This is a genomic window from Sphingobium sp. CR2-8 (assembly GCF_035818615.1).
Classification (GTDB): Bacteria; Pseudomonadota; Alphaproteobacteria; order Sphingomonadales; family Sphingomonadaceae; genus Sphingobium.
This window is the reverse complement of sequence record NZ_JAYKZY010000002.1, coordinates 2,389,422-2,447,092: the sequence shown is the minus strand read 5'-3', so window position 1 is coordinate 2,447,092 and position 57,671 is coordinate 2,389,422. Positions and strand designations below refer to the sequence as shown.

At 60.6% G+C, this 57,671-nt stretch carries 47 protein-coding genes and 4 pseudogenes (2 of these 51 cut by a window edge); 24 read left to right on the top strand and 27 right to left on the bottom strand.

The genetic code is table 11. From position 1 onward, the window contains the following. The 9 genes from U5A82_RS15830 to U5A82_RS15790 form a co-directional block, all read right to left on the bottom strand. Positions 1-490: the 5' portion of an enoyl-CoA hydratase-related protein gene (locus U5A82_RS15830; RefSeq protein WP_326291791.1), read on the bottom strand. 245 nt of this gene lie to the left of the window's left edge; only the first 490 of its 735 coding nucleotides appear in the window; the start codon lies at positions 488-490; its stop codon lies beyond the left edge, outside the window. Positions 491-540: 50 nt separating this feature from the next. Then, positions 541-909 (bottom strand): Zn-ribbon domain-containing OB-fold protein, encoded by a 369-nt coding sequence (locus tag U5A82_RS15825; protein ID WP_326291790.1) that lies wholly within the window; start codon positions 907-909, stop codon positions 541-543. Next, a complete protein-coding gene (locus U5A82_RS15820) occupies positions 906-2,078 on the bottom strand; it encodes a thiolase domain-containing protein (RefSeq protein ID WP_326291788.1) in 1,173 nt (390 codons plus the stop codon). Before U5A82_RS15820 ends, U5A82_RS15825 begins: the two co-directional genes overlap by 4 nt. 11 nt (positions 2,079-2,089) lie before the next feature. Next, positions 2,090-2,563, bottom strand: coding sequence for a MaoC family dehydratase (locus tag U5A82_RS15815; RefSeq protein ID WP_326291787.1), 474 nt, complete (start codon positions 2,561-2,563; stop codon positions 2,090-2,092). Between the two features lie 15 nt (positions 2,564-2,578). Continuing rightward, a complete protein-coding gene (locus U5A82_RS15810) occupies positions 2,579-3,232 on the bottom strand; it encodes a 3-oxoacid CoA-transferase subunit B (protein ID WP_326291786.1) in 654 nt (217 codons plus the stop codon). Next, a complete protein-coding gene (locus U5A82_RS15805) occupies positions 3,229-3,936 on the bottom strand; it encodes a CoA transferase subunit A (protein ID WP_326291785.1) in 708 nt (235 codons plus the stop codon). Before U5A82_RS15805 ends, U5A82_RS15810 begins: the two co-directional genes overlap by 4 nt. A gap of 3 nt (positions 3,937-3,939) precedes the next feature. Continuing rightward, positions 3,940-4,551 carry a VOC family protein gene (locus tag U5A82_RS15800; protein ID WP_326291784.1) on the bottom strand — a complete coding sequence of 204 codons (612 nt, stop codon included), beginning with the start codon at positions 4,549-4,551 and terminating at the stop codon, positions 3,940-3,942. Between the two features lie 102 nt (positions 4,552-4,653). Continuing rightward, positions 4,654-5,808 (bottom strand): acyl-CoA dehydrogenase family protein, encoded by a 1,155-nt coding sequence (locus U5A82_RS15795; RefSeq protein WP_326291783.1) that lies wholly within the window; start codon positions 5,806-5,808, stop codon positions 4,654-4,656. Positions 5,809-5,818: 10 nt separating this feature from the next. Beyond that, entirely contained in the window at positions 5,819-7,048 is a 1,230-nt protein-coding gene (locus tag U5A82_RS15790; protein WP_326291781.1) for an acyl-CoA dehydrogenase family protein, read from the bottom strand. Positions 7,049-7,235: 187 nt separating this feature from the next. On the opposite strand from U5A82_RS15790, the gene U5A82_RS15785 reads away from it, so the two are divergent. From U5A82_RS15785 to U5A82_RS15760, 6 genes are all read left to right on the top strand, one after another. Then, on the top strand, positions 7,236-8,156 hold the full coding sequence (locus U5A82_RS15785; protein WP_326291780.1) for an SDR family NAD(P)-dependent oxidoreductase: 921 nt from the start codon (positions 7,236-7,238) through the stop codon (positions 8,154-8,156). After that, positions 8,149-9,336, top strand: a complete 1,188-nt coding sequence (locus tag U5A82_RS15780) for an alpha/beta hydrolase family protein (protein WP_326291778.1) — start codon at positions 8,149-8,151, stop codon at positions 9,334-9,336. The genes U5A82_RS15785 and U5A82_RS15780 overlap by 8 nt, the downstream gene beginning before the upstream one ends. An 8-nt stretch (positions 9,337-9,344) precedes the next feature. After that, positions 9,345-10,514, top strand: a complete 1,170-nt coding sequence (locus U5A82_RS15775) for an acetyl-CoA acetyltransferase (RefSeq protein WP_326291777.1) — start codon at positions 9,345-9,347, stop codon at positions 10,512-10,514. Further along, entirely contained in the window at positions 10,511-12,139 is a 1,629-nt protein-coding gene (locus tag U5A82_RS15770; protein ID WP_326291776.1) for a class I adenylate-forming enzyme family protein, read from the top strand. Before U5A82_RS15775 ends, U5A82_RS15770 begins: the two co-directional genes overlap by 4 nt. A 256-nt stretch (positions 12,140-12,395) precedes the next feature. After that, positions 12,396-12,545, top strand: a complete 150-nt coding sequence (locus tag U5A82_RS15765; RefSeq protein WP_326291775.1) for a thioredoxin domain-containing protein — start codon at positions 12,396-12,398, stop codon at positions 12,543-12,545. Positions 12,546-12,575: 30 nt separating this feature from the next. Then, positions 12,576-12,782 (top strand): glutathione S-transferase family protein, encoded by a 207-nt coding sequence (locus U5A82_RS15760; RefSeq protein ID WP_326291774.1) that lies wholly within the window; start codon positions 12,576-12,578, stop codon positions 12,780-12,782. 332 nt (positions 12,783-13,114) lie between these two features. On the opposite strand, the gene tnpC is transcribed toward U5A82_RS15760, so the two are convergent. The 3 genes from tnpC to tnpA all read right to left on the bottom strand — a co-directional run bounded on the left by tnpC (position 13,115) and on the right by tnpA (position 15,607). Next, positions 13,115-14,641, bottom strand: a complete 1,527-nt coding sequence (gene tnpC / locus U5A82_RS15755) for an IS66 family transposase (protein WP_326288792.1) — start codon at positions 14,639-14,641, stop codon at positions 13,115-13,117. Between the two features lie 154 nt (positions 14,642-14,795). After that, on the bottom strand, positions 14,796-15,149 hold the full coding sequence (gene tnpB, locus U5A82_RS15750; RefSeq protein WP_278391367.1) for an IS66 family insertion sequence element accessory protein TnpB: 354 nt from the start codon (positions 15,147-15,149) through the stop codon (positions 14,796-14,798). After that, on the bottom strand, positions 15,146-15,607 hold the full coding sequence (gene tnpA / locus U5A82_RS15745) for an IS66-like element accessory protein TnpA (RefSeq protein WP_326291773.1): 462 nt from the start codon (positions 15,605-15,607) through the stop codon (positions 15,146-15,148). Before tnpA ends, tnpB begins: the two co-directional genes overlap by 4 nt. Positions 15,608-16,868: 1,261 nt before the next feature. On the opposite strand from tnpA, the pseudogene U5A82_RS15740 reads away from it, so the two are divergent. Beyond that, positions 16,869-17,036, top strand: a pseudogene (locus U5A82_RS15740) (helix-turn-helix domain-containing protein); the annotation flags it as partial. A gap of 201 nt (positions 17,037-17,237) precedes the next feature. On the opposite strand, the gene U5A82_RS15735 reads toward U5A82_RS15740, so the two are convergent. The 4 genes from U5A82_RS15735 to U5A82_RS15720 all read right to left on the bottom strand — a co-directional run bounded on the left by U5A82_RS15735 (position 17,238) and on the right by U5A82_RS15720 (position 24,355). After that, positions 17,238-19,439 carry a TonB-dependent receptor gene (locus U5A82_RS15735; RefSeq protein ID WP_326291771.1) on the bottom strand — a complete coding sequence of 734 codons (2,202 nt, stop codon included), beginning with the start codon at positions 19,437-19,439 and terminating at the stop codon, positions 17,238-17,240. 210 nt (positions 19,440-19,649) lie between these two features. Beyond that, positions 19,650-20,474 carry a sialate O-acetylesterase gene (locus tag U5A82_RS15730; RefSeq protein ID WP_326291770.1) on the bottom strand — a complete coding sequence of 275 codons (825 nt, stop codon included), beginning with the start codon at positions 20,472-20,474 and terminating at the stop codon, positions 19,650-19,652. 20 nt (positions 20,475-20,494) lie between these two features. Beyond that, complete coding sequence (locus tag U5A82_RS15725) at positions 20,495-21,250, bottom strand: FadR/GntR family transcriptional regulator (protein WP_326291769.1); 756 nt, start codon at positions 21,248-21,250, stop codon at positions 20,495-20,497. An 81-nt stretch (positions 21,251-21,331) separates the two neighbouring features. Further along, on the bottom strand, positions 21,332-24,355 hold the full coding sequence (locus U5A82_RS15720) for a glycoside hydrolase family 2 protein (RefSeq protein ID WP_326292964.1): 3,024 nt from the start codon (positions 24,353-24,355) through the stop codon (positions 21,332-21,334). A 433-nt stretch (positions 24,356-24,788) separates the two neighbouring features. Here U5A82_RS15720 and U5A82_RS15715 point away from each other — a divergent pair, with 433 nt between their 5' ends. From U5A82_RS15715 to U5A82_RS15700, 5 genes and pseudogenes are all read left to right on the top strand, one after another. Then, the gene (locus U5A82_RS15715; RefSeq protein ID WP_442802179.1) at positions 24,789-25,481 is read left to right on the top strand and encodes a DUF6250 domain-containing protein; all 693 of its coding nucleotides are present in this window, start codon (positions 24,789-24,791) and stop codon (positions 25,479-25,481) included. Positions 25,482-25,505: 24 nt separating this feature from the next. Further along, positions 25,506-26,945, top strand: a pseudogene (locus U5A82_RS21740) (exo-rhamnogalacturonan lyase family protein); the annotation flags it as partial. Between the two features lie 3 nt (positions 26,946-26,948). Then, positions 26,949-28,226: an exo-rhamnogalacturonan lyase family protein gene (locus U5A82_RS21735; protein WP_442802216.1), complete on the top strand. Its 1,278-nt coding sequence runs from the start codon at positions 26,949-26,951 to the stop codon at positions 28,224-28,226. A 1-nt stretch (position 28,227) separates the two neighbouring features. After that, positions 28,228-29,547, top strand: a complete 1,320-nt coding sequence (locus U5A82_RS15705; RefSeq protein WP_326291766.1) for an oligogalacturonate lyase family protein — start codon at positions 28,228-28,230, stop codon at positions 29,545-29,547. Positions 29,548-29,602: 55 nt separating this feature from the next. Continuing rightward, a complete protein-coding gene (locus tag U5A82_RS15700) occupies positions 29,603-30,589 on the top strand; it encodes an alpha/beta hydrolase (protein ID WP_326291765.1) in 987 nt (328 codons plus the stop codon). Between the two features lie 142 nt (positions 30,590-30,731). Here U5A82_RS15700 and U5A82_RS15695 read toward each other — a convergent pair whose 3' ends face one another. Then, on the bottom strand, positions 30,732-33,866 hold the full coding sequence (locus U5A82_RS15695) for a TonB-dependent receptor (RefSeq protein WP_326291764.1): 3,135 nt from the start codon (positions 33,864-33,866) through the stop codon (positions 30,732-30,734). Between the two features lie 293 nt (positions 33,867-34,159). Between U5A82_RS15695 and U5A82_RS15690 the strand changes: the two genes are divergently transcribed. The 3 genes and pseudogenes from U5A82_RS15690 (at position 34,160) to U5A82_RS15680 (ending at position 37,372) form a co-directional block, all read left to right on the top strand. After that, positions 34,160-36,079, top strand: coding sequence for a rhamnogalacturonan lyase (locus U5A82_RS15690; RefSeq protein ID WP_442802178.1), 1,920 nt, complete (start codon positions 34,160-34,162; stop codon positions 36,077-36,079). A 172-nt stretch (positions 36,080-36,251) separates the two neighbouring features. Next, positions 36,252-36,517, top strand: a pseudogene (locus tag U5A82_RS15685) (transposase); the annotation flags it as partial. 216 nt (positions 36,518-36,733) lie between these two features. Further along, entirely contained in the window at positions 36,734-37,372 is a 639-nt protein-coding gene (locus U5A82_RS15680) for an IS110 family transposase (protein ID WP_326291763.1), read from the top strand. Here the strand turns inward: U5A82_RS15680 and U5A82_RS15675 are convergent, their stop codons facing one another. Further along, positions 37,373-37,510, bottom strand: coding sequence for a hypothetical protein (locus U5A82_RS15675; protein ID WP_326291762.1), 138 nt, complete (start codon positions 37,508-37,510; stop codon positions 37,373-37,375). A 42-nt stretch (positions 37,511-37,552) separates the two neighbouring features. Here U5A82_RS15675 and U5A82_RS15670 point away from each other — a divergent pair, with 42 nt between their 5' ends. The 3 genes and pseudogenes from U5A82_RS15670 to U5A82_RS15660 all read left to right on the top strand — a co-directional run bounded on the left by U5A82_RS15670 (position 37,553) and on the right by U5A82_RS15660 (position 39,509). After that, positions 37,553-38,092 (top strand): transposase, encoded by a 540-nt coding sequence (locus U5A82_RS15670; RefSeq protein WP_326291761.1) that lies wholly within the window; start codon positions 37,553-37,555, stop codon positions 38,090-38,092. A gap of 37 nt (positions 38,093-38,129) precedes the next feature. Then, positions 38,130-39,020, top strand: a pseudogene (locus U5A82_RS15665) (IS3 family transposase); the annotation flags it as partial. A gap of 60 nt (positions 39,021-39,080) precedes the next feature. Continuing rightward, entirely contained in the window at positions 39,081-39,509 is a 429-nt protein-coding gene (locus U5A82_RS15660; RefSeq protein ID WP_326291760.1) for a zinc-binding metallopeptidase family protein, read from the top strand. Between the two features lie 166 nt (positions 39,510-39,675). On the opposite strand, the gene U5A82_RS15655 is transcribed toward U5A82_RS15660, so the two are convergent. From U5A82_RS15655 to U5A82_RS15625, 7 genes are all read right to left on the bottom strand, one after another. Next, positions 39,676-39,798 (bottom strand): hypothetical protein, encoded by a 123-nt coding sequence (locus U5A82_RS15655; RefSeq protein WP_326291759.1) that lies wholly within the window; start codon positions 39,796-39,798, stop codon positions 39,676-39,678. An 80-nt stretch (positions 39,799-39,878) separates the two neighbouring features. Continuing rightward, positions 39,879-40,838: a fumarylacetoacetate hydrolase family protein gene (locus U5A82_RS15650; RefSeq protein WP_326291758.1), complete on the bottom strand. Its 960-nt coding sequence runs from the start codon at positions 40,836-40,838 to the stop codon at positions 39,879-39,881. 3 nt (positions 40,839-40,841) lie between these two features. Further along, the gene (locus tag U5A82_RS15645) at positions 40,842-41,621 is read right to left on the bottom strand and encodes a cyclase family protein (RefSeq protein ID WP_326291757.1); all 780 of its coding nucleotides are present in this window, start codon (positions 41,619-41,621) and stop codon (positions 40,842-40,844) included. Beyond that, on the bottom strand, positions 41,618-42,775 hold the full coding sequence (locus U5A82_RS15640) for an alpha/beta hydrolase family protein (protein WP_326291756.1): 1,158 nt from the start codon (positions 42,773-42,775) through the stop codon (positions 41,618-41,620). Before U5A82_RS15640 ends, U5A82_RS15645 begins: the two co-directional genes overlap by 4 nt. Before the next feature lie 16 nt (positions 42,776-42,791). After that, a complete protein-coding gene (locus U5A82_RS15635) occupies positions 42,792-43,694 on the bottom strand; it encodes a VOC family protein (RefSeq protein WP_326291755.1) in 903 nt (300 codons plus the stop codon). Positions 43,695-43,725: 31 nt separating this feature from the next. Then, positions 43,726-44,841 carry an FAD-dependent oxidoreductase gene (locus tag U5A82_RS15630; RefSeq protein ID WP_326291754.1) on the bottom strand — a complete coding sequence of 372 codons (1,116 nt, stop codon included), beginning with the start codon at positions 44,839-44,841 and terminating at the stop codon, positions 43,726-43,728. Positions 44,842-44,920: 79 nt separating this feature from the next. Continuing rightward, a complete protein-coding gene (locus U5A82_RS15625; RefSeq protein WP_326291753.1) occupies positions 44,921-45,835 on the bottom strand; it encodes a LysR family transcriptional regulator in 915 nt (304 codons plus the stop codon). Positions 45,836-45,956: 121 nt separating this feature from the next. On the opposite strand from U5A82_RS15625, the gene U5A82_RS15620 reads away from it, so the two are divergent. The 3 genes from U5A82_RS15620 to U5A82_RS15610 all read left to right on the top strand — a co-directional run bounded on the left by U5A82_RS15620 (position 45,957) and on the right by U5A82_RS15610 (position 50,618). Beyond that, a complete protein-coding gene (locus U5A82_RS15620) occupies positions 45,957-46,181 on the top strand; it encodes a hypothetical protein (protein ID WP_326291752.1) in 225 nt (74 codons plus the stop codon). A gap of 68 nt (positions 46,182-46,249) precedes the next feature. Further along, positions 46,250-47,494 (top strand): glycoside hydrolase family 1 protein, encoded by a 1,245-nt coding sequence (locus U5A82_RS15615; RefSeq protein ID WP_326291751.1) that lies wholly within the window; start codon positions 46,250-46,252, stop codon positions 47,492-47,494. 43 nt (positions 47,495-47,537) lie between these two features. Next, complete coding sequence (locus U5A82_RS15610) at positions 47,538-50,618, top strand: alpha-L-rhamnosidase (protein ID WP_326291750.1); 3,081 nt, start codon at positions 47,538-47,540, stop codon at positions 50,616-50,618. Positions 50,619-50,755: 137 nt separating this feature from the next. Here U5A82_RS15610 and U5A82_RS15605 read toward each other — a convergent pair whose 3' ends face one another. Beyond that, a complete protein-coding gene (locus U5A82_RS15605) occupies positions 50,756-52,210 on the bottom strand; it encodes an alginate export family protein (protein ID WP_326291749.1) in 1,455 nt (484 codons plus the stop codon). 63 nt (positions 52,211-52,273) lie between these two features. After that, entirely contained in the window at positions 52,274-53,620 is a 1,347-nt protein-coding gene (locus tag U5A82_RS15600; protein ID WP_326291748.1) for a dicarboxylate/amino acid:cation symporter, read from the bottom strand. Between the two features lie 213 nt (positions 53,621-53,833). Between U5A82_RS15600 and U5A82_RS15595 the strand changes: the two genes are divergently transcribed. From U5A82_RS15595 to U5A82_RS15585, 3 genes are all read left to right on the top strand, one after another. Continuing rightward, on the top strand, positions 53,834-55,603 hold the full coding sequence (locus tag U5A82_RS15595) for a sensor histidine kinase (RefSeq protein ID WP_326291747.1): 1,770 nt from the start codon (positions 53,834-53,836) through the stop codon (positions 55,601-55,603). Then, positions 55,600-56,925 carry a sigma-54-dependent transcriptional regulator gene (locus U5A82_RS15590; protein WP_326291746.1) on the top strand — a complete coding sequence of 442 codons (1,326 nt, stop codon included), beginning with the start codon at positions 55,600-55,602 and terminating at the stop codon, positions 56,923-56,925. The genes U5A82_RS15595 and U5A82_RS15590 overlap by 4 nt, the downstream gene beginning before the upstream one ends. A gap of 274 nt (positions 56,926-57,199) precedes the next feature. Then, on the top strand, positions 57,200-57,671 hold the start of the coding sequence (locus U5A82_RS15585; RefSeq protein ID WP_326291745.1) for a threonine ammonia-lyase. Its footprint extends 521 nt past the window's final position; only the first 472 of its 993 coding nucleotides appear in the window; it begins with the start codon at positions 57,200-57,202; the stop codon falls past the right edge of the window.

Sequence of the window (57,671 nt, the reverse complement as noted above, 5' to 3'; positions counted from 1 at the left end):
CTATCAGTCCCCAATCATGCGCACGCTGGGCGTTAAGCTTTTGTGCTAGCATCAGCACTTCAAGCGCGCGCGCACGGCCGACAGCGCGGGTCAATAGCGAAGGAAGCCCGCTATCAGGTAGTAAGCCGATGCTGGCAAACGGCGCGAGGAAGAAGGCATTGCTACCCGCTACGACGATATCGCAGGATAATGCCAGGGCCATGCCAACCCCCGCCGCCGCGCCTTGCACCGCGCAGATGATCGGCACTTGCAGGTCGCGAACGGCCGTGATCAGCGGATTAAAATGACGCTCCAGAATAAGGCCGCCGTCAAGATCCGGGCGAGGGACTGCATCCGCCGAACCCAGATCAACGCCTGAGCAGAAGCTGCGCCCGGCGCCGCTGAGCAATATCGCCCGCGATTCACTTTGCGCACGGCCAAGCGCGACGATCAGCGCGTCCGACATCGCGGGCGAGAGCGCGTTCAGGCGATGAGGCGCGGCCAGTTGCACATGCGCGACATCGCCATCCACGCTATAGTGGATCTCGGCCTCGGCCGCGCTCATGCTGGCTTGAAGACCGGAACGTGGCCATCGCCTACCAGCCTGAATTCCACAGCCACCGGCATGTCGATCGTAACATCCTCGACCGCGACATCGACAAGATGGGTGAGCATCGTCACCCCTTCGTCGAGGGTCACATAGGCGAGCATATATGGGCCATTCGGACCTCGCGGAGTGAAGCTATGGCTGTACACCTTGCCTCGGCCCATCACGACCGACAATGAGACGTCAGCGCTGAAACAGAACGGACAAACCTTCCGCGGATAGTAATGATGGGTCGCGCATGCGTTGCATCGTCCGATCTGAAGTTGGCCGGTTTCGGAACGCCATTGGGCAATGCCCGACATATCGGCCTCGTCTGTTGTCACGCGTCACGCTCCAATATTAGGGTCCCACCAATATGCCTTGTCCCCAGAAACCCGCCCGTGCCGTGGGCGAGCGCCAGCGCACAGTCAGGAACCTGGACGGCCGGATGAGCCTCGCCGCGTAACTGGCGTACCGCCTCGATCATCTTGGTCATTCCTCCGCGATTGGCAGGATGGTTGTTGCACAGCCCGCCGCCGTCGGTGTTGACGGGCAATTTGCCAACTCCCGAAATCAGGCCGCCATCCGCTACGAACCGTCCGCCCGCGCCCTTGTCGCAAAACCCGAGATCCTCGAGCTGCATAAGCACGGTGATCGTGAAACTGTCGTAGATGGAGGCATAGTCGATATCACTGGGAGCGATGCCCGCTTCGGCAAATGCGGCGCGCCCCGAATCCCGCCCCGCGCTGTATGTCAGGTCGACCCTGCCGCCATCCAACGTCTTATACGCCTCGCCCGACCCACGGACGCGTACCAAAGGTCGGGCAAGCGTTTTCGCGATTTCAGGCCGGGCGAGGATGAGGGCGCCGCCCCCGTCGCTCACAATGCAGCAATCGAGTTTGTGCAGTGGATCAGCGATCATCGGCGAGGCCAGAACGTCCTCGACCGTCACCACATCGCGCAACATCGCGTTCGGGTTGTGATGCGCGTGGTGCGACGCCGCCACCTTCACCCAGGCGAGTTGCTCGGATGTGGTGCCGAACTCATGCATGTGCCGCCGGGCCGCCAGGGCGTAAGCGTTGACGATATTGATACCGAACGGCGCCTCATAAGGAACGCCCGGAACGAGCGGATCGGACAGGAACGGCATCTCACCCTGCAACTCTTGTCCGGTACGCGGTCGCCCGGCAAGCGTGATGAGCGCGATCGAGCATTTGCCCATTGCAATGGCGGCAGCCGCGTGGCCGGCCGCGATGATATATCCCGAGCCGCCGGTGCTTGTTGTATCGATGAAGCGCGGCTTCAAGCCAAGATACTCGGCCATCGATACCGAGCCGAGCCCGGGCGCATCCGTACCCGTGAAATATCCGTCGATGTCGCCTAAGGATAATCCGGCGTCGTCGAGTGCTCCGCGCACGACCTCGGCATGAAGTTCGGGTATCGTCTTGTGAGGGGCCTTGCGGAGTGGATGCTCGAAGGCGCCGACGACATAGGCCTGTCCGTTGATGCTCACCTCTGCTCCAGTCAGTCGAAATACAGGAAGACGATATCGGTCACCAGCGCCGGCTTGCTCGCGCTCTCAAGCTCGAAAACCGTGGCGAAGGTGATGCGGGTGCCCGCACCCTGTGGTTCGACCTCGCTCACCGTCTGCATCAGACGCACTCGCGCGCCCGAAGGCACCGGCGCAAGAAAACGCAGCTTGTTCAGCCCGACGTTGAGCACCCGGGGTGAGCCGACGGTGAACAGCGCAGGCTGGAGCTTGCCGAGCAGCGCTAGCAACAGATAACCGTGGGCGATTGTCTTGCCCCCAGGCGCCTCACGCGCGGCGCGCTCGATATCTACGTGGATCCACTGCCGGTCGCCGGTTGCATCGGCGAATTCATCGATCTGGGCCTGGGTGATCTCCAGCCAGTCACCAGGGCCGATAGGTTTGCCCAGCTCTGCCGCCAGGCTGGCGGCATTCTCAAAGTGTCTCGTCATACTGTGTTCCTTGAACATGCGGGCGCCGACGGCTCAGATCTCGTAATGGGCGGTAGTTCGCGCCGCCACCTCGTCGCCGGTAACCCCAGGAGCGAGCTCGACCAGCCGGAAAGGCGAGGACCGGTCGGGTCGTTCGAAGACGGCAAGATCCGTGATGATCATGTCGACCACGCCGGCACCCGTCAGCGGCAGGGAGCAATGTGGGACGAATTTCGGCTCGCCGGATTTCGACACATGGTCCATCGTCACGATGATGCGGCGTACCCCCGCGACTAGATCCATCGCGCCGCCCATGCCCTTTATCATCTTACCGGGTATGAGCCAGTTCGCGATGTCTCCGGTCTCGGAGACCTCCATGGCGCCCAGTACCGTCAGGTTGATGTGCCCGCCCCTGATCATCGCGAAGCTGTCTGAAGAGGAGAAAAAGCTGGACGATGGCAACACGCTTATCGTCTGCTTTCCCGCATTGATAAGGTCGGGATCGACATCCTCCTCATAGGGGAAGGGGCCTATGCCGAGCATGCCGTTTTCCGATTGCAGCGTGACGTTCAGGCCGTCCGGAATACAATTGGCGATGAGCGTTGGAATGCCGATGCCGAGATTAACGTAGAATCCGTCTTCCAACTCTTGAGCCGCGCGTGCCGCGATCTGCTGGCGATCCCAGCCCCGCATGGGCCCCGCGCTCATGCCGCTTCTCGCTGGCGAGTAGTCCTGAACTCGATCTTTTTTTCGTACGGCGGCGGGCAGACAAGCCGCTGCACGTAGATGCCCGGAAGATGGATCGCATCGGGATCAAGGGCACCGACGGGCACGATTTCTTCGACTTCGGCCACTGTCATCGCGGCTGACGTCGCCACCGGCTGATTGAAGTTCCGTGCTGTCCGCCTGAACATGATGTTCCCGGCCTCGTCAGCTCGCCAGGCTTTGACGAGGGCAAGATCGCCGCGGATGCCACGTTCGAGAATGTAGGCATCATCATCAAAAATTCTCGTTTCCTTGCCTTCGGCTACCAGCGTGCCGACGCCGGTGCGGGTGTAGAAGCCCGGAATGCCCGCACCACCGGCCCGCAGGCGCTCGGCCAAGGTGCCTTGAGGGCAGAATTCGACCTCCAGTTCGCCTGCTAGATACTGTCGTTCGAACTCCTTGTTCTCGCCGACATAGGATGAAATCATTTTTCGGACCTGCCTTGAGCGCAGCAATTTGCCGAGCCCCTCTCCGTCGACCCCGGCGTTGTTGGAAACGCAGGTGAGATCACGCACCCCGGAATCCAGGACGGCATCGATCAGCCGTTCGGGGACGCCGCACAAACCGAAACCGCCGACGCAGATCGTCATGCCGTCACGTAAAAGGCCGCTAAGGGAATCGCCACAATTGGGATGAATCGACACCATGGCCTATTTGCCCCGCCGGCTATTCTGCTGAATGACCTTGATCATTGCAGCGCTGATATCCTCTCCCACGTTCGCGGCGGCCTTCTTGCCCTCGCACCACAATGCCAGATCACTTTTTCCCTTTTCAGTATGCTTGTTCCAATCGGGATCAGTCGGCGTCGTGATTTCCAGTCGCAGACCATTTGGATCGTGGAAGTAGATGCTGTAGATCAGGCCGTCATGATCAGTGGGGCCGATCACCTCAAGATCGTTTGCGACCAGCCAATCGCGCCAGCGATCGACCTCTTCATGATTTGCAGCCTGGAGGGCGACATGATCGAACAGCTCATAAGCCGCGTGGCTAACGGGTGGTCTTGGCGGCAGGCCGGGTGCCTCGAAGAATGCGATGGTGGACCCATCGGCCATGCGGAAGAAAATGTGGAAATAGGGAAAATCATCGCCGGTTGATGGAATGGATTCGCCCATCACCGTACTAGCAAGCTCCATGCCCATGATCCGCATGTAGAAGTCCGCCGTCGTTTCCACATCATGGGTGACCCAAGCGGCATGGCTCAGCATCAATGGCGTTAGACCGGGATTAGCGCGCCGTAAACTGACAGGGGCAGGGTGGGTCATCGGTGGCTTCCTATTCACGTATTGTTTGCAAAGAATACTCCGTCAGCGTGGTCCTGCGCTGTCCCTAGTGACCGGGACGAACACGCCGCTTTTTCCGAAACCTTACAGGATCGATCGGGCGAGGGACTGCGTGGGAAGTCCGTGGCGAGCGAGCCGTGCCATGTGATAATCCGTCGACCCGAACATCGCCTCAATTGCGGTGGCACGTCGGAAAAGATGGCCGATGGCCAGCTCATCGGTCATCCCCATCGCGCCGTGCATCTGCACGGCCTCCCGTGCGAGAGCCCCGAGGATCTCGCCAATCCGGATCTTTGCCGCGGAAATGGCCGCCCGTCGGTGCTCCGGGGTGTCCGAGGTCATCGCAGCCGCGAAAAATGCCATGGCGCGCGCCTCCTCATAGCCGACTTTCATATCGGCAAGCCGATGTTGGAGCACCTGAAAGTCGATGAGGGCAGAACCGAACTGGCGGCGCTGGGAAGTATAAGCAAGAGTGTCGCGCAGAAGGCGGCGCATAATCCCGACAGCTTCGGCGCATATTGCTGCCGTGGCGATGTCCAAGACTTGCTCAAGTACTTCGGGACCGCGGCTCGGTGCGATCAAAAGATCGCTCTCGGTGACGGCGCAATCGTCCAGCTGCAGCTGAGAGACGCTCTTACCGTCAAGCGTCTGACCAAAATCGTGTGTCAGCCCGGCGCGGTCAGCTTCGACTACGAAGATGCCGATACCTGTTTCGCCCTCCATTGAGCAGCTGACGAAGAGATGCGTGGCGGCCATGGCCCCTACGACCATCACTTTTCCGCCCGAAATGACATACCCGCCGTCACACCGCTTCGCTTTCGTCTTGCATGCCAGTGGGGCATAGCGGGCACCACCTTGCTCGAACGCAATGGAAAAACGCGCGGAGCCTTCGACGGCGCGGACCATCAGCGCCTCGGCTGCCGGAGTACCTGATTCTTTCAGGAGCGCGGAGCCGATGACGCAGGTTTCTAGGAAAGGCTCGACGACCAGCGCCTCGCCGAAGGCGTCCATGATGAGCAGAGCATCGACTGCGTCGCCGCCCATACCGCCGGCCCGCTCGGGAAAGAGGTAGCCGAGAAGGCCCAGTTCTTCGCCGAAGGCATGCCAGATATCGGGTGACCAGTGCCCTGGCGACGCTTTGATCCGCTCCCGGGCTTCATGGCCATATTGATCGACCAGAAATCGTCCGATGATTTCACGAATTTGAGCTTGATCGTCGGTGAGGTGATATTGTGGCATGCCGGTCCAATCAGACGCCATACTGGCGGAGTTGCTTGAAGATGATACCGCGCTGGATCTCGCTCGATCCGCCGTAGATGCTAGCAGCGCGACCCAGCAGGTAGCTCAACATTGCTTCGGGTACTCCGGCGGGCCCGACCACTGGTTCGTCCGGATGCTCAAGGGTATGCGACTGGTCGAGCCAAGCCAGACTGCCCATCGCTATACGGCCGAGTTCGGCGATCGCCTGCTCGATCTCCGATCCGCGCAGCTTGAGCACCGAAGAGATTTGCTGCTTGAACTCCGGATCGGTTGCGGCATCGGCGCTTGCGATCAGCGCCTCGAGCGCGAGCAGCTCGACCTCCACCTTTCGGAAACGACGGGCATAAACAGGATCGGCGGCAATCGTACCGCCGCCTTCATCGTCTGGAAGCGCCTCTGCGATGGCACGGATTTTAGCCAGGCGCATACGAAGATAGACGTCGCCTGCCACACCGTTGCGCTCGTGCTGCAGAAGATATTTCGCAACCGACCACCCGTCGTTCTCCGCGCCGACCCGGTTGCCGACCGGAACCCTCACATCGTTGAAGAAGACCTCGTTCAGGTGGTGGAGGCCATCAATCGAGCGGATCGGCCGTACGACTATGCCGGGGGTCGCCATGTCGATCAGCAGGAAGCTGATGCCGGCCTGCGGCTTGCCTTCGGTGCTGGTGCGGACAAGAGCAAACATCCAGTCCGAGGCATGGGCGTAGCTGGTCCAGATTTTCTGGCCGTTGAGAACATAATCATCACCGTCTCGCACGGCCTTCAGCCGCAGCGAGGCCAGATCGGAACCGGCTCCCGGTTCGGAAAAGCCCTGGCACCAGACGATCTCACCTGACCGCAAGGGCGGCAGATGCCGTTGCTGTTGTTCGGGAGTCCCCCAGGCAATCAGCACCGGCCCAATCATCTGGAGATTGGGCGAAAGCGGCGGCGCCCCCGCCCGCACCATCTCCTGAAAGAAGATGTTCATCTGCTCCTGGCTCCACCCCGTGCCGCCGTGCTCAAGCGGCCAGTCCGGGACAGCCCATCCTTGCGCGGCCAGCCGCCGGTGCCACTCCTGCTGTATGTCGACATCCAAAAGCATGATCGTCCGGGGCGCACCCCGCATCCGATCGGTGAGCTCGCGATCAAGAAAGGCGCGGATCTCCCGACGGAATAAATCTGGATCGCTCAGGGACAGCGTGACCTCCTTTGGTGGCTCGGGTGCGGGATTTGGCATGTGTGAAGTCTTAGGTCATGGCATTCGTCCTTGCAGTCCCTTGAAGACGGGACATCCCGCGCAGCCTTCTCACCCTGATCCGTCCCCCACGGGAGGGACTGTCGAGCGGCCGCCAGCACGGTAGTAAACCATGTGAAAATCGGTCCGAGACGTGGTCCGCTAAGTGCAAGATTCCAAGGAGCGAAAATTGGGTATCGACTTGCAGGATAAGGTTGCTGTCATAACTGGCGCCGGTGCCGGCCTCGGACGGGAATATGCACACTATTTTGCCCGGCTCGGCGCCAAGGTCGTCGTCAATGACCTCGGCGTCAGTCTTCAAGGCTCAGGTGAGAACCATTCGGCGGCGGACCAGGTCGTCGATGAAATCACCGCGCAAGGCGGCGTGGCGGTCGCGAATTACGACAATGTCGCCAATCCCGCATCCGCCGCCGCCATCGTGGAAACCGCGATGTCGACGTTCGGCAAGATCGACATCGTCGTCAACAACGCGGGCATCCTGCGCGACAGCAGCTTCCCCAAGATGACGGCAGAGAACTTCGCCGACGTTCTGGCGGTTCATCTTTTCGGCGCCTTCTACCTCACGCACGCGGCATGGCCCCACATGGTCGCCCAGAAATATGGCAGGATCATCTTCACGACATCCCCCGCCGGCACAAACGGCAATTTTGGCCAGGCCAATTATGGAGCTGCGAAGCTGGGGCTGGTTGGGATGATGAACTGTCTGGCGCTGGAGGGGCGCAAGCATAATGTTCTAGTCAATGCGATCTCGCCAAGCGCAATGACGCGGATGACCGAAGGCATTCCGATAGGCGACCTTGCACAATGGCTGCGGGCCGATCTGGTGTCGCCAGCCGTCGCGTGGCTCGCAAGCGAACGCTGCAGCAAGACGGCTATGATCATCTCCGCGGGCGGGGGCTTCTTCGCCCAGCATAGGATATTCGAAACCCCTGGGGTGCAGTTTGACCCTATCGATCCGGTGACGATCGACATGTTCGATGAAGCATTTCCTCGTATCGTTAGCACCGAAGGCGCGAAGCCGGTTAAACCTGGGCCGCTCGGCGACCTGGTCCCGCGTTTGACTGCGATGGGGAGGCTGTCTGATGTCTGAGGGTGCAATGGAGCTCGACTTCGAATGGGTGCATGTTGCCTATGACGAGAACGCAACCTTTACCGAGACCTACGGTTTCTCGGGCAACCAAGGGGCGGTGAACCTGGAAGGCGTACGCATCCGACCTCGCGGCATTCCTTCCGATACGCTGCTGATCTTCATGCACCCGGCTTCCACCCTCCAATTGCTACCGGTCCCACGTGCGGCGGCCAGCGCTGGCGTGCACGTGCTGTGCGCGGGAAGCCGCTACGCGCGTAACGACACGGCAGCGATCCTGGAGAAGGTCCTGCTGGATCTTGGTGCCTATATTCGGCATGCCAAGACAGTATGGGGCTACGACAAGGTTGTGCTGGTCGGGTGGAGCGGCGGCGGCTCGCTGTCGCTATTCTACCAGTCGCAGGCAGAAAATCCCACGATCACTCGCACGCCAGCGGGAGATCCGGTCGATCTTGTCAGTGCCGGGCTGATGCCGGCGGACGCGGTTGTCTTCCAGGCAGCGCATATGTCGCGCTGCCAACTGCTGGCTGACATTATCGACCCGTCAATCATGGACGAGCTCAATCCGGATGTTCGAAACCGCGAGCTCGACATATATGATCCGGCTAATTCGAACCAACCACCGTACAGCGCCGACTTCATTGCCCATTACCGGACTGAACAGGCTGCGCGCATCCGGCGCATTTCGGACTGGGCAAAAGACACACTGGAAACTCTGAGGCGCCGCAACACAGGCGAGTTGGAACGTGGGTTCATCACGCACCGAACGATGGCCGATCCGCGCTTCCTCGACGGAAGCCTCGATCCGAACGATCGGCGCGTCGGTTGGTCGTATATGGGCAATCCTGAAACGGTGAATAGCGGACCGGTCGGCCTTGCACGCTTTTCCACGCTGCGATCCTGGTTATCGCAATGGTCGATCGACGATAGCAATGGTGATGGACTGGTTTGTGCGGCCCGGATGAAGGCGCCGCTGTTGGTCATCGAAAACAGCGCCGACGATGCGGTGCCGCAGCCGCATCCCCGTCGGATATTCGATGCCGCGGCATCGACCGACAAGGAGTTCGTCCGCATCGATGGCGCGACCCACTATTATGCAGGGCAACCGGAGTTGCTGGCCGACGCCACACAGACGACGCTCCTCTGGTTGGCGAAGCGCCAACTGTTGACGCCCATCAGATAGGAATAATCATGACAGCATCCATCATCGGATGGGGGCACACCCCCTTCGGTAAGCTTGCAGGTGATACGCTTGAGACATTGATCGTTGCCGCCGCCAATGAGGCGCTCGACCATGCCGGCGTGGATCCCGCCGACATCGACGCGATCTTCGTGGGACATTTCAACAGTGGCTTCTCGCGCCAAAGCTTGACTGCCGGCCTCGTGCTGCAGGCTTCTCCGGCCTTCCGTTTCAAGCCTGCGACCCGGACTGAAAACGCGTGCGCCTCCGGTTCGGCAGCAGTCCATCAAGGGCTCACTTCAATCCTGGCGGGCCGCGCTCGAAATGTGCTGGTCGTCGGGGTCGAGAAGATGACCGACACGATCGGCGACGCAGTCGGCAATAATCTGCTCGGCGCATCCTTTATCCCGGAAGAGGGCGAAGTGTCGGGTGGTTTCGCGGGCCTCTTCGGGAAAATCGCAACAGCCTATTATGACCGACATGGTGACCAATCCGATGCGCTGGCGATGATTGCGGCCAAGAATCACCGCAATGGCGTGCGCAACCCCTGGGCGCAGCTACGCAAGGACCTTGGCTATGATTTCTGCCGTCAGGAAAGTGACCGTAACCCCATTGTTGCGGGTCCATTGAAGCGCACCGACTGTTCCCCCGTGTCCGATGGCGCTGCAGCACTCGTTCTCGCAAGCGACGATGTCGCCCGATCGGCGCGGCGCGCGGTGGCATTTCGCGCTGCCTCGCATGTGCAGGACTACCTCCCGATGTCGCGTCGGAATGCAATTCAGTTCGAGGGTTGCAGCAAGGCATGGGCAAAAGCGTTTGACGACGCGGGCCTCACGCTGGACGATTTGAGCCTGGTCGAGACGCATGACTGTTTCACCATCGCAGAACTCATCGAATATGAGGCGATGGGTCTGACGCCGGAAGGGCAGGGCAGCAGAGCCATACGCGAAGGCTGGACGGAAATCGGCGGCCGATTGCCGGTCAATGCATCGGGCGGGCTTAAGGCAAAGGGTCATCCGATTGGCGCCACCGGTGTGTCGATGCATGTCCTTTCGGCGATGCAACTGTGCCATGCCGCACCCGAGGGCATGCAGATCGATGGCGCCGAGCTTGCGGGCGTTTTCAACATGGGCGGGACGGCCGTCGCCAATTATGTCAGTATCCTGGAGCGGACACGGTGAATCCATTGGTTGCGCCCGGCGCTTTCGACAGCCAACCCGATCATGCCAACGGTCTGGCCCTATTTCGTTCGGCGGTGGCGGCCGGGCCAGAACGGCCCTTCGTGCACTATTTTGACACTACGCTGAGCTATGGTGAGGTCGATGCCCTTAGCCACGGATTGGCGACGTCCCTCGCCGGCGCTGGGTTTGTCAAGGGTGACCGGCTCGCCTGCTTCATGCAGAATATTCCGCAATTTCTTATCGTGTTGTTCGCGACATGGAAGCGCGGAGGCATCTTTGTGCCGATTAACCCGATGAACAGGGCGCGCGAGCTCGCCTTCGTCCTGAATGATGCCGAGCCCAAAGTATTGGTGCTTGAGAATGAACTCTTTGAACTCGCCTACACTAAGCTTGAGGATGACGTCCATCGGCCCGCAACGATCCTGTCCACCAGCGGGTGGGAGTTTCAGCAGAGGCCGGATGAAAGGCTGTTTGCCGGAACGAAGCCCGCAACACCGGACGGTGCGTCGGATCTCCTCGCTTTTGCCCAGGCCGGCATGGGCATCGTTACCGACCCGGCGATCATCGAGCCAGATGACATTGCCATGCTCGTTTACACATCAGGGACCAGCGGCGTACCGAAGGCTGCGATCAACCTTCACAAAGGCGTGGCTTGGGGAGCCCAATTGTCCCGCGGTTCACAGGATCTGCCTGACGGCGTTGTGACTTTGGCTATCGCGCCGCTATTTCACATCGCTGGTATAGTGATGGCTGGCGGCAGCACGATCCATGCCATGGGCTCGCTCATCTTGTGCTACCGGTTCGATCCGGCAATCGTCATCGAGGCTATTGCGCGGCATAAGCCACAAACGACTTCTGGATCGGTAACGGTCTATATCGCCTTGATGAACGCCCCAGGTGCCACACGTGAGATTTTGGGAAGCATCGTTAAGCCTTTTAGCGGCGGTGCGCCCGTACCTGTGGCTGTGGTCGAGCAATATCGCGCCTTCACCGGCAACCTGCTTCGCGCCGCCTACGGTCTGACCGAGACGACCGGGGGCGCGTTCATGGAGCCGACAGACGGGTCCAGTCGGATAGACCCGGAGACTGTAACGCTATCAGTCGGCAAGCCGGTCGCAACATTCTCCGTTCGGATCGTCGACGATCACGGGAAAGAGCTCCCTGCAGGAGAAGCTGGCGAGATTGTCCTTAGCGGACCCGCTGTGTCGCCTGGCTATTGGCGTAATCCCGTTGCCACCGCAGAAGCTATGCACCCGGACGGGTTTCGTACGGGCGACATAGGTTTTCTGGATGAGGACGGGTGGCTGTTCATCATCGACCGAAAGAAGGACATGATAATCGCCGGCGGTTACAAGGTGTGGCCGCGGGAAGTGGAAGACGTCATTTATACCCATCACAGCGTAAAGGAGGTTGGCGTAATAGGTGTCGCGGATGCCTATCGCGGTGAAACAGTGAGAGCAATTGTTTCGCTGAAGCCGGGAATGAAGCTGTCTGAGGCGGATTTGATAGATTATTGCAAGCAGCGTATGGCTGCTTACAAATATCCTCGCTCTGTGAAGATCATTGATGATCTTCCGAAAAGTCCGGCCGGAAAGATACTTCGTCGAAATCTGCAAGAATATTGAAGAATAATTTATAATAATGGGCTGAATGATGGTTGCTTAATAAGCAAAATCCTAGGTCCATTCGCGCTTTCAGAAGCATTATTAGTGCGGCATCAGCAATAATGATATTCATCTGTTTTTGATGATGTCAGGTTTGTAAAGGATCAGGATCAACTGATTGTGTCTTGCGGCGAGCTACCAGCGCAAACTGCCGCTGCCGGCCTTTCGAGGAGTTTGTTACATTCAATCCTTAGTCGCGTAAGGAAATGGCCGAAGCATGATTACCATATGGGGCGGACAGACCTCGCGATCGATTCGGGTCGTTTGGTTGTTGGAAGAGATGGGCCTTCCCTATGCCTTGCGGCAAGTGGACATGATGACATCCGAGCAAAATCTCGAGTTTCTGGCGGTCAACCCTGCTGACTGAATCCCGGCGATTCAGGATAGCGACGTCGTTATGGTCGAATCGATCGCCATCATGGAGTATCTGATGGCCCGCTATGGACCGACTCAGCTGGCGCCAGCGCCGCACGATCCGGACCTCGCCGCCTATCAGCAGTTTCTCCACCTGGGCGAGGCCGGGCTCGCGACCCTGATGATGCTCGTCGTTGTCAGCCGATTTATCGCGCCCGAAGCCGAGCGAGAGAATTGGGGCGTAACCTAGTGCTTGCGGTCGCTCTAGAAACGTTTAAAGCTTGTCAGACAGCCCTATCTCGCGGGCGAGGCATTCACTGCTGCCGACATCTCGGCGACCTACGCCCTGAACCTAGGCCAACGCAATTGCATTATCCTTGGTGAAGTAGAACAAGCCTATCTCGCTCGTACCACAGGGCGCGACGCCTTTAGGCGCGCCATGGCGCGTTCGCACGACGGGGTAATGGCCTAAGTCCCGGACCATCCCAACGAGTTGAAGGTGGACGGCAGAATGCAACGTCAGGACGGTAAGCGGTAAAAATCCCCCACGTGGCCTTGGGAGCGGTGCTGTCATCTGAGTGATCAGGCGGCGCTTGCGATGCTGCTTAGTTCGAACGAAGCTTGGGCGGCGTTGGCATCGAGCCAGTTGTACGGCAACAGATCGTCGATGGGATCGGTGTCTGCGCGGGTGATGATCCGGGCCAGGACATCGCAGAGATAGGCGTAGGGATTGACGTCCAGCATCTTGCAGGTTTCGACCAGCGAGGAGATCGCTGCCCAGTTTTCGGCGCCGAGTTGGTGGCCGGTGAAGAGTGCATTTTTTCTTTGGAGAGTCACCGGCCTGACGGCCCGTTCGGCGGCGTTGTTGTCGATCTCGATCCTGCCGTCGTCGAGGAACCGGGTAAAGCCCGCCCAGCGCTTGAGCGCATATTTCATCGCATCGCTCGTTGCCGATCCAGCCATCATGCGCGGTGCGGTGGCGGCGAACCAGGCATGGAGCTTGTCGACCAGTGGACGGGTTCGCTCCTGCCTGACGGCAAGGCGTTCCTCGGCCGCGCGCCCCCGGATTTCCTTCTCGATGCGATAGATTTCGGCAATGCGCTGCAAGGCGTCCTGCGCGACCGGGGCATCGCTGCCTGCATCGACGAAGCCGCGTCGCAGGTGAGCCCAACAAAAGGACTTCGTGACGCCGGCGTCGGCGCTATCATCCTTGCCGAACTGGTCATAAGCCTGCCAGGCATCGACCTGTAGGATGCCCTGGTATGACCCTAGCAACTGCCTGGCCCACATTTTTCCGCGTCCCGGCATATAGGTATAGAGCGCCAGAGGCGGATCGACGCCGCCATGAGCGCGATCGTCGCACACTATGACCCACATGTAGCCGGTTTTCGTCTTGCCCGTTCCCGGTGCCAGCACCTTGACCGTAGTTTCGTCGACGAACAGACGGGCACGGGCAAGCGCATCGGCGCGCATCCTGTCGGTGATCGGCATCAGCGCAGCGATGCCGCGACCAACCCAGTTCGCCAGAGTGGCGCGGCTGATCTCGATGCCTTGCCGGGCGAAGATCTTCGACTGACGGTAAAGCGGCAAGTGGTCGCAATATTTGTTGATCAGAACATCGGCGATCAGCGCTTCGGTCGGCAAGCCGCCCGGCACGACATGTGCCGGTGCCAACGCCTGGCGAACGCCGTCGCTACAGCAGCGGCAGGCATAGCGGGGTCGGATCGTCACCATCACACGATGCTGGGCCGGGATGATGTCGAGCCTTTCGGACCGGTCCTCACCGATCTTGTGTAGCGCCCCGCCACAGGCACATTCCAGGCTTTCGGGCTCGATCACTGTCTCGAAGCGCGGCAGATGCGCTGGCAGTGATGCGCGCTCGGCATCCGGAGCCCGTCGACGACGCGGCCTGAGGCCATAACGTTCGGCCTCCTCGGCGGTCTTGTCCTGCAAGCCATCGGCTTCGCCAAGGGCGACGCCCTGGTCTTCCAGCGTCAATGCCAGTTGATCGACCGGGAGCTTTTCCGAACGCTTGCCGAAGGTCGAGCGGTTGATCAGCTTGAGGATATGTTCAAGCCGCGCCGCGCGAGCGCGCTCGGCCAGCACCATCGCCTTGAGCTGCTCCACATTATCGGGAAGCTCGTCATATCCAGCCTCCGGGCTGGTCTCGAGAGGGGGTTCAGGATGCGCCGCCACGCCCGTATTCTAGCCGGTTTCGCACGGCTGGGAACACCCCTGCGCCAGACAGAATCAGGCGTGCGATCTACTGTGCATGAAGTGGTTTTGGCACGCGCGGCACATGCATGCGCGACCAGTCCAGCCCCTCGAACAACGCCGAAGCCTGGGCCGCCGACAGCTTCATCACGCCGTCTCCCGGTCGGGGCCAGCGGAACTTCCCATCCTGCAACCGCTTCGTCACGAGTACGAGCCCGGTGCCATCCCATAGCAGGAGTTTTATCCTGTCTGCCCGGCGTGCCCGGAAGACAAAAAGCATGCCTGAGAATGGGTCGAGCCGCAGTTCCTGCTGCACCAGTGAGGCGAGGCCTACCATGCCCTTCCTGAAGTCCACGGGCTGGGTTGCAACCAGCACCTTCAACGGCCCGGGCGGGATGATCACGTGGTCACCCGCGCGGCCAGGAGCACCCGCTCGATATGGTCGGCATCGACGTGCGACGGGATGCGGATCGACAGCCCGCGGGTCTCGATGACGATCTCACCGCCACTCCTCAGGCTCGCGGGCAACGATGACACTGAGGGCGCCGGTGGCCCGGAAGATGGCGGCGGTACGGGAGGTGCAGCCGGGTCTTCGATCACCGCGGGAACAAAGGCCATCCCCTCGGCCCGCTCTCGGAAACGCCCTCGCCAGTTATAAAGCTGTTGCGGGAGCATGCCATGACGCCGCGCCACCTCAGACACATTCGCTCCCTGCTTGAAGCTCTCCTCAATGATCCGCGCCTTCGCCGCCGGAGTCCATCCACGGTTGCCATTCGACAAGGGAATGACATCAAGACGCTCGGCCTTGCCTGCCCTCTCAGCCCTTTCAGTTTCGAAACCCGTTTCGAAATCACCACTCATCGCAACCTCGCAAATGCAAGGCGCACTAATTACCAAATCGCCAAATCATGAAAATGTGGGGGATTTTTACCGCTTACTCAGGACGGGTCGGCTGGAGACCGGCAACTGCATTACGCCCGGATGGCGGCTCCTGTCAGATCCGGACGTTCGCGCCAAGAGGGGCAAACGCCGCAATTTGGTCGGCAGCCGACAGCGAATGAGTGTCTGTTATCCTCGCAACCCGACTCCGAACCGGACGGTCACCTACCGGCCAAAATTTGATGACATATGCCAATGCGCTAGCCGTCGATAACGAAGTCGATCGATAACGGAAAAGCTCCGCCAGTGCACGGACACTGACGGTACTGAAAAAGTAACCGGACGGACGGGAGGGGAGCAAGATTGTCGCATCCGGTATGGATTGAACGGGTCACCCACTCCGCAGCGAATGTCAGGCCTGACGCTGCCGCGCATAGAAAAGTGTCGGCAGCTTGCGGGCTGTGCCATAAATGCGAGCCGATTTAAACGTTTACGGCATAAAGCGGGAATACGGGTGTCGACTGCGGCTCCAATGCGAGGGCGACAGATCAGCGCCGACAAAAAGCTGCGATGGGATTGAGGATCCCATATTCGTGGATGCTGGCCTCGAGACTGCGCTTTTTGCCGGAGGGATGCGTGCGTAGCTTGCGCGCAGCAGCCTTCAGCTCGCCAACCGCGACCTCTTCCTATCGGTCGATAGCCATCGCTCTGTTGGATTTATACTTCTTAACCGCCATTCGCACGATAACGCCTCCATCAAAGGCCTCATCGCGTTACGCGCACGACGGGGCATGTTGAATTACATTTTGCCTCGTCTTCTAGCGATCATGGCGGCGCGAACCGCATGGTCAATCGAATATATAGATGAAATAGGAAGTAAAGGAAAGCAGAAATTTAACGATAAAACTCGTGACATGCTCTAATTTACTTTCTTTTATGTCATTGCGGTTCCATTTTAGTTTACTTTTGCAGTGAATTTCAGTGGGTCAAGGACGGCCAACAAGGGCCGTTTTTGAAATCTGCTGACGGCCTGCTGTTTCCCTGCTCCTTCCCTGCCAATCCAAGCAGGGAAAGCTGCTATGTAACTCTAGGAATTACGACATTCTGAAAGGCTTTTGATCGCGCAAAAAAGCCAGTCTCAATTTTTAGATGGTTTGCAGGGAAAATCGCCGAAGCGAAACGGCGCCGATAGAGACAGGTTCGCCCAGGACTGCGTCCTCAGCCAAACATTCCGACTACTGCCATGTCAAATTACCGCCAGCTTTCGCTTGAGGAACGGCAATCGATCCGGCAAATCGCTGCAACTCAGGATCGCCAGCCGTCGACCATCGCGCGCGCGTTGAAGCGCAATGCGGGCGCAAAGGTCGGCTATCAGCCCACCTACGCGCAAGCCCAGGCGCAGGCACGCCGTTAGACAGGCGGCAGGCTCGAACGTGACGAAATTACGACCGGGGCAGGTAACGATAACCTTGGCATCAATTATTTTTAGGTATTTGATCGATCCTGTAGAGGGTCTTTGGGGTAGCGATCTGAATGGATAAGATCGCTACTCCAAATCTTGTTTACCGCGATGTCTCGACCAGCGATCGATACTGATCGCTTGAAAATCACTTTAGAAGTCGGCAGACAGGCGCAATCCGCCGTAGCGTTTGAAATCGCGGCCGGGCAGGAAGTCTATCGCCGCCTGATTGCCGAAATTGCTATACTGATTTCCGATATTCACCGGATAATGTTTGTCGAACAGGTTGTTGACGAAAGCGCGGACCGTGACGTTCCCTGCGCGTATGCCAGCCGTGATGTTCGTCACCCCATAGGCGCCGATGATTGTGGACGGATCGGTAGAGGCCGTCTTGCTTTGCCAGGTGTAGTTGCCGCCGATCAGTCCCTCGACCCCGCCAACGGGGAAGGCATAATCCCAACTCACATTCGCTTTCCATTTCGGAACCGACAGCGATGCGCCGGACAAGTCCTGGCGGCCAGGCGTGCCCGTGCAACCCTGCGCCGCAGTCTGGCCGGGGTAGCAGGCGGCCGTCGGGAAATCGACAAACGTCGCGTCGGTATAAGCCAGCCCGCCCGCCAGCGACAGGCCGTCCACAGGGCGAGCTGCCAGATCGACTTCCACGCCCTTCGTGCGCGATTTGCCCACATTCGTCAGGCGGAAAGTCGGGATGCCTTGGATGTCCTCAATGCTCTGCGTCTGCAGGTCGCGATAGTCGACATGGAATGCGGTTAGGTTAAACGTCACCCTGCGATCGAAGAACTGGGCGCGCAGGCCAGCCTCGAACGCGTCCGACTTTTCCGGCATCAACGGGCCAAGGCTGGCTCTGAGTGCATTGAAGCCGGTGGTAAGGTCATAAGCCTGCCCCTTATGTCCCCGCGCATAAGAGCCGAAGATCATGATGTCGTTGTCGAATTCATGCTTCAGCCCGGCGCGATATGTCATGACATTGTCGGTCGCTCCGCCCGAAAAACGCGATATCGGATTGGTGCGAAGATCATTGAACGTATAGCCAATCTTCTCACGTTGCCCTCGAACGCCAACCGTCAGCGTGGTGCCTTCGGCAAATTCCCAATCTCCCTGGCCAAATGCGGCCCATTGCCGCGATTCACTGGTCGCGTTCCATTCGGCGAGTGAGAAGGCCGGCCCACGCTTATATCCCCGCGTAAGGTCGGTGTCGGCATAGAACAGGCCGAGGGTATACATGAAGGGCTGATTGCCAGGAGACACCAAGCGCAGTTCCTGCGTGAAAGCCTTACCACCAAAGGTGCCGTCCGCGAAATTGGAGATGATGGGCGAAATCGTACGATCTGAATCGATATGGTCCTTGGAATCATAGTCATCATGCGCCGTGATCGACATCAGGGTCAGATCATTGGGCAAGGTCCAGCTGACGCGAAGGGACTTGGCGAAATCCGTCGAGTTGAAGAAGGGTTGCTCATTGAGCGCCACCTGAAGATTATTCGGCCCCGGCGTGATGCCCGGCATGATGACCGCTGGCGTCTGGCTGGTATTGCCGCGCAGCCGCGCGTTGGGCGACAAGGTGCGGTATACATAGGTTGGATCGGAATCGACCTTCATATAGCTTAAATTGACATCGACGGCCAGGTCGGGCGTCGGCTTCCAGACCAGCTTGCTGCGGACGACGATATTTTCAGATCCGTTTACGGTATCGCCGGTAAAGATATTTTTCACATTGCCATCGAAATAGCGGTACGATCCGCCAAAGCTGACCCCCAGCGTATCCGTGACGGGTCCGGATGCAGACATTTCCAGACGTTGCTCGTCATCCGTTGTCGCTGTCAACGCGAAGCGGGCGGCAAATTTGTCACCTGGAGACTTGGTTACGATATTGATCAGACCTGCGGAGGCATTCTTGCCATAGAGAGTGCTTTGCGGACCGCGCAGGACTTCGATGCGTTCCACATCCGACAGGTCGGCAAATGCGCGCGCCTGAAATGCGACCGGCACATCGTCGATCTGGATCGCAACGGCAAACTCGACGCCGGGGCTGAAGGCGAATGTGCCGATACCGCGAATCTGGATCGATGCATTCTGTGCCGCGTCGCTAGGACGGATTGTGAGCGAAGGCGCGACCTTCGTCAGTTCGCTGAAATCCCGGACGCTGGCATTTTCAAGCTGCTGCGCACCCACCACGGTCACAGCCAAAGGGACATCTTGAACATTTTCCGCGCGCTTCTGCGCGGTCACGACAATGTCTGATACCGCTGCATCCTGTGCGCGAGCTGGAAGCGCGCCAATGCCGCACAAAGTGGTTCCAAAAAGCAATACTGCTCTTACGCGTGAAACGGACATCATCCTCTCCCTGATATGATCTCACTGACCATTTTCAGCGTCTGCCTCATTATTGGTCAGGCAGATTTGTAACGCGAAAATTGTGCTCTGCATATAGGGATTGTGTCCCATAATATGGAGTTTTAATTGTGTGATTTTTGGCGGCCCTCTATGATGTGGCCTATCAACTGCGTTGCACGTACAATGCCGGTGATTATGCGAATACCAGCCTTAATCGCATCCTTGAGACAAAAGCCGCATCATGGCAGCGGCCAACGCAGGTCCCAATTGGCGATGCGCATTGGTCGTGAGGTGCAGATCGTCCGAATTACGGGACAATCCCTGGGAAGACACAACCGCTGTACATCGCAGGTGAAAGGCATGTTGCGCGCGCTGCATGGCAGTCCAGGCGGGAAAAGGTCCTGCCGGAGCGGACTGGGCAGGCTCGTCAGCCAGCGCGACGAACACGATCGGCAGTCGTGGTGACCGAAGGTCTCGCCTTATTGCCTTTATCATAGCCTTAAATCGGCCAGACCATTTGTGCGCCTCTGTGCTATCGCGCGCATCTGTTTCTCCCTGATACCAGAGCATCCCACTAACAGTGGCGTTCGATAGGCGCGCGCGCGAAAGACATGATCCATAAAGCGTTTTTCGTGCACTGTCGGGTTTCCAGGCTTTCATCGCCGATCCGCCTTTCGCGCACGGTACAAGGGCGACATGTCTGCCAGTCCTGCCCAGAAATTCCCTGGCGAAGAAAAGACCGGGCCCCACCGCAGCCAGCCTGTCAGCGGAAACCACGTCGACCTGCCCGATCGCGCTGTCCAATGGGTCTGCCGCCTCTCGCCAGCGATCATCATTGCCCAAAAGACGAATGCGAGGATCTGAAACCCTTTCTTCAACGGTCAGCGCATCCATGTCCCCGCGCCCTGACATGTTGGATTGCCCGGCCAAAAGGAATGTCGCGGGCGGAACGACAGGCAGTTGCGCGTTTGCACCCCCGACAGAGATGAAAAGGTATGACAGGATGCCAATCGCATAGGGGCGGATGCCGGGCACGCTACAGAATGCCAGCTATATCAGGACCAGGCCTGGGCGTATCGATTGCGCTTGGCCTCAATGGCCTGGCGCGCTTGCTGGACGGCGCGTTCCTCCACTGCGAAAAGCAGGCTGTCCAGCACGGACGACAGATGTTTGCGCATCGCATCACGGGCCGCAGACGAATCTTTGCTCCGCAGCGCGTCCAGAATAGCCCTGTGATCGTCAACGATCGGCTTCACATTGGCGCTGAGCGCCTTGGCATGTAGCAAAGATGCTTCCGGAGACGTGTCCCGCAGTCGCCATAGCTGATCGACCGCCTCGAATATTGCCTGGTTCCGCGTTGCGCGCGCTATGGCGAGATGGAAAGCGCGATCGGCATCGACCGTATCGAACGATCGGTTATTCTCCTGCTCGATGTCCTTCACCAGCATTTCAAGCTCGGCAAGTTCCTCTTCCACGATTTGTGACGCTGCTAGGGCTGCCGCTTCTCCTTCGAACAGCAATCTGGCTTCCGTCAGTTCAAATGCCGAGATGTGGAAACCTGGCTGGTCCTCGTGTCGGGGGACACGCACGACATAGGCCCCTGATCCCACGCGCACTTCGACGAAACCCTGTACTTCAAGGGCGATCATGGCTTCGCGTACGGTCGGGCGGCTGACGTTGAACCGGGCCGCCAATTCCCGCTCTGCGGGCAGGCGGTCGCCCACCGCAAATGCACCCTTGGACAATAGCTGCAAAAGCGATCGCGCCAGTTCCTGATAAAGCCGTTCGGGGCCATCCTGCAGGGCGGTCATATCAACTCCTAGCTGGCTCACGCATAAACGGTGTCAGAGCGCTCCGCCACCGTCAATGCTGCGTGGTTGTGCCAGACGATGTCACGGCCTGGCAGGAGAAGGCCCGTGAAATTCCGCCTCGACAATGGCCAGATGCCAGCCCGGTGGTACGGCGTCGGCCCCTGTGTCTCCCGATGCCTTGGCGTTGTTAAGTTCGACGACTTTGCCAAAAGCATCCCTGTCCTCGACCCTGCCGGTCTGGCGAATACGCAATGCGGTGCCGGTGGCAGCGGGGAAGTGCAGCGTCGTATAGCCAAGTTGACGATCTGTGACGCCCTTCCAGACCGTCTTTCCATCTAACGTCACCTCCAACGGATAAGAGCGTGATCGCCACCCCACCAGCTTCAGGTCGATTTCGCTCAACGTCACGAGGTCGGAAAAGCGATATTCGATCCAGGCGTGGGCAGGCTCGCCGTCGCTCGACCATCGCGACATTTCATTGTCATCCACGCTGAAATTAGCCCGCTGCTGATCAGAGCCGACAATGATCGCAACGGGCATATGGGTAGAACGATGAACGACATAGGTCGGTGCGTCCGGCGTTGGACCCCGCGACAATTGAACTTTCTGGAAATTCTCCGGGAAATCGGTGGACAGCCCGGCCACCGACTTGCCGGGACGAACGCCGACCAATGACATGCGAATGGGCGCCAGGCCCTCTGCCTTGGCGGTCAGGCTGATAGTTCCGGCCTTCGTCCCCGCGCGCAGCAGCACTCGGTTGATGCCAGCTTCCAGCGGTAATCTGGTGGACAGGATATAATTATCCTCTTCCCGCGCCGTACCGGCATAGGATGTCGTGCCATCGGCGACATGCTGTGTCAACGCCACCGGCGGTCCGGACGATTCCCCGGCACGCGCCTTGCCCGATGAGTTGCCCTGCGCAATGCCGCCGCGCCACTGGGCAGGCCCCTCCAGCGCAAATTGCACCAGACGGTTGTCGATCGGCACACGGCGTCCTGCCTTGTCGACGGCTTCGACATCGACCAGTGCGATATCCGCGCCATCCATCACGAAACCGCGCGGCGACACATGCGGTGTCAGGCGCAACGCAACCGCCGGACCAGCCGTTTCCAGCCGATTTTCCGATGTGCGTCCGTCGGCATGGGTGGCGACGGCACGCAACGTGCCTGGCGCCCATGCGACATCCTTCCATTTGAACAGGAATGTGTCGCTGCGCTCGCCTTTCCCAAGTGATGCGCCGTTCAGAAACAATTCCACTGAATCGCCATTGGATACGACCTGCACATCCTTGCGTGTGCCCGGTGCGTAATTCCAGTGACCGATGATATGCGATGCGGGAGTGATGCTATCGACCCAATCGCTCCACATCACCTTGTGCGCGAAATATCCCTGCTTTGGCAGGCGGACGGCGTCGACTTCGCCCGATCGCCGATAATTATTATCGCCCCGAAAATGCGTGTTGGAATCGCTGAAGATGATGTTGACGCCGCCGGAACTGACACGCGTGCCGGTCCCGGGGCGCATGCGATAATAATCGTTCCAGCGCCGCACATCTTCGACCGCATGACTGTCCTGATTGCGATTATAGTCGGGCGCATCTTTGTGGAAGGGCGGCGTAAAGGCGTCCTGATACAGCCGTGCGCCTTCGTCACGCGAATATTCCATCGACCAGACGGGCTTGGTCGCGCTCTTGTTGATATAAAGCATTTCGCCGCCATATTCCGCGAGCTTGCTGTCCAGCATCTCGCGAGATCCGATCGCGCGTCCGCCATGCGGATCATATTGATCCCTGATAGCCTTGAGTTCCGCCATATGCGGCTCGCTGATATTCTCGTTCCCGCCTTCATAGAACAGGATCGACGGGTTGTTACGGTTATAGATGATCGCGTCGCGCATCAATTCCTTGCGCTGGTCCCATCGGCGGCCGGTCGTGTCGCTCTCGGCGTCGCCAGCCGGCATCGCCTGCAACAACCCCACCCGGTCAGCGGATTCGATATCTTGTTTCGACGGGGTGATATGCATCCAGCGAACCAGATTGCCACCGCTTTCCACCATCAGCCCGTTGGAAAAATCGCTGATCCATGGCGGTATCGATACGCCTACCGCAGGCCATTCGTTCGATGTCCGCTGCGCATAGCCGTGCATCTGGATAACGCGGCCGTTAAGTTCGACCATGCCCTTGTCGAAGCGGGTCTGGCGAAAACCTGTTCTGGTATCGACGCTGTCGATGGCACGGCCATTTTCCATCAGACTGGTGGTTACCGTGTAGAGATAGCCATAGCCCCAACTCCAATAATGCAGATCGCCCACCTTGGCCGCGGCGGACAGCGTAGCCGTTTCTCCGGGCGCGACCGTCGCTGCAGGGCTGTCAAAACGCGCTACCTTCTTGCCCGACGGATCGCGGATTTCCACGCGGCTGAACAAACTGCGCGCTGTGCCGCTCTCATTACGTAGCTGCGTTTCGGCATGGATAGTCGCACTGCGCGCGGCAAGGTCGAATCCATCGGCCCAGATATACTGCCCGGTCGTGCCGAGACCGGAATAGAGCGGCAGCGTCTGATATACCTGACCCGTCAAATGCAACCGCACATTTTTTGTGATGCCGCCATAATTGACGTTGAAATTGTCATTGTTCCACTGGAAGCCGCTACCGCCTGCGCGTTCCTTATATTTCCAGTCATTATCGACTCGCACGGCGATGACATTGTCGCCTGTCTGTAGCGCAGCCCCGATGTCCGCGCCAAAGGCCATCGCGCCATTTTCCGAAAGGGCGACCGAACGGCCATTAACCCAAACTTCTGCAGCCTGCCGGACCCCTTCAAATTCAAGGAAGGCTTTTTGCGCATCGGCGCCACGCGGCAGTCTGAAATGCTTGCGATACCATATGATCGAGGTTGAGAGCGCCTTGATGTCGCGCGCGAAAGCCTCCGTTTCGTTGAATGCGTTTGGAAGGGTAACGGCTTGCCATCTGCTGTCATCAAAGCTTGTGGCCTGTGCGCCAGCTTCATCGCGAGATATGCTCAACCATTGGGAATTCAGGTTGAAAGTACGGCGGGGAGACGACACTATTTGGGAAGCGTCGTGCGCGTTGGCGATGAACGGCATCGAAATCGCGATCGCTATGGGCAGGACCATAGCGGACTTCATGACCATGTTCAGTCGGCGTTGGCCCTTTGGCGTCACCATCGCTACTCTCCCGGTATAATTGGTCAGGCAGGTTTGGCGCGCGCAGCATTTTTGTCAACCGACAACCGATATATAGTCCATGATTTCACATTGCGGAACATCTCCTGACAGAGAGACGCAAATCTGCTTTGCGTTCCCAAAAAATACCTCTTCTCGGCGTCTTTTGTGCGTTCATCCGACAGGATGGAACCGCGGCATTGTCCGCAGGATCCAGTCGGATGGCTACTCGCGCTTGTGGCTGACGGTAGCAGGCGGACGCTATTTCGTTTGACGGCAAATTCTGCGTAGGTAATTATCCAGATATAGATATGTGATCCCATAATATGGGCTTTCTTTTAGGTGAGGTTGGGCTGTGATCAGCCGACGCAATGTGATGGCCATCTTTGTTCTGACGTCTTGCTGGTCGTCAGTAGCGGCAGCAGTAAAAGGGCTGCTGTGGCGCGACACATTTCGCCATGGCCTTGATCAATGGCGGGTAGAAGCCGTGGGCGATGCGAGCGTCAGTGCATCCGAAGGCGTGCTCGACATCGTGGCGCCGAAAGGTGTTACCTTATGGTTTCGGGAACGGCTGACCGGCCCTTTGGCCATTCATTATGATGTACGTGCGGTTGGCGCTCGCGGACCGTTTGATACTGTCAGCGACGTCAATGCCTTCTGGATGGCGGGTGATCCGGCGACGCCATCCCGATCGGTGTTCGATCATCCGCGAACCGGCACATTCGAGGATTATGACGGTCTGGAAACCTATTATGTCGGCATAGGCGGCAACCGTAACAGCACTACGCGCATGCGTCGCTATGTCGGCAAGTTTGGCGAACGCCCCCTATTGCCGCAGCATGATCGTACAGATGCGGACGCCATGCTGACCGCTGATCGTTGGTTCAGCATCGCCCTGATCGCAGACGGCCATCACATCGCGGTGTTAAGGGACGGGGTGCCGCTGTTCACGCTGAATGATCCGCACCCCTATCGCAGCGGCCATTTCGGATTGCGCACCACCCAAAGCCATATTCAGGTCCGCAATTTCAGCATTAGCAGACTGTAATCATCATGATAAAATTTGGAGAGGATGGACATGCGTGATTGGGGAATGCTGACGCGTCGGGATGGTTTGAAGACCGCGCTGTTGGCGGGGGCATCCATTCTTTTACCTGGATCCGCACGGGCGGCCTCGTCGGGGAAAGCGGCGATGCCTGATACCCTCATACGCTGGATAGACGATGCCGCTCCAGCGTTGTCTCTTGGACAGACATTCGGTGTGCCATGGCCACGCGGCGCATTGCGCGCCACCAGTCCTTTGTCCGTACAGGGCGTTGACGGACACATATTGCCTTCGCAGCACTGGCCTCTTGCCACATGGCCTGACGGATCGATCAAATGGACTGCCCATGCGTTACCCGCCGGTGTCGATCAGCCCGCCGGATTGAAGGTCGTTTCGAGAAAGCCGACTGTTCCGCAAGCGCCGTTGATAGTGCGGGAAACCAAGGAGCGTATCGAGATTGGTTGCGGCGATTTGCGCTGGTCCATTTCGCGATCGGGCCAGACGGTCATGGATTATGCGCGACAGGGCGACCGGAATGTAGTCGGATCGCTCACGCTGGTCGCGTTGGTTGACGATGCGCCGCAAAATGGCGCCCGCACCACTTTCGTCGGCCGCATCGACAAGGCGACGGTGGAGCAATCGGGGCCGGTGCGCGCCGTGGTAAAGCTGGAAGGCGTACATGTTGCGGACGGTCGGCAGATGCTGCCGTTCGTCATACGCCTGTACGCCTATGCCGGCGGCGATCATCTGCGGATCGTTCACAGTTTTATCTTCGATGGTGAACCTGCAAAGGATTTTGTCAGCGGCATCGGTCTGCGCGCCACTGTGCCGATGGCTGGCGCCCCCCATGACCGTCATGTCAGGATGACAACGGAGCAGGACGGCTTGTTCAGCGAAGCGGTACGGCCGCTCACCGGCCTGCGTCGCGATGCGGGCGTACAGGCAAGAGCAGCGCAGATCGCAGGGCGGGCGGTCGCCGCGGAAACATTGTCGCCGGTTGTCGCGCGGCTGCTGGAGCGCATTCCTACCTGGTCCGATTTCGACCTGTCCCAATTGTCTGCGGACGGTTTTTCTATCGCCAAGCGCACCGGTGACGGTCATGCCTGGGTCAATTCCATCGCGGGCACCCGTTCTTCGGGATTGGCCTATGTGGGCTCCCCCCAGGGCGGCGCAGCCATCGCGGCCCGCTACTTCTGGCAACGTCATCCGTCGCAAATCTGCATTCGCAACGCTGCGGGCGAAGCCGCCGAACTGACTGCGTGGCTATGGTCCCCCGACGCCAGGCCGATGGACATGCGATCCTATCGCGGGGTGATGGGCATGGAGGACTATGCCGACCAGAATGAAGGCCTGGACATCACCTATGAGGATTATGAACCGGGCTGGGACGCCGTGACCGGCGTTGCGCGCACCAGCGAACTGACATTATGGGCGTGCGCGGCGACACCTTCCGCCGACACGCTTGTCGCGATGGCGCAGGCCAATGCCACGCCCCCGCAGTTGATGGTGACGCCCGAGCGCATTCACGCCGCCAATGTGCTGGGCATCTGGAACTTGCCTGATCGATCGACGCCCATGCATGCGCGGATAGAGGATCAGAACAGCCATCTGGTTGATTTCTATGTCGGCGAAGTGGACAGGCGCCGCTGGTATGGTTTCTGGAACCATGGCGATGTCATGCATAGCTATGATGCCGATCGGCATGTGTGGCGATATGATATCGGCGGCTTTGCATGGGACAATAGCGAATTGTCCCCGGACCTCTGGTTCTGGACCAGTGTATTGCGGACCGGCAATGCATCGGCTTTCCGTTTCGCAGAGGCCATGACCCGTCATACGGGGGAGGTCGATGTCTACCATATCGGCCGGTTCAAGGGGCTGGGGACCCGCCATGGCGTCCAGCACTGGAGCGACAGCAGCAAGCAGCCGCGCGTTAGTAACGCCATGTATCGGCGCATCTTCTATTATCTGACCGCCGACGAACGCGTGGGCGACCTGATGCGGGCGCTCGTCACGTCTGATCAGTCGCTGCAAGGTGTTGAGATCGGCCGCAAGGTGCCGGGCGCAAAACGCGATCCCTTGCCAGAGGGGGTTATCGACCTGAGTTTCGGGACGATGTGGTGTTCCATCGCATCCGCTTGGCTGACGGAATGGGAACGCACTGGTGAGGCTAAATGGCGGGAACGGTTGATGAACGGCATGGATAGCATTGGTCGCCTGAAATATGGCTGGCTGGCGGGCAGCGCGCCCTATGATATCAAGTCCGGGCGTTTCATGGGCGCAGGGGACCGGATTTCCATATCCCATCTGAACGCTGTTTTCGGCGCGCTGGAAGTAAATGCCGAATTGCTGCAACTGATCGACGCGCCGCGATACAGGGCGGCCTGGCTCGATTATTGCCGCTGGTTCAACGCTTCACCGCAGGAATGGAAGGCGAAGTTCGACCAGCCTTATGGTCGCCGCAACCTGAAGGAAGGCCATTCCCGTCTGACGGCCTATGCCGCGCGGGAAACGGGCGATGCGCAACTGGCTGCGCGCGCATGGCAGGAGTTTCTGGGCGGGGATGCCGGGCTGGGCTTGTCGCAGGGTGATCCCCGCATTGCCCGTACAGGACCGGCCTATGTCCGTCCGACCGTCGAATGGCCTGACATATCGACCAACGCGGCATCGCAATGGGGACTTGCAGCGATCGAGAATCTGGCCCTCATCCCCGATGCGCTGTCCGCCGCAGCGGGCAGGGGGGCGTAACATGCGCGCGACGATGGCCATGGCGACGGCTTTGCTGGCCATCGCCGCCAGCCCGACAGCCGGGGCCGCACCGGCTGCGCAATGGGTCGATCCGGCTACCGGTCACCGCGTTCTACGGCTCACCGATAAACCGGGCAGCGCCAGCCTCTATTTCCACCAGAACAGCTATACGCCGCAAGGCGACAAGATGGTCATTTCGACTCCCGACGGCATATCGGTGCTGACCCTGGCGAACTGGACCATCACGCCGCTGGTGAAGAGAAAGGATATTCAGTTGCTCTTTACGGGTCGCAAGACCCGTACCGCTTATTATGCCAGTCGCGGACGGGATGATGGCGCCAACGCAACGACCATCTTCGCGGCGGACATAGATAGCGGAAAAATCCGCCGCATCGCGCAGGTTGATCGGGGATCGATCGGGTCGATCAATGCGGACGAAACCCTGTTGCTGGGCCAGTGGGCGCAAAGCGATCGGCCCCTGCAACCCGATGGTACGCAAAAAGCCGCGCCCGAAATTAGACAGCCATTCGGACAGGCCCATTATGCGGCAAATGGTCCTGATGGAAAGCCGCTCAGTTTTGCAGAGGCCAAGGAAGTCCGGCTGAACGAGCGTCTGGAAGCGCGCATCCCGATGGAAATATTCACCATCGACATCCGCACCGGCAAACGCAAAGTGATCGTGGCGTCGACAGACTGGCTCAATCACATCCAGTTTTCGCCGACCGACCCCGGCCTCATCATGTATTGCCATGAAGGTCCATGGCACAAGGTGGACCGGATCTGGACCGTGCGCATCGATGGCAGCGGGCAGACTTTGGTGCATCGGCGCATGATGAACATGGAAATCGCCGGACATGAGTTCTTCTCCCCGGATGGCAAATGGATATGGTATGATCTTCAGACACCACGGGGCGAGATTTTCTGGCTTGCCGGTTATGAACTGGCGACTGGGCGGCGTCGGTGGTTCCATGTTGATCGCAACCAATGGTCGGTGCATTACAATCAGACGCCCGACCTGACGTCCTTTTCGGGCGACGGCGGCGACGATGAAATGGTTGCCCATGCGCCTGACGGCAAATATCTCTATCTGTTCACGCCGCGCGACATTCCCGATGTCGCGGGCATCCATGCGGACAATGCCGAAAGGCTGATCATCCCCGGCACGTTCGGCGTCGAAAAGATCGTCGATATGCGCAGGCATGATTACAGGCTGGAACCCAACATCACCTTCACACCCGATGGCAAATGGATGATATTCCGGTCCAACATGGACGGCGCGCCCCATGTCTATGCCGCAGAAGTGGCAAAGGCAGGCGGATGACAGGCACGGCATATCGCGCGCGGACCGAACGGACGGATTTGTTGGGGGACGATTGATGAAATCGACGGACAGGCGGGCGTTTCTGGGCGGATTATCGGCAGTGGCGTTGAGCCCGATGCTGGCCGACATCGCCCATGCAGAAGTCTCTGGTTATGGCGACCGCTTTCCCATTTGGCCAAAGGATGCACCGGGTCTGCCCACAGCTGGCGTTCAGGACCAAAGTGTCAGGCGTAATGCCGATGGTGATCCTGACGATCTGGCCTGGCCCCATGTCGCCACCCCGATGCTGACGGCATGTCCGGCGGCACAGCCAACAGGTGCTGCGGTCCTGATCATCCCCGGTGGCGGATATACCCGCGTGGCAATGGGGACCAAACCCTCGGCGATCGCGCGCTGGTTCGCGGGGCAGGGGGTGTCGGCCTTCGAACTACTATATCGTTTGCCGCACGACGGCTGGAAAGCCGGGCCTGACACGCCACTACAGGATGCCCAGCGTGCAATCCGCGTCATCCGGCAAAATGCCCGGCGCTATGATATTGACCCTGCCAATGTCGCCGTGATCGGCTTCTCGGCGGGCGGGCATCTGAGCGGCAGCCTTGCCACCCGGTGGAATGTGGCTAGCTATGACCGAGTTGATGCGGCTGACGATCAGGATAGCAAACCTCTGGTCGCGAGCATGATCTTTCCGGTGGTGAGCATGCAGCCGCCGGTAGCCCATGGCCAGTCACGTCGCGAATTGCTGGGCAGCAGTCCCGATGAGGCGACAGCGCGGAAATATTCGCTCGACCTCGACGTTCCGGCGGACACACCGCCGGTTTTTCTGGGTCATGCGGCCGATGACAAGGTGGTGGACTGCGCCAACAGCATCGCCATGTTCACGGCATGCCGCGAGGCGCATATTCCTGCCGAACTCCACATTATCGAAGAAGGAGGGCATGGTGCGCCGCTGTTCGAAGCTGACGGCCGGGCCGGGTTGTGGCTCAACCGATATGCCCGCTTTGCCGCCCGGCACGGATTGAAAATCCCCGCCGACGGCCCCTGATCCAACATGATGGTGTCGCAGGCAAGGATATGGCGGCACCGTTATGCTGTGGTCATGAAAACGGCGCCTGTACGGACGCCAATATAATGCAGCACGGGCGACATATATCGCTATATGCCGCCCGTACCTGATCTGATGATCGTTACAGCTTGAGCTGTGCGCCGATGAACAGGCGGCGGCCCGGATAATAATATTCGATCGGCTTGGCCGCATCGATATAGGTCTTGCTGAATTCCTTGCCGAGATTGAGCGCTTCCACCGACACCTGGAACTGGTCAGTCAGGCGGAAAATCACCTTGGCATCGATGAAGGTTTCACCCTTGCGGTAGATAGGGCTGTTGGCGTTGGCGGCGTTCGCTGCCTCCGCCAACCAACTGGTGCGCCGGTTATAGGTCAGGCTCGCGTTGAGAAAGCCCTTGTCGTAGAAAATCCGCCCATTGTAGGTGAATTTCGACAGGCCGGGGAATTCCTTCAACGGTTCATTGGTCGCCTGATTGGTCAGGGCCGTTTCCAGCGCGCGGGCATAGGTGATGTTGCCCGACACGCCCAGTCCGTCAAACGGCGGAGGCAGGAAGCTGAAAACCGTCTGCGCGCTGGCTTCGATGCCGTCCAGCTTGGCGCCAAAACCGTTGATCGGCTGACGCACGGTATAGGTGACCCCGTCCTTGAACAGGTCGACGCCGCTGCGCGTTTGTGCGGGAAGGATGAAGCTCTTCAGATTCTTATAATAATAACCTACGCTGATCATCGTGTCGGCATTGGGATACCAGGCGACGTTCAGGTCATACTGGTCTGCGCGATAGGGCTGCAGGTCGGGATTGCCGGCGGTGCAAACATCGTCCAGTCCAGCCGAGTTGGTCAGGTCGAACACGCAGTTGACCGCCGGCGACAGGTCAATGACCTTTGGCCGCGCCATATTCTTGGCATAGGTCGCGCGGATATACAGGTCCGGCGTCGCTTCCAGCGACAGGTTGATCGCAGGCAGCCAGTCATCATAGGTGTTGCTGATCGAAATCTGCTGCACGGCGGTGATGACGCCCGTTTCGATCACCGCCGGAATGACCACGCCGTTCACGGTCTGGCCAGTGCCGGGCCGGATACGTGTTTCGCGGCGCGTGTTCGAACTGGTCCCGGTGTCCTTGGTGCGGGTATAACGCACCCCGAAATTGCCGGACAGCTTCATGCCGAATATGTCCTGTTCGAAATTGAACTTGAGATAGCCTGCGGCAATCGTCTCGTCGATGACATAGGCTGGGATCTGCGGCAGGCCGTCGGCATTGCGCACCACATCCTGGTCAAAGCCCGACAGGTCGAAATAGCGGGACAGGGCGTCATAGTTGAACAGTGGAATGGCAAGCCGACTGGGCGCGCCATCGGGCGCACCGGACAGGCCGGTGAACAGCGGTTTGCCGCCTGTTACACCAGTGTTGGACGCGATGAACTGCTGATATTGGGCGGGCGTCAAATAGACGGTTCCGGCGGCCGGCCCGGATGCGGGAACCGCGCCGATGACGGAACCCAGGCTGACATTCGCCCCGGTCTGATAAACGGCCGGTGATGCCGGGATTCCGGCGCTTGGCACGGCGGCTACAGCCTCTTTCAGCAATCGTGCGCCGCCACCAGCGTATGAATAATAGTTCTGGTCGCGATACTGTCCGCCTATTTCGATTTTCGAAATGAAGGGCAGCAGATCGCGGGTGTCATAATCGACATCGAGTTTGAACTGCTTCTCGCTCGTTCCATTATCAGACGGTCGATACTGGACGTTGGGGCCAGCCACATTCAGCAACTGGCCGTTCGCGCCGCGCCGGTTGAGGTCCGCATAGACATTGGGGTCCGCCGCGTCGAAGCTGCCGGGGAAAGTGAAGACCGGTATGCCAAGGTCATTCTGGCGATCGATATTGATGCCACCGACACTGGCCGTCAGCCCGACCAGGTTCGTATTGTTGATCAGGTGCGCCGACGACTTCGACGCCATGCCAACCATTTTCATCCGGCCTACCGACCAGTTGAAGCCAGTCTGATAATATTTGGTCTTCTGGTCATAGCTAAAATCGCGGCGCTGCACGCCGATAATGTTGTTCGCGCCGGTATAGGCGGGTGCGGCAACCGTCCCGGCATTGACACCATTGACGTTGCTCAGCCAACTGGTGACTGTATGCGTTTCCTGATCAATGGAGAAGGTGCCGGCCGTGATGCGCGGGCGCGACGCAGCGCCGGCGGCGTTGGTGGCAAGCGCTGCGTCATAGTTGAAGCGTTCAAACCGATCGGCGTTGACGGAATAGTTGGTGTCGCGAAGCTGCTGCCGACGATTGTTGATCGTTGCCTGACCCCAAATGTCGAAATTGTCCGCAACGCGGAACTGCGCCTGAAAATCGGCTGAGGTGCGCTTGTCGGTGCGGTCGAGCGTGCGATAACGCGCGATCGTGGGTGCCCAGTCGAAAAACTGGGTTTCGCATGCCAGACGATTGCTGGTGGCAAGCGCAGTGGTGGTCCCAGTTACGCCTGCACAACTTTCATATGTATTGAAATTGGCATAATCGGCGTTTGCGACAGTCTTTTCCGCGGAACGATCAAAGTCGGCCAGCCGGTTCCAGTTGGTGTTCGACGCATAATCTTGGCGGGTATCGACCTGGTTATGCGTGACGTTGATGAGCAGGCCCAGCCGACCACCCAATAGATCGCTGCGTGCAGCAGTCAGGTTGACGCGCGGTTTCCATGTTCCGGTAAGGTCCAGCCGCTGGGCTTCACCCTTAATGACAAAGATAGGCTTGACGATTTCAAGCGGACGGCGCGTTTCCACGCTCACGGTGCCGCCGATGCCGCCTTCCGTCAGATCAACGGTGTAGCCTTTCCACACATCGATCGACTTAACCAGTTCGACCTGCAGTTCACGAAAATCGCCGCCGCGCCCGCCGCCAGCAGACTGCTGGCTCACGCCGTTGATTTCGATACGATTGAGTTGCGGCTCGACACCGCGAATGGACACTGCCGTGCCTTCGCCGAAATCGCGGTCCAACTGGACGCCGGTGATGCGCGACAGAGCTTCGCCCACATTCTTGTCGGGAAAACTGGAAATATCCTCTGCCACGATCGAATTGACAACTGTGCCAGCGTTGCGCTTGCGCGAGATAGCGGACTGCAGCGACGCGCGGGTGCCGGTCACGACGATATCGCTATTAGGGACAGCGCGCGTGGCGACGCGTCCTTCGCTCTTGTCCGCCTGACCGGCATCTTCCTGTTGGGCCGACGCGTCATCTGATTGTGCGTAGGCCATGGCCGGACACCATATACCTGCGGCGAGCGCCACGATTGAAGCTGAGCGGCGTGAACGCGCGAAAACGGCACGAAAATTCATTGGCACCTCCCTGTGCATCTCTCTCCAGAAGAATCTTTCGATTCTGAAGCGGACCCAATTCTTATGTTTCAGCTCTAACCTGTTTGATTTGCCGGTGCAAATAAAATACCATTATGTCCTACCATGATCCACATGGTGGGACATAATTGACAGGCGGCGATTTGTCCGACATGCAGACGCAATGATCGGCGACAGCATCAATTGGCCGAAGGATGAGGATGGATATGACAGGCAGGCGCAGCAGGAATCTGATCAGGGGCATCCTTCTTGTCGGGGCGGCAATGGCGGCCAGCGGGGTCTGCGCCCGTCCTGTGGAAAAGCTCGATCGCGGGCTTGTTGTGATCCCGGCGGCATCGGGCGAGGGAAACCATATCTCCTGGCGATTGCTGGCAACGGACAGAGAAGCCATCGATTTCATACTTTGGCGTGATGGTGCCCAAATTGCGCGCCTAGACAGAACGGCCGCGACCAGCTTCCATGATGTGCAGGGGCAGGTGAATTCCCTCTACGCTATATCCACCGGCAATATGAAAGCTTCAGGGAGGGGCGTCCGCCCTTGGTCCGAAGGTTATCTGGCGATACCGATGGACGTCCCCGCAGATCGGGTGACGCCGGATGGCGAACGATATAGCTACAGCGCAAATGACGTCAGCGTTGGCGACCTGGACGGAGATGGTCGTTATGAACTGGTGGTCAAATGGTATCCGTCCATTGCCAAAGATAATGCCTTTGGCGGCTATACCGGCGAAACACTGATCGACGCCTATACGCTGGATGGCAAAAAATTGTGGCGTATCGACCTTGGTCCCAACATCCGGTCGGGCGCGCACTACACGCAGTTCATGGTATTCGATCTGGATGGCGACGGTCGGGCTGAGGTTGCGATGAAGACCGCAGACGGCACGGTCGACGGTGCAGGAACGGTCATCGGCGATGCCAAGGCCGACTGGCGCGAACATGATGGCGAAACGCCGCAAGGCGATCGCACCGGCGCGACGATATTGCCGGATGGTCGCCGCGTGGCGCGGTTGAAAGGTCGTGTTCTTTCCGGTCCCGAATATCTGACCGTGTTCGACGGACGTACCGGGCGCGCACGTTCGACCGCCGAATACAGCCCGCCGCGCGCCGACGATAACCAGCCATCGGCGGAACGGATGGCCGAACTGTGGGGTGATGGTTATGGCAATCGGTCGGACCGATATCTGGCCGGAGTCGGCTTCCTCGACGGACGCCATGCCAGCCTGATTTTCGGTAGGGGCTATTATGCCCGCTCGACGATCGCCGCATGGGACTTTCGGAACGGCAAGTTAAGCCGTCGCTGGTTGTTCGATAGCGCGGCGCCGGGCAACAGCGCCTATGGGGGGCAGGGTAATCACCAGTTGTCGGTCGCTGATGTGGATGGCGATGGGCGTGATGAAGTCATCTACGGATCAATGGCGGTTGATGATGATGGGCGCGGACTGTGGAGTGCGCGCCTGTTCCATGGCGACGCCATGCATGTTTCCGATCTGGACCCTGACCGCCCGGGGCTGGAAAAGTTCGGCGTTCATGAAGATATGCGGTCCAACGGCGGTATCGGCGCGGCTATGCTGGATGCGCGCACCGGCGCGATATTGTGGACCAAGCCAGCGGAAAAGGACACCGGGCGCGGCATTGCCATGGACATCGATCCCAGTCATCCCGGCGCAGAATCATGGGCAAGCAACTCGGCCGACCTGTGGGATGCGAAAGGCAATGTCATTCCCGGCGGCCATCCGCGCGCGGCGAATTTCGGCATCTGGTGGGATGGCGACACATTGCGCGAACTTCTGGACGGCACAACGATCACCAAATGGGACTGGACGAACGCCACGGAACGTCCTCTCCTCTCTCCCAAAGGCGTGGCGTCCAATAACGGTACAAAGGCTAATCCGGCTCTGTCCGCCGATATCCTTGGCGACTGGCGCGAGGAACTTGTGCTGCGCAGCGAGGATAGCCGGGAATTGCGCATCTACGCGACGCCCTACCCAACGACTGTTCGATTGGTGACGTTGATGCATGATCCTGTCTACCGGCTTGGCGTTGCGTGGCAGAATACAGCTTATAATCAACCTCCGCATCTGTCCGTTGCTTTACCTGTTGATCACCGCTGAGAGGTAACCGGGGGAGCGTCCAATTTTCACTAGAAGTGACCCATGTTTAAACACGTTCCTAACTTTGGCGGGCGTGGACTATAGAGTGTTCGACATGGCATTATTATGCGCATTGAATAGCCCCTCGATTTCTGGACGCCTTCTATCCTAATTTTGAGGACAGGAAGCGACGATGGCGAAGTCTAATTTCAGCGATAATTTCAAGCGTGATGCGGTGGCCCAGATTACCGAGCGTGGGTATCCGGTAGCGGAGGTTTAGCTGCGCTGGCCTTCGGCTCCGAGCGGATCGGCGTCAGTCAGCATTCGCTGTATGCTTGGAAGCGACAACTGGCGGAGGTGGTGTCCGGCGATGCCGGCAAGGATGCAGAGATCCGCCAGTTGAAACGCGAACTGGCTCGGGTAACCAAGGAGCGCGATATCCTAAAAAACCGTCGCCGGCGAAGCCCGCCTGTGCGCGGTAGAAACGGGTCGTGCTATGGTACGGCCGGGAGGGTCGCGGCCGATGGCTTATTGGAGGCATGATACCCCGTTAAAAAAACGTGGCCCGTGGGTGTTTGCGTACTTGAGAGTGGCGACGCTGTTTTGCGGCGATCCAGGTTAGGAAGATGACGTTTAGCATCGCCCATACCCTCCTGTTTTAAAGGAGGACTTGGAATGAAACGATCAAAATCCGGCGCGCTAGCTATGGTCAATCCACGCGCCGCTGCCATCGACATTGGATCGACCATGCATATGGCGGCCATAAATCCGAACGCCGATGATAATCCGGTACGAGCGTTTGGGGCATTCACCGGCGATCTCCATGATATGGCCCGCTGGTTCAAGGCATATGGCGTCACGACTGTCGCGATGGAATCGACCGGTGTTTACTGGATCCCAGCCTATGAAGTGCTTGAAGGACATGGCTTCGAGGTGATCCTGGTCAATGCGCGATATGCCAAGAATGTACCGGGTCGCAAAACCGACGTCAGCGACGCTGCATGGCTGCAACGCCTGCACAGCTACGGGCTGCTGCGGGGGAGTTTTTGTCCCGAGGCGGGCGTGGCGACTATGCGTGCCTATCTACGGCAGCGCGAGCGGCTGATCGAATACGCTGCTTCGCATATTCAGCACATGCAAAAGGCGCTGATGGAAATGAATGTGCAACTCCATCACGTCGTCTCCGACATCACCGGCGTGACGGGCATGCGGATAATCAGGGCCATTGTGAGCGGGGCACGTACGCCCAACACGCTGGCGCAAATGCATGACGTCCGATGCCACGCGACGATTGAGACCATCTGTGCCGCTTGATCAGGGAACTGGCGGGACGAGCACATCTTCGCGCTCGGCCAATCCCTGGCCCTGTTCGACTTCTACCAAACCAAAGTTCTCGAATGTGATCGAAAGCTTGAAGTCGCGCTCAAGGCGCTCGAAATCAACAACGGCCATGACGTTCGCCACCTCCCAAAAGTCCGGACCAAAGGGCGACAGGTGAACACCACTGACTTTGAGGTCCGCTCCGCTCTGTATCGCGTGCTGGGCGTGGACCTGACGCAGATCCACGGGATTGGCCCATCGCTCGCGCTCAAGCTGGTCGGGGAGTGCGGGACCGATCTTGCGGCATGGCCCAGTTCAAAGCATTTTACGTCCTGGCTGTGCCTGGCGCCGGGCAACAAGATATCGGGCGGTAAGTTGCTGTCGTCGAAAACTCGACGATCTTCGAGCCGCGCTGCAGCACTCCTGCGTCTGGCCGCAACCACCATCGGTCGAAGTGACACCACGCTGGGCGCTTTTTACCGAAGGCTGTCGGCGCGCGCTGGAAAAGCAAAAGCGGTCACCGCGACCGCACGCAAAATCGCAGTGCTGTTCTATAACAGCCTGCGCCATGGCATGGCATATCATGATCCCGGTGCCTTACAATATGAGGAACGCTATCGCAGCCGGGTGATCGGCAATCTGCAGCGCCGTACCAAGGCCTTCGGCTTCATCCTGCATGAAATGCCCGCGGAACCTGGTACGGCTGTTTCTTAGGAAGCCACCGCGTATTTGACCTGCGATCACTCCGTTCCGCCAGGGATGCTAAGTGAGACACGCATTTGTTGCCGCGCATCGTGACCAGTTCCCGGTTCGATCGATTTGCCGGTGCCTGCGCATACAGCCCAGCGGTTTCTATGCCTGGCAGAAGAGACCGCTGAGACAACGGGCCCAGGAAGATGCTCGGCAGACGGAGTTGATCCGACAGGCCTGAACGACAGTGGCAAGGTCTATGGCTACCGCAAGTTGCATGGCGACCTGTTGGATCAGGGCGAGATCTGCTGCCCGAACCGTGTCGCCCGGTTGACCAGGCTGGCGGATATCAAGGCGCAGATCGGCTACAAGCTTCGGCCGGGCGGCCAAGGCGGTAAGCCGTCCCTGGTGGTTGATAATAGCCTGGATCGCCAGTTCGATGTGGCTACGCCAGACCAGGCCTGGGTGACAGACATCACCTACATCCGCACCGTGGAAGGCTTTGTCTATCTGGCTGTCGTAATCGATCTCTATTTCCGCCGCGTGGTGGGTTGGTCGATGCAGAGCAGGCAGACCACCGATGCGGTGCTGCAAGCGCTGTACATGGCGGTATGGCGGCGCAAGCCGAAGCAGCGGGTGCTGATCCATTCGGATCAAGGCTCGCAGTTCACCAGCATGGACTGGGCGGCCTTCATCCAGGCTCACAATCTTGAGCATTCGATGAGCCTGCGTGGTAACTGCCACGACAACGCCGTCGCCGAGAGCTTCTTCTCCTCGCTCAAGCGTGAGCGCATCCGGCGCCGCACCTACAAAACACGCGATGAAGCCCCGGCAGGACGTGTTCGATTACATCGAGATGTTCTACAACCCGGTGCGCAAGCAGGTCAGGAACGGGATGCTGTCACCCGCCCAGTTCGAACGGCAGCAGATTTTGAAAGCAGAAGGCGTCTAGAAAACTAGGGGCTATTCAGTCATACCCGCCTTTGCCACCGCCAGCGTCAGTTCCCGCACCGTGCCCGGTACGCCACCCGACCGGCAGATCGCGCTCGTGCGCAAATGGGTCGAAAGCCAGGGCTATCATCTCGTCGACGGGGATCCGACGGACGAGGACCGTCGGCGCTATCCTTTGCTGGCCGCCATCAAGGGTGGCGGCGGAATGCCCGCGCTGATGACGCCGCTGGATGCCGATGTCGGCAAATGGGCGGCGGCCGCTTTTGAAAAGGCGTTCCACCAGGACCCGGTCCGCATCCCCATCATGGGCGGCGGCGTCCCCACCAAGCCGTTGGCCGATGGTCTCAAAGTCCCCATATTGCTGATCCCGCTGGTGAATGCGGATAATAACCAGCATGCCGCGAACGAGAATCTCCGGCTGGGTAACTATGCTTCGGGCATATACAGCCTGTATTCGCTATTCACCCAACCTCTCGTGCAGGAAAAATGACAGGGTCAATCCATGACTTTTGCATCGCGGCAGCCAGGCGAACGCCGCCATGTCGGGAGCTGATGCAACCGGTTGTTCACACGTCAGTGCCGGAATGGATCGAGTGGGGCGAAAGCCGCCGGAATAGCTGACCTTCTACGCAGCAGGTGGAGGTCAGCGCCGGGCGTCACGCTATCTCGCGATAGGCAACGCTAGCAGCGCTCTTGGACATATTGCCAGTGAGCTTGAAAACAAGGCGGTAGCAGAACATGAAGGGCAGCCAACCGCGCATGAGCTGATGCACGGTCATAATTGACGCTCCCTCCGCCGCGGACCAAACAATGCTGAAACGTTGCACACAGTAAGCAGGCAATGTTGCTACCAACCGGATTACAAAAGCGGGGATCGTATTTTTTGGCTGATCGGTCCGAAATGCGCACCCTCAGCCTCCATATGCACATGATCGCCAAAATGCATGAACGGCGTGATTGCCGATCCGTGCTCGATCACTTCAATGGCCCGCCGTTCCGAAAGGCAGCATGATCCGAGCGCCTGGTAATCCGCATTGGATACCGTGCCCGATCCGATGATCGTTCCTGCGACCAGATGGCGCGTGCGCGCCGCATGGGCGATCAGGTCATGAAAGCCGAACTGCATCTCGCCACCGTGCGGATGGCCGAACCATTGCCCGTTCAGCCTGACTTCCAGAGCGAGATGAACCCGCCCATCGACCCAGGCGTCCCCCAGTTCGTCGGGCGTCACGGCATAGGGCGCCACGGAGCAGGCAGGCTTGGCCTGGACCCAGCCGAACCCCGTCTTCATTTCCACCGGCGCGATGGCACGCAGGGACCAGTCGTTGATGAGCAGGATCAATTTCACATGAGCCAGTGCGTCGCTGGCCGACGTTCCCATCGGCACGGCGTCGGTGATGACGCCGAACTCCCCCTCGAAATCTATGCCGTCCGCTTCGCTGGGAAGGATGACATCCGCGTGACCCGGCTGGAAAGAGTCGGAAAGTCCCTGATACATGAGCGGGCGATCCGTCTCGATCGGCGGCAGATCGAACGCCTTCTGCATCAATGCGCCATGCTGGGGAAAGGCCGAGCCGTCGAGCCACTGCCAGGCGCGCGGCAGCGGCGCCAGCAGGCGGCTGTGGTCCAGCGCCTCGCCTTCACCCTGTTCCAGCCGATCGGCCAGCGCTCGCAGCGCCGGTTCGACCTGTTGCCATTGTTCGATCGCCTGTTGCAACGTGTCGGCGATGCCGGCGGCAGGCATGCAACGCCGCGCATCGCGGGATATGACGACAAGACGGCCATCGGGTGCGCCGTTGGCCAGGGTAGCGAGGCGCATGGCCTAATCCTCGATGATGGCGACGGCACGGGTCCAGCCCGCCGACGCACCTTTGATCTTGTGCGGGAAGCAGCTGACGGTGAAGCCGTTGCCGGGCAGCGCTTCGAGATTATGCAGCTTTTCAAGGTGGCAATAGCCGATATCCCGGCCCGCTTTATGCCCTTCCCAGATCAGCGACGTGTCGCCGGTTTCCTTCACCTTTTGCGCGGTGTGGGCAAAGGGCGCGTCCCAGCTCCAGGCGTCGGTGCCGGTCACGCGCACGCCCTGGCGGGTCAGATACATGGTCGCCTCATAGCCCATGCCGCAGCCGACATTGACGAAGTCCGGCCGCCCCAGCGCCTTGCCCGCCGCCGTGTTGACCAGCACGATATCCAGCGGCTGGAGGTCATGGCCTATGCGTGCCAGCTCCGCTTCGACATCGGCCGCCGTGACCACATAACCGTCCGGGAAATGCCGGAAGTCGAGCTTCACGCCAGGCCGGAAGCACCAGTCCAGCGGCACCTCGTCAATGGTGATCGCCCGCTCGCCACCATCCATCGTGGGATGATAATGATAGGGCGCGTCCAGATGGGTCCCGTTATGCGTGGTCAGCGTCACCCATTCGGCCGCCGCAAAGCCCGCGCCGTCCGGCGTCTGTTCTGCGGTGACGCCGGGGAAGAAGTGCTGCAACTCCTTCACCGTCTCGCCATGGGTTTCATAGGTGATCTTGGGCCGCATGAAGGGCGGGTCGGACACCACGTCATTGTCCAGCGTGATCGACAGGTCGATGAAACGGCGGGTCATGCTGTTTTACCGCCCAAAGTTTCGGCGAACCAGTCGGCGATCGTGTCGCGGCCATAGGCCATATTGTCCGCGCCGACATGCTCCACGCCGCCTTCGCGATCGGTGAAGATCACCTTCTCGCGTCGCGGGCTGTTGACGAGCTGGTCGTAAAGATCGTCTGCATAGGAGAGGCTGATCTGCCGGTCCTTGGCGCCGTGCGTCACCAGAAACGGTACGGTGATGCGATCCATATGGCCGTTGAGGTTCATATCCGCGCTCTTGGCGTGAAAATCCTCCATGTCGCTGGCGCCGAAGGCCCACATGACATGCGCCCAATAATGAGGCACCGGATTTTCGCCTTCGCGATTGAGGCGCTTCTGCTGCACTTCCGCCCAATTATGGTTGGCGCCCCACACCGCGCCGCTGGCGAAACGCGGTTCATAGGCGACGGCGCGCGGCGCGAAATGGCCGCCCAGCGAAATGCCGGTCATGCCGATGCGGGCGGGGTCGACATCGTCCTGCGTTTCCAGCCAGTCCACCGCCTTGCTTGCCCAGTTTTCGCTGTGCGGATCGACGGGCAGATCCTGCAAACGCAGCGCCTCCCCGCTGCCGGGCTGATCGACGCACAGGGTCGATATGCCGCGCCGCGCCAGCGCTTCTGGCAGGCGCGACCAGTAGAGCAGTTCCTTGCAGCTATCGAGGCCGTTGCAATAGACCACGACAGGCTTGCGCCCTTCACCGGCCGCCCGCGTGTAGAGGGCAGGCATGGTGCCTTTTGCCAGCGGGATGTCCACCCGTTCCCGGTCCAGGCTACCCAGCTTCGTAGACCTCGCGAACGTCGCCAAAGCCTTCGCATAGGTGTCCTTGCGCCCCGGATGGCCATGACCCTGCATCCGCTCTGCGGTCATAAGGTACAGGGCCGCGCGCTCCAGCTTGTTGGAAGCGGAAAAGGCCCGCCCTCGCGCTTCATCCTCCTGCGCCAGGGCGATCAGCTTGTCGCCCATCGCCGCCCATTGCGCCATGAACTGCGGCGTGCCCGCGTCCGCCCCGCTGGCCGCCGCGTCGCGGATCGGCTGGCACATGTCGATGATCTCGCCCATCTGCGCGCCGCTTTCCATCGCGATGGCGACCGACAGGTTCCAGATATAGTTGGGAAAATATTCGAACAGGGCCATGGCTTATGCTTCCCCCTCAAACTTCTACGGCCTGGAACAGGCCTGCATCGGCCTCTGGATGCGGCATGGTCTGCGGGCCACCGACGCCGATGCCCCACTGGTCCATCACTTTGGGACCGGGGACATGCACCTTGGCCTGATGGCTTTCGAAGTCCACCTCCTCCAGTTCCGACGTATATTCGACGGCGAAGCCCGCGGGCGTCGTGAAATAGCTGAAGGTGTTGTTGCCGGCCGTATGCCGACCCGGCCCCCAGCGGATGTCGGTTCCCTTCTGCTTGAGGCGGTTGATCCCGGTCATCATGTCGTCGACGCTCAGCATGTCATAGGCGACATGATTGAGGCAGGGCGGTCCCGGCAGGATCGCCAGTCGGTGATGCGCCGAATTGCAGCGCAGGAAGCACATGAAATCGCCCAGCCAGTCGCTGACCTTGAACCCCAGCACGTCGCAGAACCACTGCACCATCGCCTTGTGATCGGGCGAATGGAGCACGATATGGCTGATCTTCTGGGGAATGCCCTCCCAACGGCTCAGCGCGCGCGGGGTGCGCGCGGCGACGTCGCTGGAAATCTCGAACGGCAGGCCATCGGGCGAGAAGAAGCGAAAGCCATAGCCCCCGCCCAGCGTATCCAGATCCTTCGGCGCGAAGATGATGCGTGCTCCCGATGCCGCCACCTTGTCGTGCAGCGCATCCACATCGGCCCGGCTGTCCGCCGCCAGCGCGATGACGTCGATGCGCTTGTCCGCTGCGGCGCGCAGGCGGACGACATAGCCCTCTTCGCCGCCGTCGGCGGCGAAATAGGTCATACCGTCCTTCTCGCCTGCCTCGACCAGCTTCCACTGGTCGGCATAGAAGGCGCGCTCGGCCTCCAGGTCGGGAACGGCATAGCCGACATAGCGGATTTCAGTGACACGGCTCATGATGGAAACTCCGGGAAAAAGGATGCGCGCCTCAGATCGGCTGCGCGACGATCGCGAACATGGCATGGGTTGCCTTGGCATTGTCGACCGGCGGACCCCGGCCGATCTGACCGTGGCAGATGGCCAGACTTTCCCGCACGATATAGGCGCAGCGGTCAAAGCGCCGGTTACGATAGACGGTGAAGGCTGCATCCAGATCGTCATGGCGCGACAATTCGTCGGCGAGCACCAGACTGTCCTCGATCGCCATGCCCGCGCCCTGTCCCAGATGCGGCGTCGTCGCATGGACGGCATCGCCCAGCAGGACGATCCGGCCCTTGTGCCAAGGCCCATCGACCAGCAGCCCTTCGAGCGGGCGATAGACCACGCCCTCATCATCTATGATCTGCTCGGCCAGCGCGCGGATGGCAGGCGCCGTCTGCGCCAGCTTGTCGCGCATCGCGGCCGCCAGACCTTCCCGCGGATAGCGCGGATTGTCCGGTTCCGGCGTGGTCACATACATATACATGAGGCTATTGGAGATCGGGACCAGCCCCACCCCGGTTCGCCCGTTATAGACCTGCAAGGCATCCAGTCCTTCCGATCGCTCGAAATTGTAGCGCCACACGGCCTGTCCGGTGAACTGCGGTTCGGACGCCTCGGGAAACAGCGCGGATCGGGTCTGCGAATAGACGCCATCGGCACCGACCACCAGATCGTAGCGCCCTGAACTGCCATCAGAAAAAGCGACGTCGACGCCGATCCCATCATCTTCGATCGATGTTGCTGTTACACCGAGTTGGACAGTTGCACCGCTCGCCAATGTCCGATCGCCCAGCACTTTGTGCAATGCGCGGCGGCCGATGCCGACATTGGCTGGCTTGCCCTCCACCAGTCGGGGCGAAGGAACCCGCGCGATCATCGTGCCGTCCGGCAGGAATATCTCCACCGCGTCGAAGCCCACGCCCGCCGAAAGATAATCGTCCAGCAGGCCCAATTCGCTCATGGCCCGCACGACGTTCGATTGCTGGATGATGCCGACCCCGTAGACCGACCAATCCGGGTCGCGCTCGATGACATGGACATCATGCCCCTTCGCGCGGAGCGCGATCGCGGCGGTCAGCCCGCCGATGCCACCACCGATGACCAATATGCGTTGCGCGTCCAAGCTTCGCTCTCCACCTTTGCTATGGGAGCGAAACTAGCGCAGAAAAAAAATATCAAAACTCGATTGTTTGGATGATTATCTATCCAAAATCTGGATTGGTTGCTGCCGTGCGCAATTGCGAGCGCAGCCAGCGCAGCCCCTCGTCGGTCGCGCGGGTCTGATGGAACTGAACCAGCTCTTCCATAACCGGAAAGGCGAAGGGCAAAGGCTGATAGGTCATCGGAAACATCTGTGCTGCGGCCCGCGCCAGTCGTTCGTGCATGACCGCAAGACGTTGCGTCCCGATCAGTAGCCAGGGCACGGTGGTAAAGGAGGAGGCCGACACCTCGATCCGTCGGTGTTTGCCCATCAAGGCCAAGTGCCGGTCTGCGAATGCGGCGTTGGATTGCGTCCCGATCGCAATGGCGACATGGCCGGCCGCCAGAAAATCCTTCTCGTCCAGAGGCGTGGAAAGCAGATCATTGTCGCTCCATCCGGCGACGACATGCTGCTCTTCGAACAGCAATTCCGTGGGATGATCCTGCGACAGGAACTCACGCGGACTGATCATCAGGTCCGCCTTCCCCGCAGCGATCAGTGGCGTGCTATGTTCGCTGGGCGACATGAGCTGGACGGTGATGGCGGGCGCTTCGACGACCAGGCGGATGAGCAGGGGCGCAATGACGGCGGCCACGACATAATCCGAAGCGATGACCTTAAACACGCGTTGGGACGAATGCGGATCGAAGGCAGCCGAGGTCGCCAGCAGTGTTTCAATTCCGCCCAGACTTTCGCGCACAAGTGGCGCCAGGCTTTCGGCAAAGGCCGTCGGGTACATCCGCTTGCCATGGCTGACGAGCAACGGGTCGCCGAAATAATCCCGCAGCCGCGACAGCGCAGCGCTCATGGCGGGCTGGCTCAGGTGCATCTGCCGGGCGGCCGCCGATACGGAATGGGTCTGCATCAACCCTTCGAACACGGCCAGCAAGTTAAGATCGAGACCGCGGAAACGCATGATCCATCCATCCCATGATTGGATAATGATAAGTTCAAACGATTTAACCTATGCGCCCTATCTGTCTAGGCTTTCCTGACAGACGCGCAGGATCAGGCGCGCATTGGGAGAGGAGACCACCATGAAGGCAGCCCTGCTAACGACCGCCGCCATTTTTCTGGCGCCCATTTCATCCGTTCATGCGCAGGCAGGAACGGAGAATGATCGGGCGAATCAGGGCAGCATCGCGCCCAGCCTCCAGGCAAGCAACGACATCAGCTCCGCCATTGTCGGCGTGGGCGTGCAGGCCTTCGCGACCCAGATCGATTCCCCCGTCGCCACCATTCCATTCCGATTCCGAGGTTGAATCCCATGTCTCCAGATTTCTCCCGCCGTACCGTGCTTCAGCTTGCCGGCGGAAGCCTCGCAATGACAATGAGTGGCTCTGCTCTTGCTGCCCGGCGCAAGCTGCGGTCAGATTTTCTATGGGGCGCGGCCACGGCCGGGCATCAGGTCGAAGGCGGCAACGTCAATAGCGACAGCTGGGTATTGGAGCATCTCCCACGCAGCGCCTTTGCCGCGCCATCCGGCGATGCCTGCGATAGCTATCACCGCTGGCGTGAGGACATGGCCCTGGTCAAGCGGATGGGATTGAACTGCTATCGGTTCGGCATCGAATGGTCGCGGATCGAGCCCGAGCCAGGGGAATATTCGATCGCGGCGCTCGATCATTACAGGGCCATGATTGACGGGTGCGCCGATATGGGCCTCAAGCCCTTGGTCACCTATTCGCATTTCACCGTCCCGCGGTGGTTCGCCGCGAAGGGCGGCTGGGAAGAGGCTGCCAATGTCGACCATTTCGTGCGCTTTTGCGAGCGGGCCGCCAAGGCGCTTGGATCGAATTACAGCCACGGCCTGACGTTCAACGAACCCAATCTGGCGGCGCAATTGTCCTGGCAGCCCGGTTTTCGCGCCAACATGCCCTATTTCGCGCAGGGAAACGCGGCGGCGGCCAAGGCGGTGGGCAGCGATCGTTTCTCATCCACGCCGGTTTTCGACGCGCAACGTGCCGGCCCGATTCAGGCGGATGCGCATCATCGCGCCGTGGAAGCCATCAAATCGGTACGACCCCATCTGCAACTTGGCCTGAGCCTTGCCGTGGCCGACGAACAGGCGGGGCCGGACCCGGACGATCTCAAGCGCAAGATCGCGCAGGTCTACGCGCCCTGGTTCGATGCTGTCGCCAAAGACGATTTCGTCGGTGTCCAGACCTATGGCCGAGCCTTGGTCGGCAAGGATGTCGATCTTGCGCCACCTGCCGGTGCGGAACTGACGCAGACCGACATGGAATTTTATCCGCAAGCCCTTGAGGCGACGGTCCGCTGGGTGGCCAAGGCGACAGGTCGCCCCGTCATCGTAACCGAGAATGGCGTAGCCACGGCGGACGACAGCCGTCGGATCGCCTATATCGACCGGGCCTTGTCTGGTCTTGGCCGGGCCATCAACGACGGCGTCGATGTGCGCGGCTACATACATTGGTCGCTGCTGGACAATTTCGAGTGGAACCGCGCCTACACGGCCCAGTTCGGTCTGGTCGCCGTCGATAGAGCGACCTTCCGCCGTACGATGAAGCCCAGCGGCCTGCATCTTGGCCGTTACGCGCGCAACAACAGCATCTGAAGCGTCCGCCCATCTGCTCGACTTTGTCACCTAGGATAATCTGATGCCCCATCTCGACCGCCGATCTTTCCTGGCTACCGGCGCTATCGTCGGATTGGGCGCACAGGGGGCGATGGCGGCGGGATCGCCAGCGAACCCGACCGTGACGGGGCTGCGGACCGCGATGCGGGAGACGCCGATCGGCATTGATGACCGGCAACCGGCGCTGTCCTGGCGGATCGAGGCCGGAGTGGGCACGATGCAGGCCGCATACCATATCCTCGTGTCTTCCAGCCTGGCAGCGCTGAAGCGGGGACACGGCGACCTGTGGGACAGCGGGCGTGTCGAAAGCGCAGCCTGCACAGGCATCCTCTATGCAGGTCAGTCACTGCGATCGGGTCAGACCTGTCATTGGACAGTGCAGGTCTGGGACCAGTCAGGCCAATCGTCTCAGAGCCAAGCTGCCCGCTGGGAAATGGGCTTGCTCGCCGAGCAGGACTGGCGCGGCGACTGGCTGGCCGTCGAGGGCGGCACGGAGCGCGACGATCGTATCGCAGGGGCCACATGGGTCGGCGGCGCCGCGCCTTCTCCTGCGCAACCACGTTCGTTCCGCCTCGCATTCCAAAGCGGTGCGGGGACCGCGCTGCTGACCATCATCGGCGACGGCGTGATGTCCCGGCTGATGCTGGATGGCCGACCGCTCGCCTTGCCTGCACGCGATCCCAATGCATTCGGTGGAGCGCCCGCGTCCCGTCTGCCGCTGGACCTTGCGGCGGGCGAGCATGTCCTCACCGTCGACGTTGCGCCGACGCCCGGATTCTTCGTCAAGCCGTTCGTATCGCTTGCCGCGCAGATCCGGCTGGATGGATCGGCCGGGTCTGCGCAGCGCATTACCAAGGGGTGGGAAACGCGGCTGGGCGACAAGGGGCCATGGTCGGCCGCCGCCGCTCTTGAGAAACAGCCCATCTTCCCATGGCCGCCCACACCAGCCCGATTGTTGCGCCGGGCTTTTGAAAGCAGGGGCGCGATTGCGCAGGCACGGCTCTATATTGCGGCGCTGGGCGGTTATCGCCTGTGGCTCAACGGCGGCCGGATCAACGACGATGAACTGCAATGCGAACCGGCCAATTACGCCGCCCGCATTCCCTACCGTAGCTATGACGTCACCAGGCTGATGCGAGACGGCGCCAATGTCATCGCAGCCATGGTAGGCGACGGCTATTATGCGAGCTACCAAGCGCCCAATGGCCGCTACGCCTTTGGCGCCGCGCCGCGCCGCATGCGCGCCGTGCTGGAAATCACAAGACGGGACGGGCGCATCGAGCATGTCGCGACCGATACGGACTGGCGTCATGCCGACGCACCCGTACTCATGTCGGAAATCTATGCCGGGGAGGATCAGGACCTTCGCCTGGCGCAAAGCGGATGGAACAGGCCGGGTTTCGACGACAGCCGGTGGGATCGCGCGTGGCAGGCGCCATCGCCGACCACGCCCTGTTCCGCCGCACTTGCCGAACCGGTGCGCGCGATCAGAACCCTGTCCCCCGTCACGATCCACAAGCGCGGCCCCAACCGCCATATCATCGATTTCGGCCAGAATTTCGCAGGCCGCGTCCGGTTGCAGGTGAAGGGGGGCGCTGGCCAGCAGGTCATCGTCCGCCATGCCGAAATCCTGTCGGACAAGGGCGAACTGGATCGCCGCAATCTGCGCGCCGCCCGGGCGGAGGATCGTTACTGGCTCCAGGGCACGGGCAAGCCGGAAACGTTGGAACCTATCTTCAGCTATCAGGGGTTTCGCTATGCGGAAGTCGATGGCGTAGCGACGCTGACGCTCGACATGGTCGCGGGCATCCAGCTTTCCAGCGCCATGCCGGAAACCGGCACCTTCCAGATCAGCGATCCCACTGTCCAGAAGCTGTGGCTGAACACGCTCTGGAGCCAGCGTTCCAATTTCATGGGCATCCCGACCGACTGCCCCCAGCGGGACGAGCGACTGGGATGGACCGGGGACGCGCAGATATTCTGGGACGCGGCGAGCTTCAATATGGACGTGGGCGCCTTCACCCGCTCCTACAGTCGCACGCTGCGCGACACACAGGCGGCAAATGGCGCCTATCCGCTCTGGGCGCCGTCCCCCGAAGCACTGGGATGGGGCACCAACAGCGCGACGCCGGGATGGGCCGATGCCGGGGTGATGCTGCCCTACACGGCCTATGTACACAGCGGCGATCGCACGATAGTCGATGAAAACTGGGCCGCGATGACCGCCTATGTCAGCGGCATATTGGCGACCAACCCTGACGGGCTATGGAGCAAGGATCGCGGGGCCGACCTTGGCGACTGGCTGGCGCTCGACGCGAAATCGCCGATGGACGAAACCACGCCCAAGGCGCTGATCGGGACCGCCATGCTGGCCCGCTCGGTCGACCAGTTGGCGCAGATGGCGGAGTGGACCGGCCGACCGTCCGAAGCGGCCCGCTGGCGCGCGCAGCATGGCCGGATTCGCGATGCGTTCGCCGCCGCCTTCGTCAAGGCCGACGGCACGGTCGGCAACGGTAGCCATTGCAGCTATATTCTCGCGCTGCGCCTTGGTCTCGTTCCAGACGCCCTGCGCGCCAAGGCAGGCGCACTGCTGGCCGCAGATATTCGCCGACGCGGCACCTTGCTTTCCACCGGTTTCCTCGGCACGCCGCTGGCGCTCGATGCGCTGGTGGACGTCGGGGAAGACAAGCTCGCATGGGACTTGCTGACGCGCACCGATTTTCCCTCTTGGGGCTACATGGTCCGAAAGGGCGCGACGACGATATGGGAGCGGTGGAATGGCGACACCGGCGATGTCGCGATGAACTCGTTCAACCATTACGCGCTCGGCGCGGTATGCGGGTTTCTCTACCGCAGGGTCGCGGGCATCGACCCGATCGAGCCGGGCTTTGCGAAATTTCGCGTCGCACCGATGCTCGATCCTCGCATTACGCAGTTCGGGGGAACGGTTGATAGCGTGAGGGGACGCATCCAGACGCGATGGACCTACCGGGACGGAAAGGCTGCACTGGATGTTGTCGTCCCACCAAATGCGCGCGCCGAAATTATCGTCCAGGGCGCGGGGCAGGAAGTGGGCGCAGGCCGTCACCAACTCGTATTTTAGCTAGCGTCCGCGGCCGACAAGTGTGGCCTCGACGCGCGCCAGCCATGGGCGCAGACCTACGGAGCGATCGCGATCATGGCTTTCCGGATCGGCCAGAGAGGATGCCGGTAACAGGGCGGCCACCGCCCATGGCATCCTCAGAATTGAAAGCTCAGCCAGGTAGCGAGGAAGGCGGAGTTGCGGTAGCCTGCTGTCTTCAACACCGTCTGCGCCTGAAGATATTCCGCGCGCGTGGTCAGCGTCAGCCGGGGCGAGATCGCATAGACGATCTGCATGCGGGCCAGCCGCGCCACGGCCTTGCCTGCGACCCGTTCGGTGCCGACATAGGGTGTATAGTTGGCACGATAGACCGCATCGCGCACATCGTCGCGCCAGCTCAACTGATATTCCAGGCTGGCGCGCACGCCTTTCAAGGGCTGGAAAGAGACATTGGGCGCGATCGCGATCAGATTGGTGGCGGTCAGGAACAGGCCATAGCTGAAATAGATATTGTTGCCGAACGGCGCATAGGCATTGCGCAATGTGCCCTTGTCATAGCCGCCCCCGCCGCTGCCATAATCGACATGGACACCGACCCGCGGGGCGCTCTTGTCCGCGCCCAGCCTGACCGTCTGCGCGGCAAAGGCCTGCCAGGCGCGGATCGGGCGATCGTTGAACTGCCCATATTGGTGGACCAGGGTCCAATCGATCGCCACGGGACCGACATCGCCCCAAAGCCTTGCCCCGGAATAATAGCGCACGGCGGGCGACACGACGCCGCCCCATGTCCCCACGCGATTGCGCCGCCGCCAGAAAAAGGGATCGAAATAGAGGCTGGACCCGCCCAGCCAATGATCCGGCAGCACGAAGCCTGCCGACACGCCGCTGAACCGCCGGTTCCTGTCGGGCACATCGTCGCCCAGGCCGCCATTGCCCAGGTCGGTCGTCTCGAAGTCGAACAACGTCGCGCGCATCGTCGGCGTACGCGCCCAGACTCGCGCACCGTTCACGACGAAGCGGATGGTATTGTTGTCGCGCTGGGAAATCAGCAGGCTGGGGCCATCGGTAAATTCCTGCCGCCCATAGCGGATGCCCAGATCGACCTCGCCCACACGTCCCTTCGCCTCCACGAAATATTGCTGGCGGACGAAATTGTTGCGCAGCGATCCAGACGGTGTCCCGACATTCCTGCCCGACAATCGTCCATGGGCGATTTCGCCATAGAAACGGAGATGTTCGCCGATATGCAGGTCCGCGCCGCCGACCAGGCGTATGATATCCTGCCTTTGTTCCGGTCCTTCGTTCAGCTGCGGGTTGCTGGTCAGGTTCATGCGCAACCGCGCCTCACCGCTGAGTGTCAGATAGATGTCGCTATCCTGGTCGAGCGGCAGATATTTCAGGCGGTCCAGAATGTCGTCGCGCTTGGCCGGATCACGATAGCGGCTCCAGTCTTCCGCCCATCTGGAAAGATTGTAGCCTTTCGTCGTGGCGCCATCGCCCTGGGCGGCGGCAGGATAGGTTGCGGGGGCGGGGGCCTGGACGATGGTTTGCGCGGCGGCGGGCATCGCGCAGGCGAGCGTCATCGCGCCGCATAGCAGGCGTGTCGTGAACATGGGTTTGGACCGATCGGGTAGCGGAGGGCGGCCTATGGTCGGCGCGCATCTCCGGGAAACATGTCAGGCGGCGGCGACGGCAGCCTGCGGCGACGTTTCGACAACGGTCGGCGCGGCAATCCGCCCGTCGAGCGCGGCGGTCAGTTTCTCGCGGTCCAGCCCGCCTTCCCACCGCGCGACGACGATGGTGGCTACCGCATTGCCGATGAAGTTGGTCAGGCTGCGGCACTCGCTCATGAAGCGATCGACGCCCAGGATCAGCGCCATGCCGGCCAGCGGCACGGTGGGCACGATCGACAGGGTGGCGGCGAGCGTGATGAAACCGGCGCCGGTCACACCGGCAGCGCCCTTGGACGACAGCATCGCAACGCCCAGCAGCAGCAATTCCTGCCCCAGCGTCAGGTCCACCCCGGTCGCCTGGGCGATGAACAGCGCCGCCAGCGTCATGTAGATGTTCGTGCCGTCGAGGTTGAAGCTATAGCCGGTGGGCACGACCAGCCCGACGATGGACTTTTCGCAGCCCGCCCGCTCCATTTTTTCAATGAGGTTGGGCAGGGCGGCTTCGGACGAGGATGTGCCCAGGACCAGCAGCAACTCGGCCTTCAGGTAACGCAGCAGCTTGAAGATGGAAAAGCCGGTCAGGCGGGCGACCGTGCCCAGCACCACGACCACGAACAGCAGCGACGTCAGGTAGAAGGTCGCTACCAACGCGCCCAGATTGGCCAGGCTGCCGACGCCATATTTGCCGATGGTGAAGGCGATCGCCCCGAATGCGCCGATGGGGGCCGCGCGCATCAGGATCGATACCAGTTTGAAGACGATCAGGCTCAACCGTTCCAGGAAGCGAATCACGGGCGTGGCAGGTTCGCCGACCAGGCTGATGGCGATTCCGAACAGGATCGCGACCAGCAGGATCTGGAGAATATTGCCGTCGGTGAAGGCGCTGACCAATGTCGTGGGAATGACGCCCAGCAAAAAGCCGGTCAGGGTCAATTCATGCGCTTTAGCGGCATAGTCGGCGACCGCGCCGCCATCGAGCGTCGCCGGATCGATGTTCATGCCCGCGCCCGGCTGGACGACATTGGCGACGATCAGGCCCACGACCAGCGCCAGCGTGGAAAAGGTAAGGAAATAGGCGAAGGCCTTGGCCGCCACGCGGCCGACCGATCCCAGTTCCTTCATGCCTGCAATGCCGGTGACGATGGTCAGGAAGATGACCGGCGCAATGATCATCTTGACCAATTTGATGAAGCCATCACCCAACGGCTTCATCGCTTCGCCATAAACGGGCCAGAAATGACCGAGCAGCGCGCCGAGCATGATCGCGACCAGAACCTGCACATAGAGCTGTGAAGCAAGGCCCTTCCGGCGGGGCGTCGGCGCGGATGCCGGGAAGGTCTGATTGATCATGGCGTTTGCTCCATCTCCATAGCCGCCGCTGGCTCAGTCTTTGCGGCGTCGTGATGGTGCGGCGGAAAAGGGGGGGCGGCAAATCTAGAGAGATAAATCGAGCAATATGCTGATATACAATGAAATTATCGCGCATCGTCTTGAGCGGCCCGGACGTGAATATGTGGATTGCCACATCGCTTTGGCAGGAATTGTGTGATAATCCGCACAAATATGAGCCGGTTCGCTTCCCTACCCTTATGGTTCCGCCGCACCGCAGTCTTGCTGCTCTGCATCGCGACGATCGGATCGGCATCCGCCCTCTTTGCCGAGCGCTATCATCTGGCCCTGCGCGCGACGGCTGTCGCGACCGAGCGGGACGAAACCACGCAGCAGACCCGGGCTGTGCTGCGGTTGCTGGAATCCGAATTGCAGAAATTCCGCCTGCTGCCGGTGGTCCTGAGCGAATATCCCGATCTGCGCGCCGCTTTGCGGTCGGGCAGGGTGGACATGGCGCTGAACGACAAGCTGGCCGTGCTGAAGGCGAAGACCGGCGCCGGCGCCATCTTCGCGCTGGATCGTCACGGCCGGACGACCGCCGCGTCCAATGCGCGCCTGCCCAACAGTTTCGTCGGACAGGATTACAGCTTCCGTCCCTATTATCGCCTGGGCTGGACCAAGGGCGGCGGCGAATATTTCGCGCTCGGCACCGTCAGCCACCGTCCGGGCCTCTATCTGTCCCGCCGGATCGAAGGTAGCGACGGCCCGATCGGCGTGGTCGTGGTCAAGGTGGAGTTCGACGCGATCGAGCGGACCTGGCGGGATCGGCGTGCGCTCAGCTTCGTGGCCGACGCCAACGGGGTCCTGTTGCTGAGCAGCGACCCGGCGCTCCGTTTTCGCGCGCTGCGGCCGATCGCCCCGGCGCGCAAGGCGCAGATCAAGCAGGCGCTGCAGTTTGGCGGCGCGCCATTGACGCCGCTGGGCATCGCGATCGGGGCCGACGGCCTGACCCGGATGCGGGACGGGTCGCGGGCGATGACCGCGACGCTTGCCGTGCCCGTGCCCGGATGGCGGCTCTATCATATCGAGCCGCTGGACGGGGTGATGCAGGCGGCGCGACAGCGGGCGGAAATCGCCGCTATGCTGTTCGCCATCCTGCTGTCGCTGCTGCTCGGTGCCATGGCCTGGGTGATCGCGCGGCGACGTCGGGCGCATCACGCGCGCATATTGCTGGAGCGGGAAGTCGCCCTGCGCACCGACGATCTGGCGCGGGAAATGGACGCGCGCGCATCCGCCGACCAACGCTATCGCCAGGCGCGCGAGGAACTGGCCCATGCCAATCGCCTGGGTACGCTGGGCACGATTTCGGCCGGGGTCGCCCATGAAATCAACCAGCCGGTGGCGACGATCCGCACCTTTGCCGAAAATGCGTCGGCCTTCCTGTCGCGCGCGCAACCCGAACAGGTCGCCGTCAACCTGCGCGAAATCGTCGCGATGACCGATCGGATCGGCAGCATCACCGCGCAACTGCGCCGCTATGCCCGGCGCGGCGTCGGAACGATCGGCCCGGTGTCACTGACCCAGGCGATCGATGGCGTGCGCCTGCTGGTGGGGGACCGGTTCCGCAGCGCCGGGGTACGTCTCGAACTGCCGAAACCCGACCCCGGCCTCAAGGTCCGGGCCGGGCGCGTCCGGCTGGAACAGGTGCTCGTAAACCTGCTCACCAACGCACTGGAATCGGTGCAGGGCCGACCCGATCCATGGGTCAGGATCGCGCTGACGCGATCGGACGACCGGGTGATACTGGACATCCGCGATAGCGGCCCCGGCATCGATCCGGCGATCGCCGACGATCTGTTCATGCCGTTCGCCACCACCAAGACGGGCGGCCTTGGCCTAGGCCTGCACATTGCCCGCGACATCATGATCGAGTTCGGCGGGACGCTCGATCATGTGGCCGGTGACGACCATACGCTGTTCCGCATGACATTGGATGCCCTATGACGGAAATACCGATCCTGCTGGTCGATGATGACGAAGCGCTGCGCAAGGCGTTGGTGCAGTCCTTCCAATTGGCGGACATGGCGGTGGAGGCGTTCGCCGACGGCGCGTCGGCGCTTGCGCGCCTGGACGCAGGCTATGGCGGCGCGATCGTGTCGGACATCCGGATGCCCCGCATGGACGGCATGGAATTGTTCAAGCGGGTCGCCGCGATCGACCATGAAATTCCCGTCATCCTGATGACCGGCCATGGCGACGTGCCGATGGCGGTGGCGGCGCTGAAGACCGGGGCGTTCGATTTCATCGCAAAGCCCTTCGCCACCGACCATCTGATCGCGTCGGCCCGCAGGGCGCTGGAAATGCGGCGACTGGTGCTCGACAATCGCCGCCTGCGCGCGGCCGCCGATGAAAGCGCTGGCGGCGAACCGCTGATCGGCGAGACGCCGGCCATGGTCCGGCTGCGCGACAATATGCGCCAGGTCGCCGACGCCGATGTCGACATCCTGATCGAGGGCGAAACCGGCACGGGCAAGGAACTGGTCGCGACCCTGCTGCATCGCTGGAGCCGCAGGCGCGGTCGCCCGTTCGTCGCCATCAACTGTGCCGCGCTGCCCGACGCCATTGCCGAGGTCGACCTGTTCGGCCAGGAAGGCGGGCGGACGCCGCACGCGCGCGCCACCCAGTCGGGCCGGATCGCGCGCGCGAACAAGGGGTCGCTCTTTCTGGACGAGATCGAGAGCAGTCCGTCCTGGTTGCAGGGCGCCTTGCTGCGCGTGCTGGAGGAACGGGAAATCCTGCCTGTCGGTGCGGAACGACCGCAGGCCGTGGACCTGCGCGTGATCGCCGCGACCAAGCCGGGGATCGAGGCGAGCGTGACCGAGGGGCGTTTTCGCGCGGACCTGCTCTATCGGCTCGACATGGTCCGACTGCGCATCCCACCGCTGCGTGAACGCCGCGCCGACATTCCGCTGCTGTTCGGCTATCTGCTGCATCAGGCGGCGGACCAGATGAAGCGGGACGTGCCCCATGTCGGCGCGGATATTCAGGCCTATCTGGCGGACCATGACTGGCCCGGCAATGTCCGCGAACTGGCCAATTTCGCCAAGCGGACGGTGCTGGGGATGCAGGCGGACGGTCCGGACGACGGGCGTCGCTTGTCGCTCACCCATCAGGTCGAGCGGTTCGAAGCGGGCGTTATCCGCCAGGTTCTGGAGCGTGTGCAGGGCGACGCCCGGTCCGCCATGGCCGAACTGCATCTGCCCCGGAAAACCTTCTACGACAAACTCAACCGCCATGGCATCGAGATCGACCTGTATCGGCCGTGAGGCATCGGGTTCCAGGACGCTGCATCGCGCATCGCTCCGTTCCGTTGCCAAGTGCATTGGAATGGATGCTGCCAAGATCATGGATCGCGCCCGATCCCAGTCCACAGCCCCCGTCTTGGCACTTCTCCTGATCGAAGCCTGGCGCTAGAGCCTGAGCAGCGACGGTCGTTCGCCATGGACAGGTCGCCGCTCTATCTCTTTGTTCCCTGCGTTCTACAGGTCGTCGGCAGCCGCAGTCGCCACAGGAACGCGCCACCCCAAGCCGGAGACGCGCATGGATCAGCCGCCAGCCATCACGATCGCGGACATTGTCGATGCCGCCCGCGTCATCGCGCCCGCCGCCATACGCACGCCGTTGCTGGAAAATGCCGCGCTCAACGATCGATGCGGCCGCCGCGTCCTGCTGAAGTTCGAAGGGGCGCAGCGCACCGGTTCGTTCAAGTTTCGCGGCGCCTACAACCGGCTTGCGCGCCTGGATATGCAGGAAAGGGTGGCCGGTGTCGTCGCCTGGTCGTCGGGAAATCATGCCCAGGGGGTCGCAGCGGCGGCCCGCTTGCTGGGCATGCCCGCCACGATCGTGATGCCCGCCGACGCCCCGGCGGTCAAACTGGCCAACACCCGCGCTCTAGGGGCGGAGATCGTCACCTATGATCGCCATACCGAAAGTCGCGAAGAGATCGCAACGGCCCTGTCGCAGAGCCGTGGGGCGACGCTGGTGCCGTCCTTCGACGATCCCTGGGTCATCG

Bases quoted from the DNA above. Each gene is read 5' to 3' on its own strand.
- U5A82_RS15815 (WP_326291787.1), bottom strand. From the start codon at position 2,563: ATGTTCAAGGAACACAGTATGACGAGACACTTTGAGAATGCCGCCAGC.
- U5A82_RS15810 (WP_326291786.1), bottom strand. From the start codon at position 3,232: ATGAGCGCGGGGCCCATGCGGGGCTGGGATCGCCAGCAGATCGCGGCA.
- U5A82_RS15805 (WP_326291785.1), bottom strand. From the start codon at position 3,936: ATGGTGTCGATTCATCCCAATTGTGGCGATTCCCTTAGCGGCCTTTTA.
- U5A82_RS15800 (WP_326291784.1), bottom strand. From the start codon at position 4,551: ATGACCCACCCTGCCCCTGTCAGTTTACGGCGCGCTAATCCCGGTCTA.
- U5A82_RS15795 (WP_326291783.1), bottom strand. From the start codon at position 5,808: ATGCCACAATATCACCTCACCGACGATCAAGCTCAAATTCGTGAAATC.
- U5A82_RS15790 (WP_326291781.1), bottom strand. From the start codon at position 7,048: ATGCCAAATCCCGCACCCGAGCCACCAAAGGAGGTCACGCTGTCCCTG.
- U5A82_RS15780 (WP_326291778.1), top strand. From the start codon at position 8,149: ATGTCTGAGGGTGCAATGGAGCTCGACTTCGAATGGGTGCATGTTGCC.
- U5A82_RS15775 (WP_326291777.1), top strand. From the start codon at position 9,345: ATGACAGCATCCATCATCGGATGGGGGCACACCCCCTTCGGTAAGCTT.
- U5A82_RS15765 (WP_326291775.1), top strand. From the start codon at position 12,396: ATGATTACCATATGGGGCGGACAGACCTCGCGATCGATTCGGGTCGTT.
- U5A82_RS15760 (WP_326291774.1), top strand. From the start codon at position 12,576: ATGGTCGAATCGATCGCCATCATGGAGTATCTGATGGCCCGCTATGGA.
- tnpC (WP_326288792.1), bottom strand. From the start codon at position 14,641: ATGGTGCTGGCCGAGCGCGCTCGCGCGGCGCGGCTTGAACATATCCTC.
- tnpA (WP_326291773.1), bottom strand. From the start codon at position 15,607: ATGAGTGGTGATTTCGAAACGGGTTTCGAAACTGAAAGGGCTGAGAGG.
- U5A82_RS15735 (WP_326291771.1), bottom strand. From the start codon at position 19,439: ATGTCCGTTTCACGCGTAAGAGCAGTATTGCTTTTTGGAACCACTTTG.
- U5A82_RS15725 (WP_326291769.1), bottom strand. From the start codon at position 21,250: ATGACCGCCCTGCAGGATGGCCCCGAACGGCTTTATCAGGAACTGGCG.
- U5A82_RS15720 (WP_326292964.1), bottom strand. From the start codon at position 24,355: ATGCCGTTCATCGCCAACGCGCACGACGCTTCCCAAATAGTGTCGTCT.
- U5A82_RS21735 (WP_442802216.1), top strand. From the start codon at position 26,949: ATGGCGCAGGCCAATGCCACGCCCCCGCAGTTGATGGTGACGCCCGAG.
- U5A82_RS15705 (WP_326291766.1), top strand. From the start codon at position 28,228: ATGCGCGCGACGATGGCCATGGCGACGGCTTTGCTGGCCATCGCCGCC.
- U5A82_RS15700 (WP_326291765.1), top strand. From the start codon at position 29,603: ATGAAATCGACGGACAGGCGGGCGTTTCTGGGCGGATTATCGGCAGTG.
- U5A82_RS15695 (WP_326291764.1), bottom strand. From the start codon at position 33,866: ATGGCCTACGCACAATCAGATGACGCGTCGGCCCAACAGGAAGATGCC.
- U5A82_RS15690 (WP_442802178.1), top strand. From the start codon at position 34,160: ATGAGGATGGATATGACAGGCAGGCGCAGCAGGAATCTGATCAGGGGC.
- U5A82_RS15680 (WP_326291763.1), top strand. From the start codon at position 36,734: ATGAAACGATCAAAATCCGGCGCGCTAGCTATGGTCAATCCACGCGCC.
- U5A82_RS15675 (WP_326291762.1), bottom strand. From the start codon at position 37,510: ATGGCCGTTGTTGATTTCGAGCGCCTTGAGCGCGACTTCAAGCTTTCG.
- U5A82_RS15655 (WP_326291759.1), bottom strand. From the start codon at position 39,798: ATGACCGTGCATCAGCTCATGCGCGGTTGGCTGCCCTTCATGTTCTGC.
- U5A82_RS15650 (WP_326291758.1), bottom strand. From the start codon at position 40,838: ATGCGCCTCGCTACCCTGGCCAACGGCGCACCCGATGGCCGTCTTGTC.
- U5A82_RS15645 (WP_326291757.1), bottom strand. From the start codon at position 41,621: ATGACCCGCCGTTTCATCGACCTGTCGATCACGCTGGACAATGACGTG.
- U5A82_RS15640 (WP_326291756.1), bottom strand. From the start codon at position 42,775: ATGGCCCTGTTCGAATATTTTCCCAACTATATCTGGAACCTGTCGGTC.
- U5A82_RS15635 (WP_326291755.1), bottom strand. From the start codon at position 43,694: ATGAGCCGTGTCACTGAAATCCGCTATGTCGGCTATGCCGTTCCCGAC.
- U5A82_RS15625 (WP_326291753.1), bottom strand. From the start codon at position 45,835: ATGCGTTTCCGCGGTCTCGATCTTAACTTGCTGGCCGTGTTCGAAGGG.
- U5A82_RS15620 (WP_326291752.1), top strand. From the start codon at position 45,957: ATGAAGGCAGCCCTGCTAACGACCGCCGCCATTTTTCTGGCGCCCATT.
- U5A82_RS15615 (WP_326291751.1), top strand. From the start codon at position 46,250: ATGAGTGGCTCTGCTCTTGCTGCCCGGCGCAAGCTGCGGTCAGATTTT.
- U5A82_RS15610 (WP_326291750.1), top strand. From the start codon at position 47,538: ATGCCCCATCTCGACCGCCGATCTTTCCTGGCTACCGGCGCTATCGTC.
- U5A82_RS15605 (WP_326291749.1), bottom strand. From the start codon at position 52,210: ATGTTCACGACACGCCTGCTATGCGGCGCGATGACGCTCGCCTGCGCG.
- U5A82_RS15600 (WP_326291748.1), bottom strand. From the start codon at position 53,620: ATGATCAATCAGACCTTCCCGGCATCCGCGCCGACGCCCCGCCGGAAG.
- U5A82_RS15595 (WP_326291747.1), top strand. From the start codon at position 53,834: ATGAGCCGGTTCGCTTCCCTACCCTTATGGTTCCGCCGCACCGCAGTC.
- U5A82_RS15590 (WP_326291746.1), top strand. From the start codon at position 55,600: ATGACGGAAATACCGATCCTGCTGGTCGATGATGACGAAGCGCTGCGC.